This is a genomic window from Ornithinibacillus contaminans (assembly GCF_001038425.2).
Classification (GTDB): Bacteria; Bacillota; Bacilli; order Bacillales; family Amphibacillaceae; genus Ornithinibacillus; species Ornithinibacillus contaminans.
The window spans coordinates 173,014-230,684 of the sequence record NZ_LDPV02000053.1; the positions used below are offsets into that span (position 1 = coordinate 173,014).

Below are 57,671 nucleotides of genomic sequence, written 5' to 3' on the forward strand. Positions count from 1 at the left end.
TCCAGTCTGGTAGAGATACTATTGAGACGATAATCAAAAACATTTTGCCATTTATGGCGTTCGTAAGTGCCCTAATGGGAATCATTACCTTCACAGGCATTGGTAACTTTATAGCAAACTTAGTGGCTCCAATGACTACTAGTTTAATAGGGATGTTGATTTTATCACTTGTTGCGGCGATACCGATTATATCTCCGTTATTAGCACCTGGTGCTGTAATAGCACAAGTAGTAGGTGTGTTAATTGGAGTGGAGATCGCAAATGGTAATATTCCGCCACAAATGGCGCTGCCGGCTTTATTTGCAATAAACCCTCAGGTAGGGGCTGACTTTTTACCTGTTGGATTGACACTAGGTGAAGCTGAACCAGAAACAGTTGAAGTAGGTGTTCCAGCAGTACTGTTCTCCAGATTAATAACTGGACCTATTGCAGTTGTTATTGCTTACTTTGCTAGCTTTGGTCTATATAGCTAATTCAGATAATTTACAATTGACTAATCGAATTAACCACTTTATAATTACAAATGTAACCACTTGTTACATTTGTAATTTTTATTTTAGGGAGTGAGAATTGTGAGTGAGGAATACTTGAGACTAACTATTATTGAGGTTGGAGAAGAAGCGACTCTGATGTTTGAAGAGGATATCATGATTTTATTTAATGATACAGTTCCTCTTGATTTGAAAGGAATTTCAGTAATTCACGATGCTAAGACTATCAAGAACGAAATAAAATCTGGAGATACAATGGTGATTAACAATGAGGGTTTTCATATTCTTTTTGTCGGAGACAAGGCTAATGAGACGCTCAACGAGCTAGGTCATGCGACATTTAATTTCAATGGAGAATCACATTCAGAGTTGCCGGGTACAATTTGCCTAGAAAAGAAAGCGATACCCAAAATAAAAAAGGGTTCAATAATTACATTCCATAGATAAGATCCTAATACAAACAAGGAGTGGAGAGAATGTTAAACATAAATAGAAAACTAGCAGAACTTGAAAGCAAAGGTTCGTATATAAAGGTAGGACTTGTAGGTGCTGGACAAATGGGAAGAGGGATGATTTCTCAAATTGAAAGTATGAAGGGAATGCGCGTTGTTATTACAGCAGACTTGATAGTAGACAATATTACACATGCTTATGAGCATGCAGGGTTGTCACGTTCTGAAATTGTAACTGCAGACACATTAGAAGAAGCATCAAATGCTGTACAAAATAATAAGGTAGTTGCAACTTCTAATATGAAGCTAGTTACAACTTTGCCAGAGGTAGATGTAGTTGTAGATGCTACTGGAGTACCAAATATAGGAGCAGAAATAGCTTGGGATTCGATTTTAAATAAAAAGCATATTGTCATGTTGAATGTGGAAGCTGATGTGACGGTGGGTCCATTACTTAAGAAAATGGCAGATGCAAGTGGAGTGGTATATACAGGATCTGCGGGTGATGAGCCAGGCGCAATTATGGAATTATATGATTTTGCTGATGCGATAGGGTTTGAAGTGGTTGCTCTTGGAAAAGGAAAAAATAATCCGTTGAATCTAGAGGCAAATCCAGCCACTGCAGAAGAAGAAGCTAAATCTAAGGGGGCATCACCTAAAATGCTTGCCTCATTCCAGGATGGAACAAAAACGATGGTTGAAATGAATGCGGTAGCAAATGCTACTGGATTTTTGCCAGATAAACCAGGAATGCACGGCTTTGAAGGTTCCGTAAATGAATTATCAGGTATTTTTATTGAAAAGGAAAAAGGCGGTAAATTAAATAGAAGAAAAATTGTTGATTATGTAAATGGAATTGCACCTGGGGTTTTTGCCATTATTGCATCAAATAAGGAAGAAGTTAATGCTGAAATGAAATACTTGAAAATGGGTGATGGTCCGAATTATGTTTTATATCGCCCATATCATTTAACTAGTTTAGAAACCCCATTATCTATTGCGAAAGCTTATCTCGATCATGAAGCAACTATTGCACCTTATTTTGGATTACAGGGTGAAACAGTTACAGTTGCTAAGAAGGATTTAGAAGCTGGTGAATTTCTGGATAATATTGGCGGCTTCACTGTATATGGGAAACTATTAATTGCAAAAGAAGCAAAAGAAATGAATGCTTTACCGTTAGGATTAGTAGATCAAAATATTATGTTGAAAAGACCTGTTAAAAAAGGTGAAATTATCACGTATGATATGGTCGATCAAACTAAGGAATCTACTATCTGGAAGCTACGTTCAATTCAGGATAGAGAATTTTAATAACAAAATAGATACTTAGTTGAAAGTTGAAAAAAGTTAATGTTTTGAACTGTATTCACCTAGTTTAACTAGTTTATAAAAACAAATTGTAAAGGAGCGTATGTAGCATGGTAAATGGAGTTAATTTAAACGTCCCGAAAAAAGTAACAGACGAAAAACTACTAAACTTATACAAACAAATGTGGTTAATCCGTTATTTTGATGAAAAAGTAGATGAATTTTTTGCAAAAGGGATGATTCATGGTACGACTCACTTAGCAGTTGGGCAAGAGGCAAGTGCTGCAGGTGTCTGCGCATTGCTAGAATTGAAGGATAAAATTACAAGTACCCATCGTGGACACGGACACTGTATTGCAAAAGGTGCTACGCCGGATAAAATGATGGCAGAGCTATTTGGGCGTACAACCGGATATTGTAAAGGAAAAGGTGGGTCCATGCATATTGCTGATGTTGAAATGGGGAATCTTGGCGCAAACGGAATTGTTGCAGGAGGAATTCCTCTGGCGGTGGGATCAGCCTTAACGGCAAAAATGAAGAATGAAGATTATGTAACCGTTTGCTTCTTTGGGGATGGAGCAACCAACGAGGGGAGCTTCCATGAAGCAGTTAACCTAGCTGCTATATGGGACTTACCGGTAATTTTTGTTTGTGAGAATAACCAATATGGTATGTCTGGATCGGTTAAGGAAATGACGAAAATAGAGAATCTTGCTATTCGTGCGCAGGCATATGGGATTCCTGGGGTTGTCGCAGATGGAAATGATATTGTGGAAATGATGAATGTGACGGATGAGGCTATTAAACGTGCGCGTAACGGTGAGGGACCAACACTAATCGAAGCGAAAACATACCGTTGGAAGGGTCATTCCAAAAGTGATGCGAAGAAATATCGAACTCGAGAAGAGGAACAAGAATGGCGTAAGAAGGACCCTATTAAACGATTTAAGGAAGTATTGCTTGAAGCAGGGATTCTTTCTGAAGATAAGGCTGAGGAAATCCGTTTAGTTAGTAAGAAAGAAATTGAAGATGCAGTTAAATTTGCAGAGGAAAGCCCAATGCCAACAATCGATGACTTATTAACGGATGTTTATGCGTAGGAGGGGACGGCAATGAGAGAGATAACCTATTTAGAAGCAGTACGTGAGGCAATGAGTCAAGAAATGCGAAAAAATGATGATGTATTTATTTTAGGTGAAGATATTGGTGTATATGGTGGAGCATTTGGGGTCACGCGCGGAATGATAGAAGAATTTGGACCAGATCGGGTACGGAACACTCCAATCAGTGAGGCGGGAATCGCTGGAGCAGCAGTTGGTTCTGCCTTAACTGGTATGCGACCTATTTTAGAATTGCAGTTTTCCGATTTTATTACAATTGCGCTTGATCAACTAGTAAATCAAGCAGCAAAAATTCGCTATATGTACGGCGGAAAAGGGAAAGTTCCAATAGTAGTTCGTACACCAAGCGGATCAGGAACAGGGGCGGCTGCTCAGCATTCCCAAAGCTTAGAGGCTTGGGTAGCGCACATCCCAGGGCTTAAGGTTGTCCAACCATCAACAGCTTATGATGCAAAGGGCCTTTTGAAGGCAGCGATGGATGATGATAACCCGGTTATTTTCTATGAGCATAAATTACTTTATAAAACATCTGATGAGGTGCCAGAAGAAGCGTATTCAATTCCATTGGGGAAAGCGGATATTAAGCGTGAAGGGAAAGATGTTACCATCGTTGCCACAGCTATTATGGTACATCGCGCACTAGAGGCAGCAAAGGAGCTTGAGAAAGATGGGATTAGTGTAGAAGTAGTTGATCCACGGACATTAGTACCACTTGATGAAGAAACGATTATCAAATCGGTTTCAAAAACAGGTCGTGTGGTTGTTGTACATGAGGCAGTAAAACGTGGTGGCTATGGCGGAGAAATTGTCAGTATGATTGCTGAAAGCGAGGCATTTGATTATTTGGATGCACCTATTAAACGTCTGGGTGGAGCCCCTTCTCCTGTACCGTATAATCCAGAGTTGGAAAAATCACATGCCCCACAAGTAGCGGATATTATCAGAGCGGTGAAAGAAACACTTAATCACTTGTAAGGGGGGGATTCTTCATGGCAAAAGAGGTTTTTATGCCAAAGCTAAGCAGTACGATGGCAGTAGGAACATTGCTTCAATGGTTTAAAGAGGAAGGTGATACCGTTGAAGTAGGTGAACCGTTATTTGAAATCATGACAGATAAAATTAATATCGAAGTTGAGTCTTATGAAGAAGGTATCTTACTGAAGAAGTATTACCAAGAGGATGATGAAATACCCGTTAATACGGTTATTGGGTATATTGGTGGACTAGAGGAAGTCGTTCCTGAAAGCCCACCACTGGGAAATGAAACGGATCAAGAAATTGCGGACAATCAAGAAGTCAAAACAATTGATGAGAAGCTTCAGTTAAGTGAAGGGGATAGTATAGAGCTGGATAAAATTCGAGCAACACCCTCGGCGAGAAGGATCGCTCGTGAGCATGAAGTAGCACTAAATACCATCCAGGGCACAGGTCCAAAAGGTCGCATTCAAGAACGAGATGTTTTACAAGCGGTAAGTAATAATAAAACATTGGTTACGCCTCTAGCTAATAAAATAGCACAGGAGCATCATCTTGATTTGAACCTGGTAACTGGAACTGGCGCCCAAGGTAAAATTGAAAAACAAGACGTAATTAGTTTTATAGAAGGAAAAGATCAACAGCATACAAATCAAACAAACACTGGAGAACGGGTCAAACTCAAAGGGTTGCGTAAAGCGATTGCTGATAAAATGCTAGCTAGTGTTCGTTCAATTCCACATGTCACGTTAACAAGTGATGTGGATATGAGTAAAGCAATGAATCTGAGAAAATCTTTGCTTCCGGTTGTGGAAAGGCAGACAGGTTATCGACTATCGTATACTGAAATTATCATGAAAACAGTTGCGCAAGTTCTGGAAAACCATCCGAAAATAAATGCCTCCTTAGTAGATAACGAAATCGTAACAAATCACGATGTCAATATTGGATTGGCTGTTGCGCTAGAGAATGGCCTAATAGTACCTTCAATTAAACAGGTAAATAAAAAAGGATTGGCAGAACTAACGAAGGTAAGCAAAGAATTAGGGGAAAAAGCAAGAGCGAACAAGCTAACACCTGATGAAATGAGTGGAAGTACTTTTACGATTAGTAATCTAGGAATGTATGCGATTGATGGGTTTACACCGATTATTAATCCACCAGAAACCGCCATCCTTGGTGTCGGGAGAATAGTAGAAAAGCCAGTCGTAATTGCTGGCTCTGTCGAAGTTCGACCGATGATGGTTCTTAGTCTTTCATTTGATCATCGCGTAATTGATGGTGCTCCAGCTGCAGCGTTTTTAACAGAATTGAAGAATAGCCTAGAAGAACCTTATAGTCTGTTGGTTTAGGGGGAACTACAATATGAAAACAGTGGATTTAGTGATTATAGGTGGTGGCCCTGGTGGTTATGTCGCTGCAATACGAGCCGCTAAACTTGGCTTAACTGTTGCACTAGTTGAAGGGCTGGAACTTGGAGGAACTTGCTTAAATCGAGGGTGTATTCCATCGAAAACATGGTTAAAGCATGCAGAAGTTTTAAACCAAATTAATGAAGCGGAGAACTTTGGAATTAGCGTAGGAGATGTCTCTTTCTCAATCCAGTCAATGGTTAATCGCAAGAATCAAGTGATTAACCAGCTTCAAAATGGAATTAAAGGATTACTTAAACAGAATAAAATCACTGTCTATCAAGGATATGGAACAGTTCATTCTGATAAACGAGTTACTGTTGAATTGAAGGATGGTACAGAAGAAATCCAAGCACAAAAAGTTATCCTAGCAAATGGATCGAAACCGTTCATACCACCCATCAATGGACTTGAGGAAATTACCTATTATACTAGTGATACCATATTTGATATTGAAAATGTGCCTTCTCATCTAGTAATAGTTGGTGGCGGTGTTATTGGATTAGAAATAGCATGTGTATTTAATAGTCTAGGTACCGATGTTGAAATCGTAGAAATGGCAGATCGCCTATTGCCTACGGAAGATATTGATGTATCAAAATTTTTAACTAAGCAGTTCGTGAAGGAAGGAATAACTATTCATACAGGTTCAGCAATAACAGGTGTCAAGCAAGCCCGTAAGACCATTGTTGAAATGGAGAAAAACGGTGAAAAGGTTTCGCTGGAAACGGATAGTGTATTCATTTCTGTTGGACGTATTCCTAATCTAATGGGCATAAAGGATTTACCATTACAATTTAACGGCAAATATGTAAAAGTAGATAAATACATGCAGACATCACTTGAGGGTATTTATGCTATAGGAGATTTAATTGGTGGGTACCAGTTAGCTCATGCTGCAAGTGAAGAAGGAATTCAGGCAGTAAATCATATCCTAGGAAATCCTACGACGAAGAATCTTGCTATGCCACGTTGTATTTATACATTTCCTGAGGTTGCTAGTGTAGGAATGACTGAAGCAGACGCTATAAAAGCAGGATACACCGTACGAACACAAACGGTAGACTTAGCTGGCAACGGAAAAGCAATTGCGGCTCAAGAAAATAACGGATTTGTTAAAGTGATAGCTGATGATAAATATGGCGAAGTACTTGGCGTTGTTATGGTTGGTGCTCATGTAACTGAAATGATAAGTCAAGCAACGTCCTTTATGCACCTTGAGGGCACTGTGGAGGAATTAGAATCCATGATTTTCCCACATCCTACTGTATCAGAAGCGTTGTTTGAAAATGCAGCCGCATGGTTAGGAAAAGGTATTCACTATAGTTAAAAGCAAAATCCGAATGGAAGAAAATCTTCTGTTCGGATTTTTTATGAAGAAAAATATCGCAAAATTATTAATAAACTGTGTGTTTAACTGGTATGATAGTTATGTATTCACTTCAATCACCAATGTAAATCACAGTATTGTACATTAAATGTTCAACTATTTGCGATGAAAACGGATACAAATGGTGTATAATGGGTGTTACAATGAAGATGTCAAGGAGAGATGCAAGTGGTACTAAGTGATCGAAGCAAGAAAATCCTAGATGAATTGACAAGCAATCCTAGTATTACAAGTGTTGCACTTGAGAAGAAATTTGATTTAACTCGTAGGCAGCTAGGTTATACAATGGACAAAATAAATGATTGGCTGATCCGTAATGATCTTCCAATCATTGAACGAACAAGGCAAGGACATTTTGTCATTGATCAAGCTGTTTTTACGAAGCTAAGTGGTAGTCATGAGAATGTCACCACGGATTTAGACAATACAATCCTGAAGGAAGAACAGAGAGCTCAGTTAATTATGATGATGATTCTTAGTTCAGAGGAGGAGTTGTCGCTTAATCATTTTACTTACGAGTTAAATGTAAGTAAAAACACCGTTCTAAATGATTTAAAGCAAGTTCAAGCATATGTAGAAAAATTTGATTTAAGCCTTCGTTATTCTAGAAAGCTAGGTTATCTGATTGAGGGGAAAGAATTTCAAATACGTAATTTGCTCATGAATGTTACGTATCACATGCTACAAATGAATAATGGAGAAAAGAGATTACGGGATATCACTGGCATTCACCAGGAGAAGTTAACAGCGTTCAAACAGCGTGTTGAAGGTGTAGAGAATCAATTGAGTCTGAAGTTCACCGATGAGAAGCTACAAACAATGCCCTATATTTTAATTCTAATTTTAAGAAGGATCCAAAAGGGTTTTATAATAGATAACTTTGCCATTGGTTATGAAGAGCTAGCCAACACGAAGGAATATAAAGCTACTGAGGATCTTTTGCATAACTTAGAAGATATTCCGGTGTCAGAGCGCTTATTTATTACGCTACATTTGCTTACGACAAATGTCTTTTCCTCCGAAATCTCAGCAGAAGAAGTGATACCAGATTTACTACCAGCAATTGATAATGTGTTAAGACATTTTGAAAAAAGTGCTTGTATTTATCTTCAGGACCGGGAGCAGCTCCTGGATAAGCTAATGCAGCATATTAAACCAGCTTATTACCGAATCAAGTATCAGCTTACGGATACCATCCTTTTCCAAGGGTCATTGAGTAAAGAGTTTAAAGAAATACATCATTTAGTTAAACGATCGATTGGCCCATTACGAGAGCTAGTTGGAAAGGATATTCCTGATAATGAAATCGCCTACATTACGATGTTGATTGGGGGATGGATGAATAAACACGGTGAAAGTATTGAGAAGAAGGTAAAAGCCATTGTTGTTTGTCCGCAAGGTGTATCTGTATCTCGGCTGATGTTTAATGAGCTACAAGAGCTTTTTCCAGAGTTTGTGTTTTTAGACTACTTATCAGTAAGGGAGTTTCTGAAGTATCCATTGGATTTCGATGTGATCTTTTCGCCGATTAATCTGGAAACAGATAAGAAACTTTTTGTAACAAAAGTATTTCTCGGGCGGGAAGAAAAATACCGCTTACGGAAGCAAGTGATGCTTGGACTCCACGGCTATGTTCCGGAGGAGATTAATATAAACAAGCTGCTCGAAATCATTAGTAATCATACAACGATTCATGATAAAAAGGCACTCGCTGAAGCGTTAGTGAACTACTTAAATCCGGTGGAGGATAGTCAGTATGTGAAACAAAATTTAGGCGAGTATATTAACCTTAATGAATTGATTAATTTATCGAGCATTACGACAACGGCTTCAGTAGCTTCGTGGGATGATGCGATACGCTTAAGTGCTAAGTCGCTTTTGGATCAGGAGAAAATTGAAGCACGCTATGTGGATGCGATGATTCAGTATTGCGAGAAGGATTCTTATATCGTAATTGCTCCTGGTATTGCCATACCACATGCTGCTCCAGAGGACGGGGCGCTTGAAGTGGGAATGAGTCTTTTGCAAATTAAGGATGGCGTTACGTATTTAAATGATTATCGTATTCATGTCATCATTGCAATTTCTGCAGTCGATAAGCAACAACATATTCACGCTCTGATGCAGTTGATGAACCTAGTTGGTTCAGAGCGCGAGCGAAATAAGTTGATACAGGCCAACTCGCCTGAAGAAATTTATGACATTATTGAACATTATTCTAAGGATCTGAGCTAGTAACTATTGAAAAAAGAAGTGGAGTGACAACAATGAGTAACTTAGTTTTTGATGAGTCTGTCATATTACTAGATGTAGAGGCAACAACAAAGGAAGACGTGCTAGAGACAGTGGCACAGAATCTAGTCGATAAAGGATTAGTGAAGGAAAGTTTTATTCCGGCTATTTTAAAACGAGAGTCTGAGTTTGCGACTGGTTTACCAACAGCAGGTGTGTCTGTAGCGATTCCACATACAGATGTTGAGCATGTCCTACAAAAAACGATAAGTGTTGCAGTCCTGAAAAACCCAGTGGACTTTGTCATTATGGGGGATGATAGTGAAACTACCCCAGTACAGTTAGTGTTTATGCTAGCGATGGATGAAGCACACTCACAGCTAACACTTTTGCAAAAGTTAATGCAAGTTTTTCGTGAGGAAGAGACATTAGCGTATATCGTGAAGCAAACAGACGCTACTCAAATTAAAGAGTTACTGGAGAAAAAACTAGATTTAGTAGCACTTAAAGGAGGTGAAAACTAATGGCGAAAAAGACCGTATTAGTAGCATGTGGAGCTGGTATTGCCACTTCAACTGTTGTAAATAGCGCAATTGAAGAAATGGCGAAGGAGCACAACTTAGATATCAATCTAGTTCAAATCAAAATTGCAGAGGTTAATAGTTATGTAGATACTGCTGACCTTCTTGTGACAACAGCGATGACAAAAACAGAATATCCATTCCCAGTAATTAATGCTAGAACTTTCTTAACTGGAATTGGTGTTGAAGATACAAAGCAACAAATCTTAGAAGAATTGAAAAAATAAGGCGATATCTCGGTTCCGAAAAAGAGCCGAGTTACCATACTAAAGGGGGCAAAACAGAATGCAATCTTTCGTAGATTTTATTCAAGGTTTTTTAGGATTAGGTGCAACCGTAATCCTTCCTGTAGCAATCTTTTTATTAGGTTTATTCTTTGGCCAAAAGCCTGGTAAAGCATTCCGATCTGGTTTAACTATCGGGGTAGCATTTGTTGGTATTTTCTTAGTTATCGATTTGCTAACACTTAACTTAGGACCAGCAGCACAGGGCATGGTTGATCGATTAGGGGTAGAGTTGAATGTTATAGATGTCGGTTGGCCAGCAACGTCTTCCATTGCTTGGGCATCCGTAGTAGCAGCATTTATCATTCCACTAGGGCTAGTAGTGAATGTTGTGATGCTTGTTACGAAAACAACGAAAGTAATGAATGTTGATATTTGGAATTATTGGCACTACACATTTATGGCGGCAGTTATCTACGCTATTTCTGGTAGTATCATTCAAGGTTTAATTGCAGCGGTATTGTTCCAAATCGTTTGTTTGAAAATTGCAGACTGGACAACGCCAATGGTTAGAGATTTCTATGAAATGCCAGGTGTTTCTGTAGCAACTGGTAGTACTGTATCCTACGCACCATTTATTTTCTTAGTAAAAGGGCTACAAAAGGTTCCTGGTTTAAATAAGCTAAATGCTGATCCGGATTCCATCCAAAAGCGTTTTGGTGTATTTGGAGATTCAATGGTAATTGGTTTAATTTTAGGGGCAGCAATTGGAGCACTTGCAGGATATGGTGTTGGTGAAATCATCAATATCGGTATGTCAATGGCTGCGGTAATGATCTTAATGCCACGTATGGTTAAGATTCTAATGGAAGGTTTAATGCCTGTATCAGAATCTGCACGTAATTGGTTGAATAAGAAGTTTGGTGATAGTGATATCACGATTGGTTTGGATGCAGCGGTACTTTTAGGACATCCATCGGTTATTGCTACGGCACTAATTTTAACACCGATTACTGTATTAATCGCAGTAATTTTACCAGGTAATAATGTCTTACCGTTTGGTGACTTAGCAACGATTCCATTCGTAATCGCGTTTATTGTCGGTGCTGCTAAAGGTAACATTGTTCACTCAGTTCTTGTAGGGGCAATTATGATAGCGTTGTCACTGTACATGGCTACTGATATTGCACCAGTATTCACGGAAATGGCAACAACTGCGAAAATTAACCTTCCAGAGGGTTCTGCAATGGTATCAAGTATTGACCAAGGTGGTAACTTAATCAACTGGGTAATCTGGAGAATCTTTGATTTGTTTAACTAAGTAGTATTTCTTAGGGGAATTGAAGTTGGGACGGAATTAAACTATCAAATTCAAGTTTGAATTTACTAGTATTAACACGCTTTTGTCTCAACTTCAATCTTGACCTGATGACCATGAGGAGGATACAGCGATGAAATCATTAGTTAAGACGGAATTAGGATTTGGTAATCTTTTTGTTCAAGATAAACCTGAGCCATCAGTGGGTAAGGGTCAGGTGAAGATTGAAGTTAAATATGCCGGTATTTGTGGTTCGGATATTCATACGTATGAAGGCCACTATAAAGTTGCGGCGCCAGTAACATTAGGACATGAATTCGCGGGAGAAGTAGTAGAGGTTGGTGAGGATGTAACCGAGTTTACAATTGGGGATCGTGTTACATCAGAGACAACGTTCTATATTTGCGGCGAATGTGAATATTGTAAGACACAGGATTACAACCTTTGTAACCATCGAAAAGGATTAGGTACCCAGCAGGATGGTGGTTTTGCCAAGTACTTAATCGCTAGAAAAGAGAGTGTCCATCATCTTCCAGAGCATGTGGACTATCAATCAGCAGCGATGACAGAACCGCTAGCATGTACCCATCATGCGGTAGCTAAAACGGATATTTATGAAGGGGATATCGTGGTAGTCATTGGACCCGGCCCGATTGGATTACTTGCGGCACAGGTTGCGAAAAGCCGCGGAGCAACTGTTATTATCACAGGTTTAACGAATGATAAAGTACGATTAGACAAAGCAAAAGAGGTTGGGATTGACTATACCGTCAATACACAGGAAGCGGATTTGAAGGAATTCGTGAATGAATTAACGAATGGGTATGGTGCAGATGTCGTATTTGAATGCTCAGGTGCGGTGCCAGCTGCAAAGCAGGGATTAGATGTGCTACGTAAAAAAGGACAATACGCACAGGTGGGTCTATTTGCACAGCCAGAGGTTTCCTTTGATCTTGAAAAAATCATTCAAAAGGAAATCCGTGTGGTTGGTAGTAGAAGTCAAAAGCCTGCAGACTGGGAACCATCACTTGCATTGATGAATACAGGTAAGGTTAATGCCAAGGCACTTGTAACGCATATTTTTGATATTACCCAATGGGATGAAGCCTACCAAGTAATTAAGAGCGGTGAGGCAATTAAGGTCTTATTAACACCAATTGATTAATAGTCTTCTAGTCTTATAGGAGGGATAAAGGTGGATAAACAACAATTGATTTCGATGATTGATTATACCTTATTAAGTCCGACGGCAACGAAAACGGATATTAAGGAATTTTGCGAAGAGACGATTGCAAATGGGTTTCAGACGGTTTTTGTGAACCCGTACTATGTTTCCTATGCACATAGTTTACTAGCAGAGCATCAAATAAAGGTTGGTGTCCCAATAGGTTTCTCGCTTGGTGGTGCAACAACCTTTGTGAAGGTAGAAGAGACGAAAGAAGCGATTCGAAATGGCGCAACTGAAATTGATATGCTCATTAATCTAGGGGCTCTGAAGTCTGGTGAGTATGCTGTTGTTAAAGAAGACATTGCGGAAGTCGTAAAGGCGGCTAATGGCTTAACAACTAAGGTCATCATCGAAACTGCCTTGTTAACAGACGAAGAAAAAATAGCCGCAACGGAGTTAATTATCGAAGCTGGTGCAGATTTTGTGAAAACAGCGACTGGTTTTAATGGCGGTGGTGCAACGATTGCTGATGTTAAGCTACTTCGTTCGGTTGCTGGTGCTGAAATTGGTGTTAAAGCAGCTGGCGGCATAAAGACCTATCAGGATGCTGTTAACATTGTGGCAGCTGGTGCAAACCGTATCGGAGCAAGTGGCGCGGTTGCAATTATCAATGGTGATGTATCCACTTCTTCTTATTAAGTGTTACTAGAGTAGAAGAATATTGCAGCTTAAGCGTTACTAGAGTAGAAGAATATTGCAGCATCGAATTTATCCTATGAGGGATTGAGGGTGACAGGAATGATGGATTCATTTTTAGATTTTATGCTTGGGCCATTTCGAGTAATTAGTGCATTTTACTTTGACCATCAATTGATCTTTAACACGATTATTATTGGTCTGGCAGTCTATAAGCTTTATACAAGCACTAAAAATCGGGAAAATAAATCAGCTAGTTAATAGACATAGATGGAAGGGTGATCGTTTTGCAAGCACTTAATTTATACGGAATTCAGGATCTACGTTATGAAGAGACGACCCCAAAGCCTGCGGTTGAGAACGAATTTGATGTCCTTATCAAGGTGAAATCGGTTGGTATCTGTGGTTCTGACACATCTCGGTATAAAAAGCTTGGACCATATGTTGAAGGGATGACATTTGGGCATGAATTTTCTGGTGAGGTAGTTGAAGTTGGCACAAACGTAACCAAGGTAAAAGTAGGAGATCGTGTGGCTGGATGTCCTGCTTTTGTTTGTGGAGAATGTGAGAGCTGCCAAAAGGGTGAGCCTGCTCGATGTGAAAAGCTGTCTGTTATAGGCGCTTATCGTCCTGGAGCATATGCCGAATATACCGTTCTTCCGGAAACCCATGTGATTCCATTACCGGATAATGTAGATTATGATACGGCAGCATTGGTTGAGCCTTCAGCTGTGGTGGCGCATGGTTTTTACCGTACAAGTATACAGCCCGGAGCTGAGGTTGCGATTATGGGGGTAGGTAGCATTGGCTTACTTGCCGTTCAATGGGCGAAAATTTTCGGGGCGAAACGAGTGTATGCAATTGATATTGATGATAAAAAGCTGGCGATTGCCAAAGAGCTTGGTGCAGATGTCGTTATTAATTCCTTAAAGCGACCAGCACATGAGCAATTATTAGACTATACCAATGGTAAGGGTGTAGATCTTGCGGTGGAGTCAGCTGGATCGCCAATCACATCGGCACAAGTATTTGCCTTGCCGCGTAAAGGTGGCGAAATTGTATTTATGGGTATCCCGTATGCGGATATTACGATTGAACGCTTTTATTTTGAAAAGATTGTTCGAAATGAACTAAAAGTTTATGGTTCATGGAATGCCATTTCTTCTCCATTTCCGGGGAAAGAGTGGAGTTCGACAGTTCATTATATGAGCACAGGGCAAATTAAGTCAGAACCAATGATTTCGCACCGACTTTCCTTAAGTGAGGGTCCGGATGTGTTTCAAAAAATAACGAATCGTGAAATGGATTCGGTGAAAGTTGTCTTTCATCCTGGGGAGTAAATGATGGTGAGTCACTACATTTCATTGCTGTTTTTGTATGAATCATAGCCTACTTGGGAATATAAGAAATATGTATAATTTTTTATATGGATTCGTACAATAAACTAGTTAACGAAGAGAGGTAGTGTCTCATGAAACCAATTGAAGTTGGAGAAGTTTTTACTATTAGTGATGAAAATGATGATGAACAAGATGTTGAGGTGTTAGCTTCCATTACCTTGGAGGGCGCAGAGTACATTGCCGTTGCTTTCGCAGAGGATGTGCAGGAGGATACAGAAGAAGATATTGATATTTTCTTTTTAAAAGTCGATTCAGATGGAGATTTAGCTTTCATCGAGAGCGATGATGAATTTGATAAAGTATCCGCTGCGTTTGATGAGATTTTGGACGGGGAATAATGAATGGATTAGGAACACCGCGAGGACTGTAAATATCCTCGGGTGTTTTCTATATGCCAAATTCACTTTTTAAATAAGCATCTAATATTTCCAATGTTCTTTTAGAAAGGAAAAGTACCAACGAATAGTGTAAATTTCCCTGGAAATACTAATTAAATAGTTCTACCTTTACTAAAGACATGGATAATCAAAACCATGTCTTTTTACTTGATTATGCATCGGGTAATCCTATTCCTAATCCAATTTTCCTACTACTATAACCTACCTGATGACAACAACTAATTTAATTTTGTCAAGGAGTGCTTTGACAAATACGTATTTAGATTAGATTGCTCATAAACATGAAAGCGCTGTATTATTTAATTGTAGAACTAATAGATTATAATCATGATAGGAGAGTGAAGATGATGGCAGAAAGCAAAGGAATCCGAGCGAAAGTTCAACGTTTCGGAAGTTACTTAAGTGGTATGATCATGCCAAACATCGGTGCGTTTATAGCGTGGGGTATTATTACAGCATTGTTTATTCCAGATGGATGGTGGCCAAATGAAGATTTAGCAGCATTGGTAGATCCGATGATAAAATACTTACTACCATTACTAATTGGATTTAGTGGTGGACGTATGGTCTATGACATTCGTGGTGGGGTAGTTGGTGCTATTGCCACAATGGGTGTTATTGTTGGGTCAGATATCCCAATGTTCTTGGGGGCAATGTTAATAGGACCATTAGCTGGGTATTGCATTAAGCAAATCGATAGACTGTTCCTAGATAAAATTGGATCTGGTTTTGAAATGCTTTATAATAACTTCTCATCTGGTATCTTAGGTGCGATTTTAGCAGGTATTGCTGTTAAAATTATTGGACCAGTTGTGGAAGGGCTTAACAATGTATTAGCTTCAGGTGTTGACTTTATTATTAATGCAGGACTATTACCACTTGCCAATATTATTATTGAGCCAGCAAAGGTATTATTCTTGAACAACGCGATTAACCATGGTATTTTAAGCCCAATAGGGGTTGAACAGGCTTCAGAAAGTGGAAAATCTGTTCTATTCTTACTAGAAGCAAACCCTGGGGTTGGTCTTGGTATTCTACTTGCGTTTATTGTATTCGGAAAAGGCGCTGCGAAAAGCTCTGCTTCTGGTGCGGCGGTTATCCAATTCTTAGGTGGTATACATGAGATTTACTTCCCGTATATTCTAATGAAGCCTATGCTTATACTAGCAGCAATTGCTGGTGGCGTAAGTGGTGTGTTTACCTTAACATTATTCGATGCAGGGCTACGTGCTCCAGCATCACCAGGTAGTATCTTCGCTGTATTGGCGATGACTGCACAAGATAGTTATATCGGTGTTATCTTAGCTGTTATCGTATCAGCAGCCGTAACATTTGCGATTGCTTCAGTTATTTTAAAAACAGATAAGTCAAAAGCAGATGATTTAAGTGACGCAACTGCGAAAATGGAAGAATTAAAAGGTAAGAAGAGCTCAATAGCGGGTTCTCTAAACAAATCTGATGCAGAATCAGAAACAGCAACAACGGTTAAAACGGATGTTCATAAAGTTATCTTTGCATGTGATGCTGGTATGGGATCAAGTGCAATGGGTGCTTCCATCCTTAAGAATAAATTCAAACAAGCGAATATCGATGTCTTTGTTAAAAATAGTGCAATTAACGAATTGCCAAGTGATGCCGATATCGTTATTACTCAAAAAGAATTAACGGAGCGTGCGAAGGCGAAGCTTCCGGGTGCAGAACATATTTCTGTTGAGAACTTCTTGAATAGCCCGAAATACGAAGAACTTGTTGAACGACTAAAGAAATAAGGGTTTAAAACACAATTGGAAGGAGGTGAACAGCTTGTATATTTCTAGTCGAGAGCGGAAGATAATTGAATTGCTAGTGCAGGTTGACGGTGACATACCAGTAAGGGATATAGCCAAAACACTTGATGTAAGTGAACGGACGATTCATCGGGATATGAAAAATGTAGCCGAAATCGTTTCGAATTTCGATCTTAGCTTAAGCAAGCAATCGGGAGTTGGCCATCGTCTTATCGGTACGAACCAAGCGAAGCATGATTTGAAAACAGCAATTTCAACGCTATCCTCTTCTGAATTTACATCAGAAGAGCGTCAAGCCATTATTTTATCAACACTACTCGAGGCGAAAGAACCAACTAAGCTGTTCACCTTAGCCAATGAATTAGACGTGAGCTTAGCAACTATTAGTAACGATTTAGATCAATTAGAGACCGATATGGAAGCATTTAATCTGCAACTAATTCGTAAGCGTGGCTATGGCGTAGAGATTAACGGCGAAGAGATAAAAAAACGTGCGGCGCTAAGTCAGCTTATTACGAAATATGTTGAACCGTTTAAATTTGTTGCCTTACGCAATAAAGAAAATCGTTCCACTTTGGATTCTCCATCTGAAATGATTTCACGACGGTTATTGGAATCAGTTGATATGAAAAAGCTTTTTGTCATTCAAAATGTAGTGGAAAAAGCACGTAGAGAGTTGCCACATGAGCTCGCTGATAATTCCTATATAGGACTGGTTGTTCATCTTGCACTTGCGATGGAGCGACTTCAAAAGGGAGAGACCATTTCCTTTGACCCAGATTATTTGAATCAACTAAGTGGGACGAAAGAATATGAAATCGCTAGTCGCATTATTCACGATTTACACCTAGCATTGATGCTGGATATTCCAGAGGATGAGATTGGGTATATTACCATGCATTTAATGGGTGCAAAATTACAGCTCAGTGAGCATTTTTTTATTGAAGATTCCAGTATGGATATGGCTGTCAAAGCAACAGAATTGATTCAATTTGTCAGTAGCCATTTAGAGGTTGATTTAACCCATCAAGGTTCCTTGTTGAATGATTTAGTTGCTCATTTAAGACCGACTGTCTACCGTTTAAAACAAGGAATGCCTATAAAAAATCCAATGCTTGATGTAATTAAGGATGACTACCAAGAACTATTTGATTTAATTGGACAAGGTGTCCATACTATATTTACAGATTTAAAATTCCCAGATGCTGAAATCGGCTATCTGGTTTTGCACTTTGCGGCGGCTTTATTAAACAAAAAGGATATTTGGATCAATGCACTTGTCATCTGTTCAAGTGGGATTGGGACTGCCAAAATGTTAGCATCAAAGCTATTACAAAAGTTTCCGGAAATTAAACAAGTGGAAAATAAGTCTATGTTCGATGTACCAGAGCTTGATTTGAATAATTATGACATGATAGTTTCAACAATCCCGTTATCTGGTATGGATGGGGAATACATATTGACCTCCCCGATGTTGAGTGATGCCGACATTCATCGGATTAAAAAGATGATTCGGAAGAGAAAGCTCCAGACTCGAGCCAAAGCATTACAGACACAATCAGCTGGAAATGTGGCATTAGAACAGAATGATTTTATTCATAATCTGAAAGCAACACAAGCCTATGCTAAAATTATCTTAGAGCTGCTAGAGCTTTTCGCTGTGTATGAATTGCCTGAAAAGAAATCGATGGAAGTTCTATTGCATGAAACATGTGAAAAGTTAGAGAAGACTCATGTCATCCAAGATAAGGAACAAGTAATAGAGAAATTAGTGAAGCGAGAGCAGCAGAGTGGTCTTGGCATTCCGTCCACCTCGATTGTGTTCTATCACACACGGTCAGCAGCAGTTCTGAAGCCGGTAATTCAGGTTTATACATTAAAAACCCCTCTGGTGATAACGGGAATGGATCAAAAGGATATGGTCGCAAGTACTATATTACTGATGTTAGCACCAGATAATACAAGTAATGAGGTACTCGAAATTCTTAGCTTTATTAGCAACTTGTTTATTCAACGGGAAGAAAGTGCAAGAGTTTTTGAAACAGGGAATGAGGGAAGAATACGAGAATTCCTTACCGAGCAATTTCAGCAGTTCATGAAGGGAAAAAATCTATTTTAAGGAGTGCATCTAGAATGACTAAAGAAGTATTGACAAAAGAAAATATCCATTTAAATGTAGCAGTAAACTCAAAAGAGGAAGCTATTCGTTATACCGGTGAGATTCTAGTGAAAAATGGTTATGTCCAAGCAGATTATGTAGAAAAAATGCTAGAAAGAGAAGCGTTATCCACGACATATATGGGTAATTTCGTTTCCATTCCACATGGTACAGAAGATGCGAAGAAAGAAATTATTGAAACAGGTATTTCTGTCGTAACAGTACCTGGCGGTGTTGATTTTGGTTCTGGGAATGTGACAAAAGTACTAATCGGTATTGCTGGTAAGGGGGATGAGCATCTAGAAGTATTATCTAAGATAGCCATTGTTCTTTCTGACGAAGCGAATATTGACAAGATACTAGCAGCACAATCCGAGGAAGAAATCATTTCTATTTTCAGTGAGGTGAACTAAATGTTAGCCGTACACTTTGGAGCTGGGAATATTGGTCGTGGATTCATTGGTGCGCTTTTGTATCAATCAAATTTCCATACAACATTTGTTGATGTGAATGAACGTGTAATTGATGAAATTAATGAGAAGCAGCAATACAAAGTAGTGCTAGCAGATGAAACAAAGGAAACACTTACTGTAAGCAATATTTCAGGTATTAATAGTGTGAAAAACCCAGAAAACGTTATCGATGCAATTGCCAAGGCAGATCTTGTAACGACAGCAGTAGGACCAACTATTTTACCACTAATTTCAGAGCTTATTGCTAAAGGCTTACAAAAAAGGTTGGCAGTAAATCCTACGCCACTTAATCTGATTGCTTGTGAAAACATGGTTGGTGGTAGTGACCTGTTAAAAGAGAAGGTATATGCCCATTTAACTGAGGCTGAAATCGCTAATGTGGAGAAGCTATTTGGCTTTCCAAATGCAGCAGTAGATCGTATTGTACCAAACCAAGTTAACACGGATCTTTTAGAAGTAACGGTGGAGCCGTATTATGAATGGGTTGTGGACGAGTCCAGCATGAAGGGGGATATTCCGCAAATTACCGGAATAACCTATGTGCAAGATCTGAAGCCATATATTGAGCGGAAGCTATTTACGGTTAATACTGGTCATGCTGTCCCGGCATATCTTGGTCATTTAATGGGATATCGTACAATTTATGATGCGATGAAGGATGAAACCATACAGCAAGTGTTAGCGGATGCTTTAATGGAATCTGGGGAAGCAATTATCCAGACATATCATTTTGATAGACAAGAGCATATTGCCTATATTCATAAAATCATTTCTCGTTTCCAAAATCCTCATATTTCGGATGAGGTTACACGTGTTGGAAGAGGGCCGATTCGAAAGCTTGGTCCAAATGATCGTTTGATTCGACCTGCGACAATGTATATGGATATCTCTGGTAACCGTCCGACAAATCTTGCGAAGGTAATTGCAGCTGCTTTAGTCTATACTAACGCAGAGGACCAAGAGGCGGTTCAGCTACAAAGCATGATTACCGAACAAGGTGTTGAGAAAACCTTGCAGGAAGTATCGGGCCTCAGCGCAGACCATCCATTAATTCCGATCATTTTGACGGAGTTGGATAAACTAGATGCACAGAAATAGTTAACCGAACAACGAAATATAGTTGTGAAGGAGACGTTTCCCTGCGAGTTAAATTTTTTAGTATGTAACATTTCAGATGACTAGAATATAAGTGGAATAACAAGGTAAAAAACAGAGTAGTGTACTAACTCAGTGTGAAGTATATTCACAGAGTGAATTTTGTCCATGAACTATTGTATTTTATCGTGTTTATTCCTCCTTATGTCCTAGTCTTTTTTCTATACGAATACTATAAAATGTGATTAGCTGTAAGAGTTAATATACTACAATTTCATAAGAAAAATATTTTTTAAAAAACTATCCTCTTTTTCTTGAAAATGTTGTATGATAAATCTTAGATTTTAACGAATTTATGGGGACATCGGGTGAATGTAAGAATGAACAGTGCTGAATTCGATTCAAATGGTATTGATCCAGAAATGATCGAGGTTATACATCAACTAGGGGAGTTGCGGGACCTAGCATTAGAAAACTATATTAGTGAGCTAATCAAGCGTTCTGATTCGGTTAAATTTGCCACCAGGATACTGCATTATCTGGACATGATTAATGAGCAAAGTACGCGTTTATCAGACAAGAGCAAGAAAGCGAATGCTGAAATGATTGCGGAACTACTAGAAAACTTGCAGAAAAAGTATCTTTCTCCAATGGAAAGACGATTTATCTATGCTGAAATCTCAGATATAACGAGAAGTATGGATTCATTAAGGCAACTTTGGCTGCAAAAGTCTTTAAAAGGATTAAAGTATGTCGGTGCTGCTGGCGCTGTTGTAGCTGCGGCATTGTTTTTTCAAAAAAGAAAATAACGATATCAAACCACTTTGCTGTTGGGAAGTGGTTTTTCTTATGTCTTTTTTTGTACCAATTACGTACTTCGTACAGACTCTACTAAATGGTGAGAATCTACCTAAATGGTGGTGGAGTACTAGATAGGTACTAATTCCCATGCAATTTTTTCAAGATATTGTCGCTCATTGTATCATTTGCTAGAAAGTGTAGTTCATTAGAAGTATATTTGTCAGAATAGATTGACAATTAGACATGCTGTCACTATACTTGGAAATACATTAGTGATTGTAGTTATTTTGTTTTGCATAATATGTCCTATTGCATAATTCTCTCCACTTCGAAATTCCAACCAGCTTTCGTTATTTTTTCCGATAAATGACCTTTCATCATATGACATTACTATAGGGGTACCTGTATGGATTTAAGCAATCATGTTTACATACAGGATTTTCGCGAGGTTAGATTCCTTATTCATGCCTATTATAGTTCGGTTGAACTATGGATAGAGGACAACGGGGATGTTTTGACATAAATCAGAAATTCCTGTAGGGAGGTGCAATTTTTAGTAACCGAGGTTTAACAGATTTATAGATAATACTTTGAGGAGGAAGCAAATGAGAGGCAGGAAACGGAAACAGGTGAAATTGTTTAGTTATGTAGCAACTTTACTAATGATTTTCTCACTATTAACGCCAGGTTTTGCGGGGGCAGCACCTAACCAAGATCTATTCACATCAGCGAAGGAACCGAATAGTGCCATGGAAAAGGGTGCGAGTGCGGCTTCTAAAATAAGTGCGAGCCTAGCGAAGCAATTCGATACAAGTAAGAATGCTACCTTTATCGTCAAATTTAAGGAGCAAGCTGATACGTCAGCAGCGGCTAATAAGGCAGTAGAAAGTGCAAGGAAAGCAAATCTATCAGCCTATAAAACAGAGTTTACCAAGCGTTCTGCTGTTATTTCCGAGTTGAAAACGACAGCACAGAAATCGCAAGCAAATGTGTTGGATTTTCTTGAGCAAGAAGTTCAAAAAGGTAATGCAAAAGATGTTGAACCGTTTTATATTGTTAACGGTATAGCGGTTACGACAACAAAAGAAGTTGCTGAGAAGCTTGCGGCGTTTGATGAGGTTGAAAAAATATTACCGAATGAGCAACGCCGATTAATGACGGAGTCTGAGCAATCGTTAGCTATTAAGAACAATGTAGTTTCACAAAAGAAACAAACGGGATTTTTACGGGATGTTCCGTTCAACAAACCTGGTAAAGTGACTGCTGAGGAAAAGAAAAAGCAGCAGGCTGCCATCGATAACACGACACAAAGTGTCGAGTGGAATGTTGACCGAGTCAATGCACCTGACGTTTGGTCACTGGGATATGATGGTACTGGAGTTGTGGTTGCTGTTATTGACACAGGGGTTGATTGGACACATCCAGCCCTACAGGAAAAATACCGTGGCTATGATTCGGCAACTGGTGAAGCAGACCATACGTATAGCTTCTATGATCCTGTTCAAGGTCAAACAGAGCCGTATGATCAAGATGGGCATGGTACCCATGTTACAGGTACGATTGTTGGTAGTGAGCCAGATGGTTCTAATCAGGTTGGTGTTGCGCCTGGTGCAGAATGGATTGCGGTCCAGGCCTTTACTGGACAAAATGCGTATGATACGGATTTAATTGCAGCTGGAGAATGGATTATGGAGCCGGGTGGCGATTTATCTAAAGCACCAGATGTCGTGAATAACTCTTGGGGTGGTGGCCCTGGGATAGACGAATGGTATCAGGATATCGTTATTGCATGGAGAAATGCAGACATTTTCCCTGTGTTTGCTGCAGGAAATACGAATGATTCTAATCCAGGTGGTCCAGGATCTGTGGCATCACCAGCAAATTATCCAGAGTCATTTGCTGTAGGAGCTACCGATAGTAATGACAATCGGGCAAGCTTTTCATTAGAAGGACCATCTCCATATGGGGAGATTAAACCTGATATTGCTGCTCCTGGAGCTGGAATACGTTCTGCAGCAGTAGGTGGTGGCTATGTTGGAAATAGTGGAACATCGATGGCAGCACCTGCTGTTGCTGGTGTTGTTGCTCTCCTTAAGCAAGTGAATAGTAGTTTGACTGTCGATGAAATGGAGCAAATTTTAATGGATACTGCTGATTCAGAGGCGGGTACGGATAGCCAGTATCGTGAGTCACCAAATAATGGTTATGGTCATGGTATTATCGATGCCTTTGCTGCAGTAACTTCTATTGCGGAGGGAATTGGTACAGTTGAAGGGGTCGTTGTGATGGATGGCGAAGACACTGAGGAACCACAGCTTGTTCATAATCCTCCAAATGGCATGCTGGGAGGAAGGGATTTACCGTTAACGGTTTCTGTCAGTGACAATGTTAGCATTACATCTGTAGAAATCGCTTATGACGGAAAGACGGTTGCTGCTGAACAGGTAGCGGGTAATTACCGTGCAGGAGACTATTCCGTTACAATCCCAAGCTCGGAAATAACGAGTGATAGCTTTACTTATCAGTGGATTGTTAATGACTTTGGTGGTAATGAAGTGACAAGTGAATCCTATACGCTGGAAATTACCGAGCCATTATATTTCCACGACTTTGAAACAGAACCAACTGATTGGGAATTTATTCAAGCGGGTTCTGGTGCAAATAGTTGGGAATGGGGAGTGCCGACTTCAGGTCCAGGTAGTGCAGTATCTGGTGAAAAGGTCGTTGGTACGAATTTAGATGGAGGATACAACAATGACGAGGAATCCTATTTCGATTCACCTGCCATATCAGTACCAGCGGGAGAAGCATACCTGGAATTTGATCAATGGTACAGTATTGAAAGTGGATGGGATTATGGCTATCTACTAATTTCCCCTGATTATGTGAATTGGTATATCCTTGATGAACTTACTGGTTCTTCAGGTAGTTGGGAAAAAGCCACCTATGATATCTCTGAATTTAGTGGCGGCGATGTTTATCTTTCCTATACGTTGCTAAGTGATTTTACGATTACCTATCCAGGCTGGTTTATCGATAACGTTACGATAGCAGATGTTCCTTTAGGAGAGGTCTCTGCAAGTAGTGTAAGTAAGGCTGCAGAGGCAATACAACCATCTAATATACCGCTTGATGCAACGGTTAGTATATTAGAAACAGGCGTTAACGCCAATACGAATCCAGCTGATGGTAGCTATTCACTCGTCCATCAGGCAGGAACGTACACAGCCGTAGCAGAATCTTATGGTTTTGCGTCAGAGGAACAAACAGTTGAAGTAGAAGCGGATGGGACAACGGTATCCAATTTTGTCCTAGAAGAGCTAGAACAGGCAACACTCACCGGAGCGATAACGAATAGTTATTCTGGTGAACCGATAGCCGATGCAACGGTTTTATTGGTGGAGGATGCGAATGTTGCACCAGTTAAAACAGATGCCAATGGAAACTTTGCGTTAACTGCTTATGAGGGTACTTATACTGTGAGGGTGTTTGCTAGGGATTATGAAGGTACTGAAGTAGAAGTTACATTAGATGGTGATTCGGAACTTAACCTTGCGCTTGAACCGGCATTTACAATTCCTGCGGGACAAATTGGTTATGATGACGGTACAGCAGAAAATGCACTGGCACTAAATGCTGCTGGAGATGGTATGGCAGTAAGAATGTCTCTTCCAGAAGGGATGGAAAGTGCCATCGTTACAGAGGGAGTTCTACAATTCTGGGGTACAGACTTCCCGTCACCTGGTGGAACTGCCTTTACAGTTGAAGTGTGGTCTGCTGGAGAGGACGGATTACCAGATGAGCGAATCGCAGGTCCAGTAGAAGGTACTGCTGTTCGTAATGTAAACCAACAGACGGTAGTTGATTTACGTGACCATAACATCGAAGTAACAGGTGACTTTTTTATGGTGTATGCCCAAACGGAAGCAGGTGCTAATGCGCCAGGAATTGCGATGGATGAAAACAGTCCGAATGCGGAAAGAACATACATCTATTCAGCAAGAGAATTTGAATTCTTCCCAGACTATGGAAATGCCATGATCCGGGCTAATATTGCAACACCAGTAGATGGTGCTGTTCTCGATCCTGCTCTAGATGGGTCATTTACAAATGAATCTTCTCTAACGGTAGAAGGAACAGCAACAGAAGGTACAACAGTTGAATTGCTTCAAAATGGAGAGGCGGCTGGCTCCCAGGAGGTTGGAGGAGACGGTATATTTGCAGTTGATATTGACCTTTCAGAAGGTGCAAATGAGTTGATTGCTAGAACCTTGATTAATGGTGACCTAGCAAAAATATCTGATCCAGTTACCGTTACGCTTGATACAGTTTCACCTGATTTAACGATAACAAATCCTAAAGATGGTGATAAGACAGATCGAGAAACAGTTACAGTAGAAGGTACTGTTTTGGATGAAAATCTGGCATTTGTTAACGTAAATGGTCAAACAGCAGCAGTTGACGAGGATGGTAACTTTTCTAAACGTATTTTACTTGATGAAGGGGAAAATATCATTGAAGTAGCTGCGCAAGATTTAGCGGGGAATGTAACGACTGAACAGGTGACATTAAGAGCTGATTTTACAGCGCCGGAGATTTCGAACTTAACACCTGATGAGGACCAGTATTTACAAGCTGGTGATCGTGTGAAAATTGAGTTTGATAGTGATGCGAGTTTACGTGCAATGTTCTCAGTTCGTGCTCCTTTAACTAATTCTGGAGCGAGTGTTGCGGACTTCAATCCAGTTGAATTACCAATGATGGAAACAACACCAGGACACTATGTGGCATACTGGACAGTACCGAGTAACCTAGCTGCACAGGGTGCTGTGGTTGAAGTAAAGGTACGAGATTCATTTGGAAACGAGACCCGTAAATTAGCGGATGGCAGATTGTATATTTCAGGACCGGATGCCGGTGAAACTGCCGGAAAGTCTAAAGGAGACCCAAGCGCTAAATCAAGTGTACAGGGGAAGACAGTAAGCGGTAAAAACAATTAAGTAATAACGTATGAAAAAGGTGCTGCTATTTATGCAGCGCCTTTTTAGTATGATAAAATGACGTAATTTTAGAGTTCAAATCTAAAGAGGTATAATGGGCGATTCCTAGAGTGGGGATATCTACCATTGACCTGTTCATGTTAGGTGGTGAGGATATACCGACTATTATATAGTTAATCATTCCAATATTTGAAAATGTGTAGACAATATCGATAAAATATTGTATCCTATGTATGTAAACGTTTACATACGTAGGAGGTTTTTATGTTGTTTAATGGATTGGGAATGGGATTAGGGAATTTATCATTGCTATCAAAGGCTAAAACACGTTCCATTAGTCCCGAAAATTTTAAAGGTGAAAAAGGGAAGGGAGCAATGGCAACTGAAGGGACTGGTTCAGTACCTTCGAGAGAACTAGGGGTTGGATGGAAGGTTTCTCCTTCAGTTGAAATTAAGGGAGAGACAACCTTTACTGTTGCTGAAATTGAGGGGCAGGGTGCCATTCAACATATTTGGCTGACCTGTCATCCAAATCATTGGCGAACTTCTGTTATCCGTATGTATTGGGATCATGAGGAGGAGCCATCAGTGGAAGTTCCGCTTGGCGACTTTTTTTGCAATGGTTGGGGAGAAAGAACCGATGTCAATTCAATTCCAGTAGCGGTAAATCCTGCCGGAGGTTTTAATTGTTATTGGGAAATGCCGTTTCGCAAGCATGCGAAAATCACCGTTGAAAATTTAGATGATGAAAATATGATTTTGTATTACCAGGTAGATTATACGTTGACAGATGTACCTGATGATGCTGCGTATTTCCACGCAAAATGGAATCGTAGCAACCCGCTTCCATATAAGGAAGTTCATACGATTGTTGATGGCATTAAAGGCCATGGACATTATGTCGGTACCTATATTGCATGGCAAGTAAACAGTAATGATTGGTGGGGAGAAGGAGAAGTTAAATTTTACATGGATGGGGATAAGGAATACCCGACCATTTGTGGAACCGGAACAGAGGACTATTTTGGTGGTGCGTGGAATTGGGAGCAACCGAAAGGGGAATATAGAACCTACGCTACCCCGTACTTAGGGATGCACCAGGTCATTAAACCGGATGGACTGTACCGGGCACAGCAACGATTTGGGATGTATCGCTGGCATGTGATGGATCCAATTCGCTTTGAAGAGGACCTAAAGGTGACAATTCAAGCACTTGGATGGCGTTCGAAGCATCGCTACTTGCCACTCAAGGATGATATTGCTTCGGTGGCATTTTGGTATCAGGCAGAACCACATCAACCATTTAAGGCGTTACCTGGTAAGGATGATTTAGAAGTTAACTAAATGTAAATGCGGTTTTTAAAGTAACTACTAAGAAAAGAAGCAGAACCCTCTATTTGTTAAAGAGAAGTTCTGCTTCTTTTTATATGGTGTCAAATGTGAAAATCGTTTGTTTCGTATAGGGCTGATGCTTTTCCAATAAAATCGAAGGAAACCCATCATGCTCTAATGATGCTGGCGATGCTTGTGTTTCAAAACAAACGCCTAAATAGCGCTTTGAAGATCCCTCGTTAAGTGGAAGACCCTCGTCGAGCATGTTCGAAGTATACATGACCATACCAGGTTGATTTGTATTGATTGTTAGCCTTCTCCCGCTTGCTTCTTCCTGAACGATTACTTCTGCCTTCTTGGTTTGATCAAAGATAAAGTAATGATCATACCCATTACGTGCAACTTTGTTTTGTGGATGGTTGGACTTAAATCCTTCCATTAAATAACGACCAGTTCGAAAATCAAATGGTGTATTCAACACATTCATTTTTTTACCAGTAGGAATTAATTGTTCATTCAGTTCAACAACGTGATTAGAAGGGATCGTTACATGATGTTGGTGTACCATGCTTTTTAGATTCCCGCTTAGATTGAAGTAGGAATGATTTGTCATGGTGAACACCGTATTTTCAGTAGCGATAGCCTGATAATCGACTGTTAACTGGTTATTATTATTCAGTGTATACGTTACAGTCATGTCTAGTTTGCCCGGGTAGCCATCTTCTTTGTCTTGGCTAGTGTGGGTAAGCGTAAGGCCGACAGTGTCATCTGTTTCGAATGGTTCTGCCTTCCAAACGACCTGATGGAAGCCGTTTTTCCCACCGTGCAGGTGATGAGCACCTTCATTTGCTGCTAACGTATAGGTTGCATCGTTAAGGTTAAAGGTGGAATTGGCAATTCTGCCAGCTACTCTACCAATTAATGCACCGAAATAGTTGGAGTTAGATTGATAGTCTTTTATGTCCCGATAACCAATAACAACATTCTCCAGCTTGCCATGTTTATCTGGAACAATAATTCGCGTAATAATACCGCCGAAATTTAAAATGCTTACTTCCATGTTTTGGTTATTGATTAACGTAAACAGCTTCCAGTCCCCTAATTCCTTGCTTGTTTTAATATTCATGGTTAGCTCCTTTTCGTATTTAACGTATCGAGGAATCGTTTACATGCATTCATTCCTTCATCATTTCGTTTAAATACACCAGCATCTTCTAATACTTTGACGAATTTTTTTCCTAGTTCCTTTTGTACAATGGTGGTTGCTGCTTCGAGATTGGTTTGGTATCCATAGGTTAATTTAAGCTCAGTTGCCCAATCAAGATGATATTCGGCGATAGACACATCTTCGCCTATTAAGTAATGCTTGATAGCATCTAGTTCTTCTTTTAATCTAGCGGGTAGAACTGCTAACCCCATTACTTCGATTAATCCGATATTTTCTTTCTTAATATGATGAACATCTTCATGCGGGTGAAAGATGCCGTATGGATACTGCTTTGTTGTTCGATTATTACGAAGGACTAGATCCAGTTCATAGTTGCCATCTCGCATGCGTGCAATTGGTGTAATGGTATTATGGGCGGTTTCGTTTGTCCGTGCACGTATTTGTACTTGTTCATCATTATACGCTTGCCAGGTTTTTAAAATATGATCAGCAGCAAGTAGTAGGTTTTGTTTATTGCTTGCATGGAGACGAATGACGGATAATGGCCAGTTTAAAATGGCTGCGTCGACATCTTCATAATCCTGCAACATAAAGGTAAATGCTTTCTCTGCCCGTGTCATGGCAAATTCATACCGCCCTGCCTGGTAATGATCATGGCTAAGAATGGAACCACCGACAATTGGTAAATCAGCATTGGACCCGATAAAATAATGTGGGAATTTTTCTGTGAATGTTAGTAATCGTTCAAATGCATGTTTATCAATTTTCATATTGCGATGTTCTTCTGATAGTAAAATACTATGCTCGTTATAATAGAGATAGGGTGAATATTGGAAATACCAATTTTCCTCCTGTAATGGGATCTTGATAATTCGATGGTTTGCTCGTGCAGGATAGCCTGTTCTACCCACATAGCCTTCGTTTTCTACGCATAGTAAACAACTTGGATAAGTGACGGTATGATTTATTTCTCGTTCCCGTTTGATTTGCTCCGGATCTTTTTCTGGCTTTGACAAATTGATAGTTATATCTAATTCTCCATAAGCTGTAGCGGCTTTAAAGTGAACGTTCTTATTAATTCGGTTTGTTTGAATATAATTGCTGTTTTGGCTTAATTGGTAAAAATAATCGGTTGCTGCTTTTGGTGATTGTTGATATTCCGCATAGAATTGTTTGGTAACTACAGAAGGATGTGCGACGAAACAATTCATGATGTTAGCGGAAAGAATCTCTTTATCATCAAATATATCCTCGATTACACCAGTTTGAATCGCATGTGCAATTAACTTCTCCAGGAGGTTTGGAATAGTATCCTCAGAAACGTTTTCGAGTGTTTCTGGAAAAGATTCAAGTTTTAATTGGGATAGGACTTGGTTGCGTACATAATTGACATCAACTAGCTCGATTAGATTAGTTTTTAAAGCTTGTTGAATTAATCCTTCCACATCTTGAAAAACAGTCATCTGATTTCACTCCTCGTATCCGTTTGGACGTGTTGAATGCCAATTCCAGGCATCTTTTATGATTTGTTGAATGGAGGTTCTTGTTGGATTCCACCCAAGGATTCCTTTTGCTTTTTCAGAGCTAGCGATTAATGTACTAGGGTCTCCTGCGCGACGCGCACCAATTTCTATCGGTATTTCTTTTCCGGTTACTTGTCGTGCGGTATCAATGATTTCTTTTACAGAAAATCCTTGATTACTACCTAGATTAAAGATGTTACTGTGCCCGCCGAGGGTTAGATAATCAAGTGCTAACAGATGCGCCTGAATTAAGTCTTCTACATGGACATAATCTCTGATGCATGTACCGTCTGGTGTTGCATAATCATCTCCAAATATTGTGATAGTAGAGCGCTGTCCAAGTGCCGTTTGCAAGACAAGCGGGATGAGATGGGTTTCAGGGCGATGATCCTCACCGATTTCGCCTGATTCTCTTGCGCCAGCAACATTAAAATAGCGCAAGGAAACAAATCGAATGTCATGGGCTATTTCTGTCCACTTCATCATGTTTTCCATGGATAGCTTTGTTTCTCCGTAAGTACTTGTTGGATTGGTAGGCATTGCTTCTGTAATGGGGATTGCAGTGGGTTCCCCATATGTAGCTGCCGTTGATGAAAAGATAATTTTATTAACGTGATATTTCGTCATTGCTTGTAGTAATACCTGGGTGCCGTATACGTTGTTATCGAAATACTTTAATGGGTCTAGCATCGATTCTCCAACAAGGGAATTGGCAGCGAAGTGTATGACTGCCTCAATTGACTCTTGCTCGAATACTGAACATAGAAAATTAAAATTACGTATATCGCCTTGATAAAAGGTTGCTTTTGGATGAAGCGCTTGTCGGTGTCCTGTTTCTAAGTTATCAACTACAACTACATCTTTTCCTTGGTCAATAAGCTGATGAACCGCGTGTGAGCCAATATAACCAGCTCCTCCTAGCACCAATATACTCATCTATAACACTTCCTCTGCTATGATTTCTCTTGCACCGTTACCAATAGTAGCTGTATAAAAGGTTGCACTATACCCGACTTTTTGTGAATATAGATCGTTTACATTACGTTTGAAATCTTCTATTCTATCCTTTTCAACAATAGCGATGGCGCAACCGCCAAAGCCTGCGCCGGTCATCCGTGCACCGAGAACTCCTTGCTGTTGATTTGCTGCCTCAACTAGTGTATCTAATTCTATTCCAGTTACTTCATAATCCTGTCTCAGTGATTCGTGCGATTCATTCATTAATTTTCCAAACGAGATGATGTCACCTTCATTTAATCGCTCAAGTGCTTCTAGGGTTCTAGCATTTTCATAAACGGCATGCTTTGCCCGTTTCCGGTTTAGTTCATTTGTAATTAACTGTTGGTGATTGTCAAAGCTACTCTTTGTTAACTGTCCAAGACTAGTTATTGGTAATGCACTTTGTAATTCCTTTAACGCACTCTCGCATTGAGCACGGCGTTCGTTATATTTTGATCCTGCTAAGGTTCGTTGTTTATTTGAATTCATAATAATAATTCGATGATCGTTTAATTGGAGTGGAGCATAGTGAAAATCAAGTGTTTCACAGTTTAGCAATATCGCATGATCTTGCTTGCCTAGTCCAATGGCAAACTGGTCCATAATCCCACTGTTTACACCCATATATTCATTCTCTACTTGTTGCCCAATTTTCGCCATGGTAATCCGATCAATTTGTAATTGGTAAATTTGTTCTAACAATACACCAGTTACGAGCTCGATGGAAGCAGATGACGATAGTCCAGCACCGTTTGGGATATTTCCGTAGTAAAGGATATCTGCGCCATGGGTAATTTCATAGCCTGCTTTTTGAAAATGGTGGATCATTCCCTTTGGATAATTTGCCCAACCATCATCCGTGTTAAAAGCTAGATTGGATAACTCGCATTCTATTATTCCATCATCTTGAAAATTAAGGGAACAGAAACGAAATATTCTATCTTCTCGCTTTCTTACGACGGCATAGGTTCCAAACGAGATGGATGCTGGGAAAACGTGCCCGCCATTATAATCTGTATGTTCACCGATTAAGTTGATTCTTCCAGGAGCGAAGAAAGTACGTGTTTCCGTTGATATGGTAAATGTTTTTTGGAATTCGTGATTTAAGTTAAGCGCATTCATTTTTGTCCTCCTATCATGTCCTTGTTATCGATACGTCATAAATCGATAGGTTGAGTTTAGTCTACTATACATTTAATGTATAGACAATAGTTTTTAGTAAAACTTTACTGGTGATTTTATTTATTGAAACCGCTAACATTTTGTGCCGATTTCAGGTCGAATGTATAATGGGATAAACGGCAATAACATTTTCAGATGATTGATATATAAGCTTTTGTTGAGGATTATTAGGACGGGTGTATGTGTAAAAATTTTCATAGCGAAAAAGCATTGACATAAGTTTAATATGAGATTATACTTGTCAGTATAGTAAAGTTTTTTCTGAAATTTTACTATATTTTTTCTAAGAAAATGAAAACGGATTCAAAAACGGAAATGTGCACATTCTAAATTAGAAAAGGGGGGATCCACGTTTCGAATATGAAAGATACAGAAGCTAAAAAGAAGAATAAGCGAGGGCTTATTATAGGTGGCCTTGCATTTGTTGCTGTTGTAATCATCGGAATAGGAGTGATGTTGTATATGGATAAACAAAATCATATCACATATACAAATCCTGTTGGTGGGATGACTAATATTGGGGATCCATTTGTATTAAAAGATGGAGATAACTACTATATGTATGCCACTTCAGAAGCATCCTATGGATTTAAAGTATGGAAGTCTGATAATCTCGTAGATTGGCAAGAGGTGGGTATTGCCTATAATCACTACGACCAGTCGGAACGCTGGGCTTTCGGTGATTTCTGGGCTCCAGAAGTAATTAAGTACCAGGATCGCTATTATATGACCTATAGTGGTCGTAATGAGGGAGATTCTTTGCGAATCGCAATCGCTACCAGTGATAATCCCCTCGGCCCGTTTGAAGATTATAACACCGATATAATCGAACAATCTGGTTCCTATATTGATGGGCATATTTTCATGGATGATGATGGAACGCCTTATCTATACTATGTAAAGGATAACTATGAAAATATCATTGATGGAAAGCATGTTAGTCAGATTTATGTTCAAGAAATGAGTAATACGCTTGATAAAGTGATTGGTGAACCACAGCTACTCCTACAGCCTGACCAGGAATGGGAAGGGTTAGATGGTGATTACCAATGGAATGAAGGACCATATGTTTTAAAACATGATGATAAATACTATCTTATGTATTCTGCGAATCTTTATGCGAGTGCAGAATATGGGGTTGGTTATGCAGTGGCAGATGCTCCTTTAGGACCATTTAAAAAAGCGGATGAAAATCCTATTCTATCCAAGGATTTAGAAAATGGGATTTCAGGTCCTGGTCATAACAGTGTAACGGTTGGTCCAGATGGTGAGAGTCTTTATACAGTTTATCACACGCACACATATCCGGAAGCCCCAAGTGGAGATCGGCAAATGAATATTGACTTGCTTTATTTTGAGGATGGAAAGTTACTAATTGATGGTCCAACCCATGACGAGCAAAAAATTAGAATCAATTAATAAGTTTTTTAAAAATACTAGATTGTAGTTTTAAAAGGGAGGATAATGATGAAAAGCTTAAAATCTGTATTACTTTTAGTTGCATTTGCTATTCTAACACTTGCTTTAGTAGCTTGTGGTGATAAAGCAAGTGGTGGATCAGGTGACAAGGAAATTTTAATGTGGAGTGGTGTTGTTGGTCCAGATGGTGATCTTATTCAAAAGAACATTGATCAATACAACGAAACAGATCCAGAATATCCAGTAAAGCTAGTAAAGATGGAAGGGCAAGTTTTAAACAATAAATTGGCAACGGTTACACGATCTGGTGAAGGTGTTCCGGATATTGCGATGATTGCCTCTGAAACTGTTGCGCAATATACGAGCCAAGGCATGTTAGAGTCTTGGGATGAGTATATAGAAGATACTGAAGTGAAAGCTGAGAACTACATTGAAGAAGCGTGGAATGTTGGGACTGTTGATGGTAAGCAATATGGATTACCAGTGGCGATGGGTACATGGGTAATGTACTACAACAAAGATTTAGTTGATAAATATGCTCCTGGTGCAGCAGATGACAATGTTATTACGTATGAAGAGATTGAACAAGCAGGAGAAGCAGCAAAAGCTGATGGAATTTATGCTTATGGATTTAGCTGGGCAATGCAGAATTTTAACAACCTGTATTTACAAATGGGTGGTAAATTCGCAGATGCAGAAGGTAATTTAACGATTAACAATGACACAGCAGTTGCTGCAATGGAACAATTCAAGGAATTATATGATAAAGGCTATATGAACAAAAATGGTGAAGATACAACGATGCTTTTCAAAAATGGGCAAATCATTTTTATGCCTGAAGGTACTTGGATGGTAAGTGAGATGAGTACGATTGAAGGTTTTGAATGGGCTGAAACATTCACACCACAATACGATGCAGCCAATATTCTTCAAGGTAGTGGAGCAGACCAATTTGCAATGTTTAAGGATGAGAATCGTTCAGAAGAAAAAATTAAAGGTACGGTAGCGTTTATAGAATGGCTACAAGCTAATCAGCTCGAGTGGGTAAAATCTGGTGCGAACCCTGCCTCCCTAGCGATGCTAGACAATGAAGAATATGTGGAAATGCCACAATCATTCTTGCTTAAATCACCAGAAGCACGTGAGGCAATCACGATTGTTGTCGATGAAGGTTCATCTCATATTTTCAGTGAAATTGATGGTGCTGCGTGGGATATGATTGAAGGTAAGGTTGATATTAAAGATAAACTAGCTGAAATTCAGCAAACAGTAGACGATAAAATGGCACAATAGAAGATTGAAAGGAGGAATAAAGTTTCCTCCTTTTCTCTCATTTTTTGAATCGAGGTGGCTAAGATGGCGACAGTGGTGGATAGCCAAACGAAATTAAAGAAGAATAAACGTAAGTCTCTTAATCTATGGCCGGCTTTATTTGTCGGACCACATCTATTACTTTTTGTTCTATTCTTTCTCATCCCATCTGTATATGGCTTCTATATAGCCTTTACTAAATGGGATATCTTTACTTCCCCCGAATTTGTCGGTTTTGAAAACTTTAAAACGATTCTTTTTGATCAGGATTCTAGTTTCTATTCGCAGTTTTGGAACGGATTGAAGAACACATTTATATTTGTGGTTATTACGGTTCCATTTTGTATTATAGTGCCACTCGTTCTTGCGACAGCACTAATGACAAAGCCAAAACTATATGGTCTCTTTCAATCTATTTTTTATTTGCCGACTTTATTTGCGATTTCAGCGGTGATGATTATTTGGCAGTTTTTAATGAGTTTATCCTATGGACCGTTTAGTAATGTGTTTGGATTTGATGTTAATATGCTATCAACACAGCCGTATGCTTGGATTGTGTTAGTGGTGGTAACGGTTTGGTGGTCGATTGGTGGTAATATGGTCATTTATCTAGCGGCATTAAACGGTGTTCCGAAAGATTTGCTAGAAGCAGCGGAAATGGACGGTGCCGGGGTCTTTCGAAAGTTCTTTAAGATTACGTTGCCAAGCATCAAATTTCAAATTTTGTTTACAACGGTTATGACGACCATTGCACAATTTAATGTCTATGGACAACCACTCATGTTAACTGGTGGTGGTCCGACTGATTCTACTAGAGTGTTATTAATGGACATTCAACAGAATGCATTTGGAAAAGGGATCTCGATTGCTGGGATATCCTCCGCAATGGCGGTAATGCTTGGGCTCTGTATTATGGTTGTTTCCGTATTTCAATTTCTTTTATTACGAGATAAGGATTAGAGGTGGAGTAGATGAAACAGAAAAAAACAACGAAAATAATCGCCTTTGTCTTTTTACTGATCACTGCGCTTTTCTGGATTATTCCTCTAATATGGGCGTTTTTCACATCATTTAAATCGAGTGCGGAAATACAATCACTTGGATTCAGTTTACTACCAGTCAATTGGACATTAAGTAATTACTCGGAACTATTAATGGAAAATGCCTCCAGTCCAATTCTGAAATGGTTCACTAACTCCATGATTATTTCGGTTAGTCATGTTGTCTTAGTATTGATTGTTTCTTCACTAGCGGCCTATGGTTATACTCGACTTAAGTTTAAGGGGCGTGACTTAATCTTCACGTTTTTATTAGGGTCTATGATGTTCCCAGCCGTTGTGAACTTAATTCCATTATATGGCGTGATGGATTCATTGGGGTGGGTAAATAACTTCTTGGCAATTATCGTGCCTGGGGCAGCGAGTGTCTTTAATGTCTTTTTGGTACGACAATTTGCGATGAATATACCAAGAGCTTTGGATGAATCGGCTAAAATCGATGGCGCGAATGATTTTCAAATATTTTTCCGGATATTCTTGCCTAATATTCGTCCTGTATTAACAGTTGTTGCCCTGTTCAGCTTTACTGGCTCCTGGAATGACTTCTTATGGCCATCCGTTATTATGAGTGATGTAGATAGCTTGCCAATTACACCGGGGTTGCAGCTCCTTCAAGGGCAGTACATTAGCTATCCTGGTCTTGGAACAGCAGGGGCATTAATTGCATTAGTTCCAGCGTTTCTGCTGTATCTATTTGCACAAAAATATTTCATGCAGTCGATGGCGTTAACGGCCGGTGTTAAAGAATAAAAAAGGAAAGAGGCTATCATCATGAGTCGATCATTTGAACGAAAAATCATTTATGCAGCATGTGTTTGGCAATTGATAACAGGAATTATCACGACCTTCTTTTATTCGTTTTATATGAAGGGTCAGGGTAAAGAAACGGAAGGGTTAACATATGTGCAGGCACGAGGAATTCAAACGATATTTGATAGCATCTATTCCTTTGTTATTACGTACGGGATGTTTTTTATCGTAGTGGCTATTTTGAATTTCCTGTTTACGAAATTGTTCATGAAGGATAATACCGTTCAGTATAAGCTACCAATCGCATGGATCGTGTTTGCGGTTATTTGTTATTTTCTAACGGACTATATCAGCTTGTTGCTATGTCTCGTCGCAGCTATCGTAGCACTAAGTAAAAATAAAGCAATAAAGCGACTAGTGATATAGTTCAACAACTGAAGCAGAAGGAGCGAGTGTAATGACATTAAGACAAGAATATCCGAGACCACAATTTGTAAGAGAGAAATGGCTTAATTTAAATGGAGAATGGAATTTTGCATTTGATGATGCCAATGTGGGAGTAAAGGAAGGTTGGTACAAAACGGATGTTGCGTTTGATCAAACAATCGAGGTACCATTTGCCTATCAATCGAGATTAAGTGGTATTCATGATACATCCTTTCATGATCATGTCTGGTATCAACGTGAGTTTAAGGTGCCGAATGAGTGGAAGAGTCAAGAAGTAATCCTTCATTTTGGTGCGGTTGATTATCGCGCTTGGGTGTATGTGAATGAGCAGCTTGTTGGTTATCATGAAGGAGGACATGTAGCATTTTCATTTGACATTACCAATCAATTAAATTGGAATGGTGCGGAGAATCTAGTCGTGCGGGTGGAGGACCCATCAACAGATGAAACAATCCCAAGAGGAAAGCAGTTTTGGGAAGAGGAATCTGCAGGTATTTGGTATACACGTACGACAGGAATCTGGCAGACGGTTTGGTTAGAGCCTGTGTCTCCTACTAGAATTTCGAAACTAAGATTCACTCCGAATGTTGATGAAGGCACTGTAGAGGTCTCGTTTGAAGTTTTCGGAGATCGGCAGGATAAATTGGTTTCAATCGATATATTTTATAAGAATGAACTAGTCATTCGTGATACAATAGAAGTATTGGAAAACTACACGAGGCGGTCGTTTGACTTATATAATCAGCATATTTTTCGGACGGGTTTCCATCACCACGGTTGGAACTGGACGCCTGAAAATCCTAATCTGCTTGATGTGAAGCTGACTGTAACGGATAAACTCGGCGAAAAGTTTGATGAAGTGGATTCTTACTTTGGTATGCGTAAAGTGCATATAGAGGATGGGAAGGTTTATTTAAATAATAAACCGTATTACCAACGACTTGTTCTTGACCAAGGCTACTGGCCGGAGGGATTATTAACCGCCCCAACGGATGAAGACTTGAAAAAAGACATTGAATTGGCGTTAGAGATGGGCTTTAATGGCTGTAGGAAGCATCAAAAGGTTGAGGATCCAAGATTTTTATACTGGGCAGACAGGCTAGGATTCATCGTTTGGGGTGAATGTCCTGCAAGTCCGTTTTATAGTGAGGATGCCGTTTCGCGATTAACGAAGGAATGGATTGAAATTATTGAACGTGATTATAATCATCCTAGTGTGGTAGCATGGGTACCGCTAAATGAAAGCTGGGGTGTTCCGAATATTCGAGCGAACAAACAACAGCAAAATCATTCCTTAGCCATGTATCATTTGATTCATTCCCTAGATACAACACGTCTGGTAATTTCGAATGATGGATGGGAATTAACGAAAACAGATATTTGTGCCGTTCATAATTATAACCATGGTACAAAGCAAGAAGTGACGAAATATGAAATATTTAAGCAATCATTAAACAAGAAAGAAGCTATTCTTGCGTCAAAACCTGCTGGTAGAAAAATTTATGCAACTGGATTTGAGCACCAGGGCGAACCAATACTCTTAACGGAATTTGGCGGTATTGGCTACAAGGTAGGCGATGAAGAAGGTTGGGGTTACACCTCTGTTAAGAATGAGGAAGAATTTATAGAAGACTACAAACGGGTGATGGATGCGGTCCATCAATCAGAGGATTTACATGGTTATTGTTACACACAATTGACCGATGTAGAACAAGAGATTAACGGTTTATTAACCTACGATCGAAAGCCTAAATGTGATTTAGCTAACATTAAAAAACTAAATCATCCAAAAGGATAATAGTTCGCATACGTAGCTGATTTGAAGGAAATGAGGGTAAAGGATGGCAACAATAAAAGATATCGCAGACAAAGCTGGCGTTTCAATTTCAACTGTATCCAGAGTGCTAAACTATGATGCTTCCTTGTCCGTATCAGATGATACACGGAAGAAGATTTTTGAGGTAGCGGAAGAACTTGCTTACAAGAAGAAAGTAGCAAATAAAGCCCAAACCTCTAAAATTGCAATCATACACTGGTATACAGAGAAAGAAGAGCTAGATGACCTCTACTATATGTCTATCCGCTATGGAATTGAACAACGTTGCCAAAACCTTAATATACAAGTGGTACGGTATTCATACAAGGATTTAGATGTTGTTAGACAAGAAAATGTTCAAGGTATTATAGCGATTGGGAAATTTAATCAAGTACAGGTTCAGTGGTTTGTTGATATATCGGACAATATTGTGTTTGTTGATTATAGCCCAAATGATGATCTGTATGATTCGGTCGTTATTGATTTTGAAAAAGCCACCAAAAAAATAATTGACTACCTTATCGCAAAAGGTCATGAACAAATTGGGTATATAGGTGGCCGAGAAACATTTAAAGATGAGAAGACAGTAATTGAAGATGTACGAGAAAAAACATTCCACAAATATATGAAGGAAAAAAATCTATACCACAAGGAAAATGTTTTCATGGGTCGTTTTACTGTTGATGACGGTTATCAGTTGATGAAGCAAGCTGTCGCTAAATTAGGGGATACACTTCCGACGGCATTTTTTGCTGGGAATGATCTGATTGCAATGGGTTGCTTGCGTGCATTACACGAACTGAAAATACCGGTCCCAGAGCGTGTCAATATTATTGGGATTAATGACATCAGTGTTTCTGAGTACATTTTCCCACCATTAACAACCTTAAAGGTTCATACCGAATTAATGGGTGAAACAGCCGCAGACATGCTAAAGGAAAGAATCGAAGGAAGAAAGGTAGCAAAGAAAACCTATATAATAACAGAATTAATTGTTCGAAAGAGTAGTTTTTAATCTGCTATAGCAATAAAGTTAAAATGAGGTTGGGACATCAGTAAAATGAGTAAGATAAAAGACGAACAGTGCACTATTTAGCGTAGGGAATATACGTAGACTCCTGCGGGAGGAAGGGCAACGGTGAGACCCCGGAAGAGCGATAGCTCTGAGGAGGCTCACCAGCCCCCTGCGGAAAGCGAAGTATATTCCCGAAGCGGGTATCGTGCACCAACGTTCGGAATTTATCTAACCATTAACACTTATGTCCCAGCTTCTTTTTTTGTATCAAATATTGTGGGTAGAGTAAACATCATGTATTCCCTGCGTTAAATTATTGTTTAAATCGCTATTTACGTTTGTTCCGAAATCATAGAAAATACCCTGAAATTATTCATTTTTTCAAATTAAGGTCGATATAATAATTAACTACATTTTGCGTATTGTCAAAAAAACAGGTGGATGCGGCTCTTGTGCTTGTTTGTGTGTTGATTTTCACAAGTCGCTATACTATGATGGAAATAGTAAAAATATCCTATACATAAGCATATATTACTATTGTTAAAAGGCAAACTATTTGAAAAAATAGGACGCAAAGCTAAGGATCTAAGGTTCTTTTTGAGCTATGATAGCCTGGTTACCAAGTAGAAACAGTTTGTTACCTTGGCGATTCAACTGGAATGGCCATTTTTATTTTTAGTGCCGATAGGAAAGGATAACTACCTTTCTCTTTGGCAAAAGAGAAACTAAAATCAATTATAAAGGGGAAAAGAATTTGGAGTCAGTATTACAAGAAAAAAGTAAGGCTATCACGGTCTTATTAAATGGGACGATATCGTCTATTCAACATGTCATACCGATTAAACATGAAATACGTAAGCCGGAGCTTTCTAATGAGTCATTGAAGCTTCAATTCGGCGTATTAATTGGTATTACTGGAGATGTGAAAGGGAAGTTAGTGTTATCTGCCGATCAATCTGTGTTCGGTGCTATTGGACAAGCTATGTTCGGTATGCCACTAGAAGGGGAAATGCTAACATCGTTTAGTGGTGAGTTAGGGAATATGATTGCTGGTGGTCTTTCCACAAATATTGTTCAAAGTGGACTGAAGACTGATATTACAGCCCCAACCATTATCGAGGGGAACACGAACTTATCTGGCTATGAAAAGGCGATAAAATTACCAGTGGTTTTTGAATCTGTAGGAGAGCTTATCCTATATTTGTTAGTAGATTAATAGACTGGAAGGAAGTGCAGCACCATGAATACAGACCAATACATAGAAGTATTCCTTGATGAGAGTCGAGAACATCTGCAAGCGATTAATGATAATTTATTAAAGCTTGAGAAACAGCCAACTGAAATCGACATTGTCCAAGAAATTTTCCGTTCCGCACATACTTTAAAAGGGATGTCTGCCACGATGGGCTTTGAAGATATTGCTTCCTTAACCCATCAAATGGAAAACGTCTTGGATAAAATTCGTCACCTGGAATTAACTGTTTCCACCGAAGTCATTGACATTACCTTTGCTGCTGTTGGAGCGTTAGAGGAAATGGTAGGAGAAATCGGTGCAGGAAATGATGGGAAAAAGGATGTAACAGAGCTTGTTTCTAGCTTAAAACAACTAGAAACTGGTAATTACACTCCTGAAAAAGCTGCTCAACCAAGTGAAGCTGTAGCAACTAATTCAACAACACTTGCACTTGATCAGTATCAATCAACTGTTATCGCCCAGGCGATGGAAAATGGTTACCATGCCTATCAAGTGACGGTTCAGTTGAATGACGATTGTATTTTGAAAGGGCCAAGAGCTTATATGGTCTTTGATAAGCTGGATGGTCTTGGTGATGTTATTAAAACTGACCCAGAGGTTGAGGATATTGAGGAAGGTAATTTTGAGCAATCATTCTCCTTACTCTTTTTAACCGAGGAAACTGCGGACGCAGTTAAGCAAGCAATCGAGTCCGTGTCAGAGATCAATCAAGTCACCGTTACAGATTTTTCTTTTGAGAAAAAAGAGGAATCCAAAGCGGATACCGTATCAAAAACTGATCAAGCTGAAAAAGAAGCAAAGGCAACGACTTCTGATAAGCCTAAGCAATCGAAAACGATTCGTGTCAATATTGAACGTATTGATAGTTTAATGAATCTATTCGAAGAGGTTATTATTGATCGAAGTCGTTTAGAAGATTTATCACAGAAATATAAGGATCAAGAATTTACCGAGACAGTGGAGAACCTAGCTCGTGTTACCGAGGATATGCAGGGGCTCATGTTGGCGATGCGTATGGTACCTGTTGAGCAGGTCTTCAATCGTTTTCCGCGAATGGTTCGAGACCTTTCGAAGGATTTACAAAAGAAAATTTCACTTGAAATTATCGGTAGTGAAACCGAGCTAGATCGTACCGTTATTGATGAAATTGGTGATCCGCTTGTACACTTAATTCGTAATTCACTCGATCACGGTATTGAGTCTCCGGAGAAACGTAGACAGGCTGGAAAACCAGAAGAAGGAAGAATTGTTCTTCAGGCTTATCATAGTGGAAATCATGTGTTTATTGATATTGAGGATGATGGTGCTGGGATTAATCGTGAAAAGGTGGAAGCCAAAGCGATTGAAAATGGCTTAATTAGTGTCGAGAATTCGAAGCAATTAACCGATGAGGAAGTATATCATTTAATCTTTGCTTCTGGATTTAGTACAGCTGACCAAATATCCGATATTTCCGGCCGTGGTGTTGGGCTGGATGTCGTGAAAAACAAGATTGAGTCCCTTGGTGGTTCGATTATTGTGACGTCTTATCCTGGTAAGGGAAGTAAGTTTTCGATTCAATTACCGTTAACACTTTCGATTTTATCGACGTTATTAGTGAAAGTGCAACAGGAAACTTTTGCAGTTCCGTTATCTTCTATTATCGAGACGGTTGCCTTGAATGATCAAGATATTAAATATGTCCATGGACAAAAAGTGATGGACTTTAGAGGTCATATTGTTCCACTTGTTTCCTTAAACACCGTATATGGTGTTACAGATGAAGACGTGTCTAGTAATTCGGCTGTTATTATTCAAAAAGGTGATAAGCGAACAGGGTTACTAGTGGATTCCTTTATTGGCCAACGTGAAGTGGTCTTGAAATCACTAGGTAATTATTTGAAAAATGTCTTTGCGATAAGTGGAGCAACCATTTTGGGTAATGGTGAGGTTTGCTTAATTGTTGATCCAAATGCATTAGTAAAATAAATAGGAGGCACCAAGATGGAAGAATCAATTAAAGTTATCGTATTTACGTTGAATGGGCAGCGCTATGGTACAGATGTGCAACAAGTGATGTCAATCGAAAAAATGAAAGATATTACAGCAGTACCTGGAACCTCCGAATTTATTAAAGGGATTATGAATTTGCATGGGGAGACAGTACCTGTAGTAGACTTAAAGGAACGCCTTGAGATGAGCAAGAATGAGGCATCAGATTTGAACCGAATTATTGTCATTCGTGTCGATGATATTCAAGTTGGATTAATTGTAGATGCCGCAACAGATGTCATGGATATTGATTCAAGTGTAATCGAAGCTGCTCATGAAATGGGTGGTATGGTTCAAAAGGAATATATCCGTGGTGTGGCAAAATTAGAAAACGAATTACTAATTTTACTGGAATTAAAGAAAGTATTAGCAATGGAAGAAACGGAAGAATTAAAAGAAGTAGTTCAGTAATGGAGGGCACCCGAGAATGGCTAGAGTATTAATTACAGATGATGCAGCTTTTATGCGCATGCAGTTGAAGGATATTGTATCTAAGCTAGGGCATGAGGTTGTAGGAGAAGCAGAAAACGGATTAGTAGCGATTGAAAAAGCTAAAGAGCTAGGACCAGACTTAATTACGATGGATATTACCATGCCTGAGATGAATGGTGTCGATGCAACAGCTGAAATAAAAAAGGTATTACCAGATGTCAAAATTATCATGTGTTCAGCAATGGGGCAGCAAGGTATGGTAGTTGATGCGATTAAAGCAGGTGCGAGTGATTTTGTTGTAAAACCATTTAATGCCGATAGAATTTCAGAATCAATTGCAAAGGTGCTATAAACCTATCTATCTATTTTTTAAAGAAGCAATGTATCTTTCATAGGATATATTGCTTTTTTAGTTGTAACATCTACTGGACAACCAACTAATTGTCGAATGGGGTGGTCTGTGGTACATTTAAAAATGGAAGGGGTTTCAATTGTTGGGTTGATTCTAGTTTTCTTGTATTTTACGGTACTGTTTTAGGAGAACTAGAAATCAGGCAGAAACTCATCGTGTTTCTACAACAGCAGAAGGGGAGTTATCATAAATGAACAAGCAATGGTGGAAAGAAAGCGTTGTCTATCAGGTTTACCCGCGTAGTTTTAATGATAGTAATGGAGATGGTATTGGGGATATTAAAGGGATCACCCAAAAGTTAGATTACTTGAGAGACCTAGGTATTGATGTGATTTGGCTTTCTCCTGTCTATAAGTCTCCGAATGACGATAATGGCTATGATATTAGCGATTACCAGAATATAATGGATGAATTTGGTACGATGGCAGATTGGGAGGAGCTATTGGCGGAAGTTCATCAACGTGATATGAAGCTAATCATGGATTTAGTGGTGAACCATTCCTCTGATGAGCATGCATGGTTTGCTGAATCCAGAAAGTCTAAGGATAATCCGTATCGCGATTATTACATTTGGCGTCCGGGAAAAGATGGTCGCGAGCCAAACAACTGGGAGTCCACCTTCAGTGGGTCCGCGTGGCAATATGATGAGGCAACAGAGGAGTACTTTTTACATTTATTTAGTAAAAAGCAACCAGACTTGAACTGGGAAAACGAAACATTAAGAGAAGAAATATATAGCATGATGAAATGGTGGTTGGATAAAGGAATTGATGGCTTCCGAATGGACGTTATTAATTTTATTTCCAAAGCACCGGGTCTTCCAGATGGTGATAATCCAGAGGGGAGAAAGTACGTAAGTGGTGGCCAACATTTTGTAAATGGACCAAGAATTCATGACTATTTACAAGAGATGAATCAAAAGGTATTAGCAAATTATGATATATTAACCGTTGGTGAAATGCCAGGTGCTAGTGTGGAGGATGCGAGGCTCTACACAGATCCTCATCGGGCGGAGTTAAATATGGTATTTACATTTGAGCATATGGATCTTGATTCCGGGCCACATGGAAAGTGGGATTTAAAGCCGTTAAAATTAACGGATTTAAAAGCGAACATAACAAAATGGCAAACCGGCTTACATGGTGTTGGTTGGAATAGTTTGTACATGAATAATCATGACCAGCCACGGATGGTGTCGCGCTTTGGTGATGATAAAAACTATCGAGTAGAATCGGCTAAAATGCTCGCAACCTTCCTACATATGCTGCAAGGGACACCTTATGTGTACCAAGGGGAAGAAATTGGGATGACCAATGTTCGTTTTGAATCAATTGATGCCTATAAAGATATTGAAATTCATAATATGTACCGTGAGAAAGTGATAGATGGTAATGAATCACATGATAAGGTGATGGAATCGATATATGTCAAGGGGCGTGATAATGCACGTACACCAATGCAGTGGGATTCTAGTGAGAATGCTGGTTTTACAACTGGAGAACCTTGGATTGCAGTAAACCCTAACTATACGGATATCAATGCCGAACAAGCGGTAAATGATCCGGATTCTATTTACCATTATTACCGTAAACTAATCCAGCTACGAAAAACCCATCCAATCATTGTGTATGGAGCGTATCAACTGCTAGATGAAGAAAATGAACACATTTATTCCTATTTACGAGCCTATGAGAATCAAAGACTACTTGTCGTGACAAACTTTAGTGGTAAAGAAGTTAATTATAAAATACCTAACGAGTTAACAACTGGAGAGATACTGGTAGGAAATTATGCTGACATACCAGCAGAAGATGAAGGTAGAATGGTATTACGACCTTATGAAGCACGGGTTTATTGGCTAATTTCATAATCGTGTTTAATTGAAAAGACTGGGGTAAGAGTAAAGACACTTTTATCCTAGTCTTTTTTTGTTCTAAATGAACAATTTTATGCTAAAATAGCACAGATAAACGTAAACTATACGGAAATAACAACGCAAAATAACAATTCAAAGGGTATCTGTATTAAAAATTGTTATTATCTAACAAATGCAATTGTGCGAGATGAGTATTTCGGCATAAATCGATAAAATTCGATAATTTTTAAAACTTTTTATAAAAATATATTGACAATTTCGAACACCTAAAACATAATATAACAGAAGTGGTTGTTTGAAATTAACAAATTTTTTGGTAAGTGAGTTGAAGTTGAGTGTTTCCAATAGAGAGAAGAAAATGGTTAGAACAACAAATTTTAATCAACAAAAAGATTGACATCGAAGAAGTTTCTCAACAGTTGGATGTATCATCAATGACAATTCGAAGAGATTTAAAGGAATTAGAAGCTAAAGGCAAGGTAATCCGAACCTATGGTGGAGCAGTTTCGCTTGAGATGGTTGCAGAGGAAGTTCCTTATTCTTCTAAGGCAACTAAAAACAGCAACCAAAAGAAAGCGGTTGCACGAAAAGCCTTATCGCTGATTGAAGAAAACTTTACAATTATTTTGGATTCAGGCACAACCACTTTGGAACTGGCGAAGCTCCTGAAGCATCGCAATGACTTAACAATCGTTACAAACGATGTGAACATTGCAAGTGAGCTATTGGACAGTTCCAACAAAGTAATTGTAACAGGTGGCGAATTGCAGCAAGGAATTGGCGCGTTATATGGAACTGCTACACAACAAATGCTCGAGATTATTCATGCAGATATCTTCTTCTTAGGTGCGCATGCAATCGATGTAGAAAGTGGCGTAACAGCACCAACCTTTGAAAAGTCATTGATTAAACAGCTGATGGTTAATGCAGCGGCAAGAACATGGTTGTTAGCGGATAGCAGTAAATTTAACAAAAAAGCTTTTTCTAAAGTATGTAGTCTTAATGAAATTGAAGGAATCATAACGGATCAAAACACAGATTCTCAGATTGTGGAAGTTTATCAGGAGAAGACACAGCTTTTATTGACGGATTCTTAATGTCATAAATTGTAAACGCATACGTAACAGAATATTTTAGGAAATGTTAATTTGCTAACATCCAAGGTATAGCCGCTTTATTAAATTTTAGTACCAACTTTAAAAAACAACGATTGTGGGGGAAGCTATCATGAAAAAGGAAGACCTAACTATTGCTGTCACTTTAGGTGATGCGACAGGTATTGGACCTGAATTGATTGTAAAATCTTTTCAAGACAGTTCCATTCGGGATTTAGCAACATGGGTAATCATTGGGGACAAGCGAGTACTAAAGCAAGGGGAAGAAATTGCTGGTGCAACGCTTGATGTCATTGAAATCGACCATGTTGAGCAGGCAACAACGAATAAAGGAAGTATGTACTTTATTAATCTAGCAAACTTAGATCCTAGTGAATACACACTTGGAACCTTATCACCGAACTCCGGGAAGGTTACAGGAGAAACATTAAAATATGTATTAGATTTAGCGAAATCTAAGAAAATCGATGGTGTTGTTTATGCACCACTAAATAAAGAAGCATTACATCGTGGAGGGCATCACTTCCAAGATGAACTTCATTTCTTTGCAGATTTACTAGATTGTAAAGAAGGATTCAGTGAAATCAATGTGATGAATAAGCTTTGGGTAACACGTGCTACTTCACATATCGCTTTGAAAAATGTAAGCGAAAACATCACGAAGGAGAGAATCGTTCAGCGCATTCGCTTTGCAGACGCAACGTTGAAATCAGCAGGCTATGAAAATCCAAAAATCGTTGTATCAGCTTTAAACCCACATGCTGGTGAAGGTGGAATGCTAGGCAATGAGGAGATTGACCATATCATCCCTGCCATTACAGAAATGCAAGCAGAAGGGATAAATGTTCATGGTCCTTATCCCGCGGATACATTATTCTTACGCTTAGAAAAAGACCCGTTTGATTGCTTACTAGCAATGTATCATGATCAAGCACAAACAGGGATGAAATTACTAGGATTCAACCGAGGCGTTACGATGAGTGGTGGCTTACCAATCACACTTACAACGCCAGCACACGGAACTGCTTTTGATATTGCTGGAAAAGGAACTGCAGATCCAGGTGCTACAAAAGAAGCGATTAAAATGGCTGTTCGTATGAATAGCTAATAACAACCTATTACGAAATGTGAAAAATAAGGAGGAAACAAAATGTTTAAAAAGAAATCATTCGTTGCTGGATTATTTGTTTTATTACTTTTAGTAATGACAGCGTGTTCAAATGCTGGTGGTGGAGAGGCTTCTGTAGAAGATTATCCAGAACGTGATGTGGAAGTTTATGTTGGACATGGTCCTGGTGGTGGTACGGACACCTTCGTACGAACTCTTACGAATTTAATCAGTGAAGATATTGGTGGAAACTTTAACGTTATCAACCAAGAAGGTGGATCTGGTGTTATTGCGATGCAAAATGCAATGAAGGAAAAAGCAGATGGCTACACATTAGTTGGGGATTCTGCTTATGCGGTAACGACTGCAGCTGGAACAAACAAATTTGGTCTTGATAAAGTAAAACCAATTGCACGTATTCAAAGTGATATTTATGCATTACAAGTGAAAAAAGGTTCGTTTGAAAGTATTGATGAGTTAGTGGAATATGCAAAACAAAACCCTGGTAAAGTAAATATCGGTGCTGTGGGGACAATGGGAATTGATGAAATTACTGCGCGTAGATTCATTAAAGAGTCTGGAAGTGAAATGAATTATATCCCATTAGAAGGTGCAGGTAATATGCATTCTGACTTACTAGGTGGACATATTGACGTCATCCTTGAAGAAGTTGGACCGACTGTTTCGTATATTGAAGAGGGAGAATTCGTTCCATTATTATTCTTTGCAGAAGAGCGCTTAGAAGCTTTCCCAGATGTACCGACTTCAGTTGAAAAAGGTTGGGATATCACAGATGGTGTTGAGCGTTATCTAATGATTCATGCAGATGCACCACAGGAAATTGTAGATTTACTTGAAGAATCTGCTAAGAAAGCAATGGAAACAGAAGAGTACAAAGAATATGCGAAGAATTCTTATCTAGACCTTCGTGATGGTTGGATGGGTTCTGAAGACTTCACGAAAAAGCTAGAACAAGATATCGAGAAATATAAAGAAATCATTGCTGAAATTGAATAATAACTGAAAGTGATTTGATGAGGGGGGATTTCCCCCTTCGTTATTTAGGGAGGAAATACAGAATGAAATCAAATTTGGTATTAGGAAGTATAACAATTCTGTTTTCTGTGTTTTTCTTAATAATGACGTTTCAAATTCCAGATTCTAGAACAACAACTATAATTGGATCGTCGGAATGGCCAATGCTTATCTTGATTTTTATGTTAATCATGGGTGTTCTTCAGATTATTAAAACCGTTCTAGAAAGTAAACGAAGTGTTGCTAATTTAGATGAAGGAACAGAGGAAGAAGAGGTATTACAAGAATCACAAGGAAGAGTAAATGAAAGCTTAAAAGGGAGCCATTGGTATATTTTAATAGCGATGGCAGTTTATGTAGCGTTGTTACAATTCATCGGCTTCTTATTTGCTACACCACTTTTATTCTTGTTTACGGCTTGGCTACTTGGAATGAGAAAGAAAAGCCATCTAGTTCTAACCACTGTTATTAGTACGGTAATCTTCGTTGTTATCTTTATCTATGTGCTAGGAATTCCATTCCCACGAGGAACTGGCATTTTCCAGACATTTAGTTACTGGATTTATTAAGAAAAGAGTGGAGAAAGGAGTGTAACGAATGCTTGAAGGATTGTTATTAGGAATTGAAAATATGTTTCAACCGATTCCTTTATTAATATTAATTGCTGCAACATTAATCGGATTCCTAGGTGGAGCATTGCCAGGAATCAGCGGAACAATGCTAGTTATTATCTTGTTGCCAATTTCATATGGATTAGACGCTATACCTGCCTTTATCTTACTGACAACTATTTATGCATCGTCTGTATTCTCTGGATTAATCAGTGCGGTTCTTTTCCGGACACCAGGAACGCCTGAAGCCGTTGCAACTGTATTAGATGGTTACCCAATGGCACAAAAAGGAAAAGCGGGACAAGCATTGGGAATCGGAATCTTTAGTTCAGTTACAGGGGGAACCCTCGGGGTGTTATGTTTAATGTTCCTAACGCCATTACTAGCGTCCTTTGCGCTTAGCTTCTCTTCCCCTGAATATTTTGCGTTAGCGGTATTAGGGTTAACAGTAGTAGTATCCTTGAGTGGTGGCGATTTAATTAAAGGATTTATCGGGGTTGCTTTAGGATTGTTCATTGCAACCATCGGAATGGACCCAATGACTGGGGCAGAGCGTTTTACATTTGGCTCCCTTGAGTTATTAAGCGGTATCGATCTTATTCCTGTATTGATTGGTTTGTTTGCTGTATCCGAGGTACTCCGAAAGAGTAAAGAGGACCATACGATCAAGCAACAAATGCAAAAGTTTAAAACAAAAATATTTGATAGTGCTATTTTCAAACGAATTAAAGGGACAATTCTTCGTTCTTCCATACTAGGAATTGTTATTGGGATTTTACCTGGTGTTGGTGCGACTACTGCTGCAATGGTTAGTTATAGTGAAGCAACACGTTGGTCTAAAAATCCAAAAGAATTTGGTACAGGAGTTCCAGAGGGAATCGCTGCGCCAGAATCTGCTAATAATGCTGCGGCAATGGGTGCTATGGTACCACTATTATCACTAGGTATTCCAGGTAGTGCAACAACTGCTATAATCCTAGGTGCATTTATTATGCACGGAATGCAGCCTGGTCCAATGTTAATCAAAGATTCACCTGATTTAGTGTATACAATCTTCATTTCGCTATTATTAGTAAATGTTCTAATATTAGTATTATCGAAGCCGTTTATCCGGATTTTCTCAAAAATCATGAAAGTGCCTTATAATATCCTAGGGCCATTCATCGTTATCTTCTGTATGATCGGGACATACGCGGTTCGTAACTCGATATTTGATATTTGGATGATGCTATTATTTGGACTTGTTGGCTATTATTTAGATAAAATGAAGTTCCCACTAGCAGCGGTTATCCTTGGAGTTGTCCTTGGTCCTATTGCTGAGGTGGAGTTTAGAAGAGGTCTGCAAATGTCAAATGGTGACTTCAGTATCTTCTTCACACGTCCAATTAGTGCTGTGTTAATCGGTTTAGCAATTATTGCGCTTGTGCTACCATTATGGAGCAAGTTTAGAAAAAATAGAAAAGCTGCGGCTTAATATTGTTTAACAGATTATAAACCTACCGACTGTAGAAACGTCTTCTATAGTTGGTAGGTTTTTTTAGGTTTCACGATATAATTTTTTCTTGTGCGCATGGATTTATTAATTTCAGAATTATATAATAAAAAACAAGGGGTAAATAACTGATGAAGGGTGATTCTTATAATCTCGGATACTATTATTCAATCATTTATTGAAATTTGTGGCGTGGAAAATGTACAGAATTCAACTGCAGCGAGATTAGCTTATTCGTATGATGCAACGGCTAATTTTCAAGCGTTACCAGATGTAATTATATCACCAAGAAATTCGGAAGAAGTAGTTGCAGTCGTAACAATTTGCTCCGAATACCGTATTCCCATTGTCCCGAGAGGATCTGGTACGAACTTATCGGCTGGGACGACGCCAACGAGTGGTGGAGTTGTATTGTTATTTAAACATATGAATCAAATTCTAGATTTGGATGAGGAGAATTTGACGATTACGGTGCAGCCTGGGCTCATTACGAAATCATTAATTGATTATGTAGAAGCACGCAATTTATTTTATCCTCCTGATCCTAGTTCATTGAAAATATCCACGATAGGTGGGAATTTGAGTGAGAATTCAGGTGGGCTACGTGGTCTGAAATATGGTGTCACAAAGGATTATGTTATGGGTCTTGAAGCGGTATTGCCGACTGGTGAGGTGATTAGAACTGGTGGAAAGCTTGCAAAGGATGTTGCTGGGTATGATTTAACTAGTTTATTAGTTGGATCTGAAGGAACACTCGCGATTATTACCGAGGCTACATTGCGGTTAATTCCTAAACCGAGTTATAAGGAGACCATTTTAGCTATGTTCGCTTCTATTGAGGATGCAGCTGAAACCGTCTCCGCAATACTAGCGGCTCGAATCATTCCAGCGACATTAGAGTTTATGGACCAAGGAACCGTTCAAGTAATAGAGGATTATAAACAAATTGGTTTACCTATTCATTGTGAGGCGGTGTTGCTGATTGAACAAGATGGTGCAGTTGAGGGCGTTCGGCAGGATATGGAACAGATTTATGAAATTTGCTCCCAACATGGTGCTATTGAGATTCGAAATGCTGAAACAGAACAAGAGGCGGAAGCATTACGGTCAGCAAGACGGGATGCCTTATCCGCATTAGCGAAATTACGACCGACTACAATTTTGGAGGATGCAACTGTTCCAAGATCAATGATAGCTCCAATGGTTCGCGAGATTAAACGAATTGCTATGAAATACGATGTGACCATTCAAACGTTTGGACATGCGGGTGATGGGAATTTACATCCGACCTGTTTAACCGATTTGCGTGACAAGGAGGAAATGGAACGGGTTGAGAAGGCATTTGAGGAAATTTTTCATAAGTCGATCGAATTAGGCGGTACCATTACTGGTGAGCATGGTGTTGGCGAAATGAAATCGCCTTACCTCGAATGGAAAGTTGGCGAAGCTGGAATGCTTGTAATGAAGGCTATTAAAACAGCAATTGATCCACAAAATATTATGAACCCAGGGAAGGTATTTGCGAAATCTACAAAAGAACGTTTGGTGATGCACCATGTCTAGTACACTGTTTCAGGAAAGAATTCAAAAGGGTTTTCAAGAAAATTTAGCAGAAGAAAAGCTGCTAGACTGTATGCGCTGCGGCTTCTGTCTACCGGCATGTCCGACCTATATTCATTCTAATTATGACGAAGTACAATCACCAAGAGGAAGAATTGCCTTGATGAAAGCGGTAAGGGACGGGGATATCCCGTTTGATGACTCGGTTCAAGAGTCACTAGATTTATGCTTAGGATGCAGAGCGTGTGAACCGGCATGTCCAGCTGGGGTAGAGTATGGCCATCTATTAGAACATGCACGAGACGTTATTCAACGAGAGAAGAAGGCAAGTATTAAGGAAAAAGCAATTCGAAAGGTTGCATTTGATAATTTATTCCAAGATCCTTCTAAAATGAGCAAGGCAGTTGGATTGGTACGATTTTATCAAAACTCCGGATTGCAATCGCTTACAAGAAAAATGAATATTCTTTCATTCTTTCCTGAAATTCTTAAGGAGATGGAAAAGGTATTACCACCGATTGAAAAGAAATCAACTGTAAGAGGGAAGACGTATGAACCAGAGAATGACTCAATAAAGGTAGCGTTTTTTACAGGTTGTTTAATGGAGACGATTTTTTCCAAAACAAATGATGCGACCATCAAGCTCTTACAAAAGCTGGGTTGTCAAGTGTGGGTTCCAGAGGGGCAGGTCTGCTGTGGGGCATTACATGGGCATAGTGGTGAGTTAGAAAAGGCAAGAGAAAATGCTAAAAAGAACCTGGATAGTTTTCTGGAAAAAGATGTTGATTACATTGTAAACAATGCTGGCGGCTGTGGAGCGTTCTTATCGGAATATGACAGTCTATTGAAGGATGACCCAGAGTACTTGGAGAAGGCGAAACGTTTTGCTGAAAAGACGATTGATATTACATCATTGTTGTTTAAATTAGGAATTACGAATCGTTCCTTAACAGTGAATAAGGAAGAGAGTCTTATTGTGACATACCAGGATTCCTGCCATTTACGAAATGTGAATCATGTTATCGATGAGCCAAGAGAAATCTTAAAGTCTATTAAGCATGTAGATTATATCGAGCTAAAAGGGGCGGAGCATTGTTGTGGATCAGCTGGAATTTACAATTTGATTCATAGTGAAATGTCGATGCGGATACTCGATAATCGAATGGAAAATGTAACGAAAACAGGTGCGAAAATTATTATTACCACCAATCCAGGCTGTTTGTTACAGATGAAACTAGGGATAGAGCGAGCAGGACTTACAGGGGAAATGGAAGCTATACATTTGGTGGATTTTCTTTACGAAAAAGTGTTTGACTCTATAGGATAAGGTCCTAACAGTAGCTAGCAATTAATTACTATCAAAATTGCTAGCTATTTGTTAAGATAGGAAAAGTGAAGTAATGGAGAGTCGTTACGTAGTCTTAGCTACTAATACATATTTGAAAAATATAACGAATAAACTATAGTGTCATTCTATTACAAAGGAGCTAATTTTATATGATAGGTTCGATTACTAATTTCTTTGATCGGATGGTTCGCAGGTATTTACCAGATGCATTTCTATTTGCTATTATACTAACATTTGTTGTGTTTCTTCTTGGCATCGTTTTCACGGATAATTCACCAATTCAAATGGTAGAATATTGGGGCGGTGGCTTTTGGGACCTGTTAGCCTTTGCGATGCAAATGGCGTTGATTGTTGTAACGGGGCATATTCTAGCCAATAGTCCAGTTGTAAAACGGTTTTTGACGAGGCTTAGTAAGCTAGCAAATTCACCTGGACAAGCTGTTTTATTGGTATCCTTCGTGGCAGCAGTTGCTTGTTTGATTAACTATGGGTTTGGTCTTGTTGTAGGGGCATTACTTGCGATTCATGTTGCCAAAAGAGTTCCTTCGGTTAACTACCGATTATTGATGGCCAGTGCTTATAGTGGTTTTTTAGTTTGGCATGGGGGATTATCGGGTTCCGTGCCATTAACCATTGCGACAGAAGGACATTTTTTACAGGATACAATGGGGACGATTCCAATTACCGATACATTATTTAGTGCGTATAATGTATTTATTGTCCTGTCTCTTTTAATTACTTTGCCGTTATTAAACTGGTTACTTCAAAGATCATCCAAAGATGCCGGACAAATTGATCCGGAGCTTTTAAATCTTCAGACTGCAGTCGAAGCAAAAACAGATGAGAAGCAGGAGGAAGTAACGCCAGCAGACAGGATGGAAAATAGTAGAATTATTTCGCTACTAGTTGGGATATTAGGTCTTATCTTCATCGTCTATCATTTTATCCAAAACGGATTAGATTTGAATATAAATATTGTCAACTTTATCTTCTTATTTTTAGGCATTTTGTTCCATGGTACTCCTCGTCGTTTCTTAAATAGTGTGTCAGAGGCTGTTAAGAACGCAGGAGGAATTATCATTCAATTTCCGTTTTATGCTGGTATCATGGGCATGATGGTAAGCTCTGGCTTATCGGAACAGCTTTCGTTGTGGTTTGTTGACGTATCCAATGAATTTACCTTACCATGGTTAACCTTTATTAGCGCAGGGGTTCTGAACTTCTTCATTCCATCTGGTGGTGGACAATGGGCTATCCAAGGGCCAATCATGATTCCTGCTGCAATGGGATTAGATGTTGATGTTGCAAAAACAGCGATGGCAGTTGCTTGGGGAGATGCGTGGACCAATATGATTCAGCCATTCTGGGCATTGCCTTTACTTGCGATTGCTGGACTAAAAGTAAGAGATATTATGGGATTTTGTGTCATGATCCTCTTCTGGAGCTTTATCCCGATTTCGATAGGATTTTTATTCTTCTAGGAGTAATAACATGTCCATATCACTGCAACACTTTCAAAGGAGCAATGCCACTGGCACTGCTTCTTTTTATTGTTGTAAATTGTTAACAGGGAAAATATCCCTAATCAGAAAATTATGTAATATTACCATCCAACTATGCTATAATAAGGGAAATAAGGGATTGATTTATGGTTGAAAGATAGAATTGCACCATCGTATATATCTAAAAATTACATTTTGATGATTGAATTATCGCAAAATTAATGTAAAATAGGTATTAAGCATCGTAACTATTTTCCTATATTGAATTGAAAAGGCAAACTATTCGAAAGCATAGGACGCAAAGCAAAGGGTCTACCGGCGTATAGCCCATGATAGCCTAGCTGCCAATTGGTATGGTTTTATATGTCTTGACCTTTTGGCTATTCATTCCGAAATAGCTTTTTTTCATGCCTAAATACTAGTAAGGATTTATCCGGAAAAGGCAACTAATTATTCTAAACGCCAAGAGGTGAAAACCGTGGAAATTATCAATAATCGATATCGAGTTATGGAAAATGTAGAGCAGAATAGATTAGTTTCAACTTTTTTGGCTACCGATATGCTGCGTGATCAGCTTGTACAATTAAATCTATTAAATATTGAATATGTACCGAAATCGCTAGTAGATTTTTATACCGAACGGTTTATTTCGATTAAGAATTTAGCGAGTGATCGAATTATAAGAAACTTTCACTTCGATACAATTAGTTACATCGATAACAAACTACATATGGAAGAAAACTATTATTATACATCAGAATATATCGCAGATGGGGAATCTTTTTTAGAGCAGCTTCAACAAATGTCTCCTCAGCAGATACTGGATATTTTTATAGAGTTGTGTCATGCTATTCACTATTTGCATTTAAAAGGTTTTGTATACGGGGCATTGAATTTCAATGCGATTTATTTAAGGCAGTCCTCTGAAGGATTTCAGCTAAAGCTAAAAGATTTAGCTACGGTTGAGTTGGAAAAATATAACCATTCGAGTGATAACATGGAGGATACTTATTTCAAATCGCCTACGGTTATTGCTGGGAATGAGCCAGATAGTCAATCAGACATGTATTCTTTAGGTGTAATGCTTTTGGCGATGCTTCGTAAAAAATCCTATATTATGAATCCACTTACTGAATTAAGCGAGCTAAAAAAGGAAATGAATGATGATTCGAACGGTGCTCAGGTGGTTAGAAAGCTTATTCCAGTGCTTGAAAAAGTACTTACGACAGGTGAACCGAATCCTTATGGGACGGTAGTGGATTTGGTTACGGCGTTAAGTGACCAATTGGAGCGAGAAATATCAATTGTGGAAGAGAAGGAAATAGACAAGCTGTATTTTCATACTAAGTTAATTGGGCGGGAACTAGAGACTAGTTATATACTAAAAAATG

The 57,671-nt window shown here is 39.1% G+C and carries 48 protein-coding genes and 2 riboswitches (2 of these 50 only partly in view); of the genes, 44 read left to right on the plus strand and 4 right to left on the minus strand.

Going from position 1 to position 57,671, the window contains the following annotated elements; translation table 11 throughout:
* The 23 genes from srlE to JF53_RS16735 form a co-directional block, all read left to right on the plus strand.
* Positions 1-473, plus strand: the end of a protein-coding gene (gene srlE / locus JF53_RS16630) for a PTS glucitol/sorbitol transporter subunit IIB (protein ID WP_047982678.1). It extends 583 nt beyond the left edge of the window; only the last 473 of its 1,056 coding nucleotides appear in the window; the start codon falls outside the window, past its left edge; the stop codon is at positions 471-473.
* Between the two features lie 99 nt (positions 474-572).
* Positions 573-938 carry a PTS glucitol/sorbitol transporter subunit IIA gene (locus tag JF53_RS16635; protein ID WP_236686969.1) on the plus strand — a complete coding sequence of 122 codons (366 nt, stop codon included), beginning with the start codon at positions 573-575 and terminating at the stop codon, positions 936-938.
* A gap of 29 nt (positions 939-967) precedes the next feature.
* Positions 968-2,257 carry an NAD(P)H-dependent oxidoreductase gene (locus tag JF53_RS16640; protein ID WP_047982679.1) on the plus strand — a complete coding sequence of 430 codons (1,290 nt, stop codon included), beginning with the start codon at positions 968-970 and terminating at the stop codon, positions 2,255-2,257.
* A 107-nt stretch (positions 2,258-2,364) separates the two neighbouring features.
* Positions 2,365-3,354, plus strand: coding sequence for a thiamine pyrophosphate-dependent dehydrogenase E1 component subunit alpha (locus JF53_RS16645; protein ID WP_047982680.1), 990 nt, complete (start codon positions 2,365-2,367; stop codon positions 3,352-3,354).
* 12 nt (positions 3,355-3,366) lie between these two features.
* Positions 3,367-4,350 carry an alpha-ketoacid dehydrogenase subunit beta gene (locus JF53_RS16650; protein ID WP_047982681.1) on the plus strand — a complete coding sequence of 328 codons (984 nt, stop codon included), beginning with the start codon at positions 3,367-3,369 and terminating at the stop codon, positions 4,348-4,350.
* Positions 4,351-4,364: 14 nt separating this feature from the next.
* Positions 4,365-5,702, plus strand: a complete 1,338-nt coding sequence (locus JF53_RS16655) for a dihydrolipoamide acetyltransferase family protein (RefSeq protein WP_047982682.1) — start codon at positions 4,365-4,367, stop codon at positions 5,700-5,702.
* A 13-nt stretch (positions 5,703-5,715) separates the two neighbouring features.
* Complete coding sequence (gene lpdA / locus JF53_RS16660; RefSeq protein WP_047982683.1) at positions 5,716-7,092, plus strand: dihydrolipoyl dehydrogenase; 1,377 nt, start codon at positions 5,716-5,718, stop codon at positions 7,090-7,092.
* 228 nt (positions 7,093-7,320) lie between these two features.
* On the plus strand, positions 7,321-9,387 hold the full coding sequence (locus JF53_RS16665) for a BglG family transcription antiterminator (RefSeq protein WP_047982684.1): 2,067 nt from the start codon (positions 7,321-7,323) through the stop codon (positions 9,385-9,387).
* 32 nt (positions 9,388-9,419) lie between these two features.
* Positions 9,420-9,908, plus strand: coding sequence for a PTS sugar transporter subunit IIA (locus tag JF53_RS16670; RefSeq protein ID WP_047982685.1), 489 nt, complete (start codon positions 9,420-9,422; stop codon positions 9,906-9,908).
* Complete coding sequence (locus JF53_RS16675) at positions 9,908-10,192, plus strand: PTS sugar transporter subunit IIB (protein ID WP_047982686.1); 285 nt, start codon at positions 9,908-9,910, stop codon at positions 10,190-10,192. Before JF53_RS16670 ends, JF53_RS16675 begins: the two co-directional genes overlap by 1 nt.
* 58 nt (positions 10,193-10,250) lie before the next feature.
* Positions 10,251-11,510 (plus strand): galactitol-specific PTS transporter subunit IIC, encoded by a 1,260-nt coding sequence (locus JF53_RS16680; protein WP_047982687.1) that lies wholly within the window; start codon positions 10,251-10,253, stop codon positions 11,508-11,510.
* Positions 11,511-11,640: 130 nt separating this feature from the next.
* Positions 11,641-12,672 (plus strand): zinc-binding dehydrogenase, encoded by a 1,032-nt coding sequence (locus tag JF53_RS16685; protein WP_047982688.1) that lies wholly within the window; start codon positions 11,641-11,643, stop codon positions 12,670-12,672.
* A 30-nt stretch (positions 12,673-12,702) separates the two neighbouring features.
* Positions 12,703-13,374, plus strand: coding sequence for a deoxyribose-phosphate aldolase (gene deoC / locus JF53_RS16690; protein ID WP_047982689.1), 672 nt, complete (start codon positions 12,703-12,705; stop codon positions 13,372-13,374).
* A 99-nt stretch (positions 13,375-13,473) separates the two neighbouring features.
* Positions 13,474-13,632: a hypothetical protein gene (locus JF53_RS17730; protein ID WP_169750796.1), complete on the plus strand. Its 159-nt coding sequence runs from the start codon at positions 13,474-13,476 to the stop codon at positions 13,630-13,632.
* A 26-nt stretch (positions 13,633-13,658) separates the two neighbouring features.
* On the plus strand, positions 13,659-14,711 hold the full coding sequence (locus tag JF53_RS16695) for a galactitol-1-phosphate 5-dehydrogenase (protein ID WP_047982690.1): 1,053 nt from the start codon (positions 13,659-13,661) through the stop codon (positions 14,709-14,711).
* 131 nt (positions 14,712-14,842) lie between these two features.
* Positions 14,843-15,109: a DUF1292 domain-containing protein gene (locus JF53_RS16700; RefSeq protein WP_047982691.1), complete on the plus strand. Its 267-nt coding sequence runs from the start codon at positions 14,843-14,845 to the stop codon at positions 15,107-15,109.
* A gap of 407 nt (positions 15,110-15,516) precedes the next feature.
* Complete coding sequence (locus tag JF53_RS16705) at positions 15,517-16,938, plus strand: PTS mannitol transporter subunit IICB (protein WP_047982769.1); 1,422 nt, start codon at positions 15,517-15,519, stop codon at positions 16,936-16,938.
* Positions 16,939-16,972: 34 nt separating this feature from the next.
* Positions 16,973-19,075 (plus strand): BglG family transcription antiterminator, encoded by a 2,103-nt coding sequence (locus tag JF53_RS16710; protein WP_047982692.1) that lies wholly within the window; start codon positions 16,973-16,975, stop codon positions 19,073-19,075.
* A gap of 14 nt (positions 19,076-19,089) precedes the next feature.
* Entirely contained in the window at positions 19,090-19,527 is a 438-nt protein-coding gene (locus JF53_RS16715; RefSeq protein WP_047982693.1) for a PTS sugar transporter subunit IIA, read from the plus strand.
* The gene (locus JF53_RS16720; RefSeq protein ID WP_047982694.1) at positions 19,528-20,685 is read left to right on the plus strand and encodes a mannitol-1-phosphate 5-dehydrogenase; all 1,158 of its coding nucleotides are present in this window, start codon (positions 19,528-19,530) and stop codon (positions 20,683-20,685) included.
* 365 nt (positions 20,686-21,050) lie between these two features.
* Positions 21,051-21,491: a hypothetical protein gene (locus JF53_RS16725; protein WP_157052558.1), complete on the plus strand. Its 441-nt coding sequence runs from the start codon at positions 21,051-21,053 to the stop codon at positions 21,489-21,491.
* A 597-nt stretch (positions 21,492-22,088) separates the two neighbouring features.
* Positions 22,089-26,483, plus strand: a complete 4,395-nt coding sequence (locus JF53_RS16730) for a S8 family serine peptidase (RefSeq protein ID WP_047982696.1) — start codon at positions 22,089-22,091, stop codon at positions 26,481-26,483.
* Between the two features lie 264 nt (positions 26,484-26,747).
* Positions 26,748-27,827, plus strand: coding sequence for a glycoside hydrolase family 172 protein (locus tag JF53_RS16735; protein ID WP_047982697.1), 1,080 nt, complete (start codon positions 26,748-26,750; stop codon positions 27,825-27,827).
* Between the two features lie 79 nt (positions 27,828-27,906).
* Here the strand turns inward: JF53_RS16735 and JF53_RS16740 are convergent, their stop codons facing one another.
* From JF53_RS16740 to JF53_RS16755, 4 genes are read right to left on the minus strand one after another with little or no spacing between them, the layout of a single operon-like run.
* Positions 27,907-28,941 (minus strand): aldose epimerase family protein, encoded by a 1,035-nt coding sequence (locus JF53_RS16740; protein ID WP_047982698.1) that lies wholly within the window; start codon positions 28,939-28,941, stop codon positions 27,907-27,909.
* Positions 28,942-28,943: 2 nt separating this feature from the next.
* On the minus strand, positions 28,944-30,446 hold the full coding sequence (gene galT / locus JF53_RS16745) for a UDP-glucose--hexose-1-phosphate uridylyltransferase (protein WP_047982699.1): 1,503 nt from the start codon (positions 30,444-30,446) through the stop codon (positions 28,944-28,946).
* A 6-nt stretch (positions 30,447-30,452) separates the two neighbouring features.
* Positions 30,453-31,442, minus strand: coding sequence for a UDP-glucose 4-epimerase GalE (gene galE, locus JF53_RS16750; RefSeq protein WP_047982700.1), 990 nt, complete (start codon positions 31,440-31,442; stop codon positions 30,453-30,455).
* Entirely contained in the window at positions 31,443-32,627 is a 1,185-nt protein-coding gene (locus tag JF53_RS16755; protein ID WP_047982701.1) for a galactokinase, read from the minus strand.
* A 420-nt stretch (positions 32,628-33,047) separates the two neighbouring features.
* On the opposite strand from JF53_RS16755, the gene JF53_RS16760 reads away from it, so the two are divergent.
* From JF53_RS16760 to JF53_RS16860, 21 genes are all read left to right on the plus strand, one after another.
* Positions 33,048-34,106, plus strand: coding sequence for a glycoside hydrolase family 43 protein (locus tag JF53_RS16760; protein ID WP_157052559.1), 1,059 nt, complete (start codon positions 33,048-33,050; stop codon positions 34,104-34,106).
* A 48-nt stretch (positions 34,107-34,154) separates the two neighbouring features.
* A complete protein-coding gene (locus tag JF53_RS16765) occupies positions 34,155-35,399 on the plus strand; it encodes an ABC transporter substrate-binding protein (RefSeq protein WP_047982702.1) in 1,245 nt (414 codons plus the stop codon).
* 63 nt (positions 35,400-35,462) lie between these two features.
* On the plus strand, positions 35,463-36,377 hold the full coding sequence (locus tag JF53_RS16770; RefSeq protein ID WP_047982703.1) for a carbohydrate ABC transporter permease: 915 nt from the start codon (positions 35,463-35,465) through the stop codon (positions 36,375-36,377).
* A gap of 11 nt (positions 36,378-36,388) precedes the next feature.
* On the plus strand, positions 36,389-37,225 hold the full coding sequence (locus JF53_RS16775) for a carbohydrate ABC transporter permease (protein ID WP_047982704.1): 837 nt from the start codon (positions 36,389-36,391) through the stop codon (positions 37,223-37,225).
* Positions 37,226-37,246: 21 nt separating this feature from the next.
* Positions 37,247-37,651 (plus strand): hypothetical protein, encoded by a 405-nt coding sequence (locus tag JF53_RS16780; protein WP_047982705.1) that lies wholly within the window; start codon positions 37,247-37,249, stop codon positions 37,649-37,651.
* A gap of 31 nt (positions 37,652-37,682) precedes the next feature.
* The gene (locus JF53_RS16785) at positions 37,683-39,470 is read left to right on the plus strand and encodes a glycoside hydrolase family 2 protein (RefSeq protein WP_047982706.1); all 1,788 of its coding nucleotides are present in this window, start codon (positions 37,683-37,685) and stop codon (positions 39,468-39,470) included.
* A 43-nt stretch (positions 39,471-39,513) separates the two neighbouring features.
* Positions 39,514-40,503 (plus strand): LacI family DNA-binding transcriptional regulator, encoded by a 990-nt coding sequence (locus tag JF53_RS16790; protein WP_047982707.1) that lies wholly within the window; start codon positions 39,514-39,516, stop codon positions 40,501-40,503.
* Between the two features lie 536 nt (positions 40,504-41,039).
* Positions 41,040-41,127: riboswitch (cyclic di-GMP riboswitch) on the plus strand.
* 130 nt (positions 41,128-41,257) lie between these two features.
* Complete coding sequence (locus JF53_RS16795) at positions 41,258-41,719, plus strand: chemotaxis protein CheX (protein ID WP_047982708.1); 462 nt, start codon at positions 41,258-41,260, stop codon at positions 41,717-41,719.
* A 24-nt stretch (positions 41,720-41,743) separates the two neighbouring features.
* Positions 41,744-43,726 carry a chemotaxis protein CheA gene (locus tag JF53_RS16800; RefSeq protein ID WP_047982709.1) on the plus strand — a complete coding sequence of 661 codons (1,983 nt, stop codon included), beginning with the start codon at positions 41,744-41,746 and terminating at the stop codon, positions 43,724-43,726.
* A 15-nt stretch (positions 43,727-43,741) separates the two neighbouring features.
* A complete protein-coding gene (locus tag JF53_RS16805) occupies positions 43,742-44,200 on the plus strand; it encodes a chemotaxis protein CheW (RefSeq protein WP_047982710.1) in 459 nt (152 codons plus the stop codon).
* A gap of 16 nt (positions 44,201-44,216) precedes the next feature.
* Positions 44,217-44,573, plus strand: a complete 357-nt coding sequence (locus JF53_RS16810) for a response regulator (protein WP_047982711.1) — start codon at positions 44,217-44,219, stop codon at positions 44,571-44,573.
* A 250-nt stretch (positions 44,574-44,823) separates the two neighbouring features.
* A complete protein-coding gene (locus JF53_RS16815; RefSeq protein ID WP_047982712.1) occupies positions 44,824-46,503 on the plus strand; it encodes a glycoside hydrolase family 13 protein in 1,680 nt (559 codons plus the stop codon).
* 341 nt (positions 46,504-46,844) lie between these two features.
* Positions 46,845-47,606, plus strand: coding sequence for a DeoR/GlpR family DNA-binding transcription regulator (locus JF53_RS16820; protein WP_047982713.1), 762 nt, complete (start codon positions 46,845-46,847; stop codon positions 47,604-47,606).
* A 130-nt stretch (positions 47,607-47,736) separates the two neighbouring features.
* Positions 47,737-48,732: a 4-hydroxythreonine-4-phosphate dehydrogenase PdxA gene (gene pdxA, locus JF53_RS16825; protein ID WP_047982714.1), complete on the plus strand. Its 996-nt coding sequence runs from the start codon at positions 47,737-47,739 to the stop codon at positions 48,730-48,732.
* A 42-nt stretch (positions 48,733-48,774) separates the two neighbouring features.
* A complete protein-coding gene (locus tag JF53_RS16830; RefSeq protein ID WP_047982715.1) occupies positions 48,775-49,749 on the plus strand; it encodes a Bug family tripartite tricarboxylate transporter substrate binding protein in 975 nt (324 codons plus the stop codon).
* 62 nt (positions 49,750-49,811) lie between these two features.
* Entirely contained in the window at positions 49,812-50,336 is a 525-nt protein-coding gene (locus JF53_RS16835) for a tripartite tricarboxylate transporter TctB family protein (RefSeq protein WP_053072057.1), read from the plus strand.
* Positions 50,337-50,364: 28 nt separating this feature from the next.
* Positions 50,365-51,852: a tripartite tricarboxylate transporter permease gene (locus JF53_RS16840; RefSeq protein WP_047982716.1), complete on the plus strand. Its 1,488-nt coding sequence runs from the start codon at positions 50,365-50,367 to the stop codon at positions 51,850-51,852.
* 165 nt (positions 51,853-52,017) lie between these two features.
* Positions 52,018-53,433, plus strand: coding sequence for an FAD-linked oxidase C-terminal domain-containing protein (locus JF53_RS16845; RefSeq protein WP_047982772.1), 1,416 nt, complete (start codon positions 52,018-52,020; stop codon positions 53,431-53,433).
* Positions 53,426-54,757: a (Fe-S)-binding protein gene (locus tag JF53_RS16850; protein WP_047982717.1), complete on the plus strand. Its 1,332-nt coding sequence runs from the start codon at positions 53,426-53,428 to the stop codon at positions 54,755-54,757. Before JF53_RS16845 ends, JF53_RS16850 begins: the two co-directional genes overlap by 8 nt.
* A gap of 170 nt (positions 54,758-54,927) precedes the next feature.
* On the plus strand, positions 54,928-56,259 hold the full coding sequence (locus tag JF53_RS16855; RefSeq protein WP_201777921.1) for a short-chain fatty acid transporter: 1,332 nt from the start codon (positions 54,928-54,930) through the stop codon (positions 56,257-56,259).
* Between the two features lie 284 nt (positions 56,260-56,543).
* A riboswitch (cyclic di-GMP riboswitch) is annotated at positions 56,544-56,629 on the plus strand.
* Positions 56,630-56,758: 129 nt separating this feature from the next.
* Positions 56,759-57,671: the 5' portion of a diguanylate cyclase gene (locus JF53_RS16860; RefSeq protein ID WP_047982718.1), read on the plus strand. 4,475 nt of this gene lie beyond the right edge of the window; 913 of the gene's 5,388 nt are visible here — the first part of the coding sequence; it begins with the start codon at positions 56,759-56,761; the stop codon falls past the right edge of the window.

What these genes read in the sequence shown, in the direction of transcription:
- JF53_RS16640 (WP_047982679.1), top strand. Translation starts at nt 968, where the DNA reads ATGTTAAACATAAATAGAAAACTAGCAGAACTTGAAAGCAAAGGTTCG.
- JF53_RS16645 (WP_047982680.1), top strand. Translation starts at nt 2,365, where the DNA reads ATGGTAAATGGAGTTAATTTAAACGTCCCGAAAAAAGTAACAGACGAA.
- JF53_RS16650 (WP_047982681.1), top strand. Translation starts at nt 3,367, where the DNA reads ATGAGAGAGATAACCTATTTAGAAGCAGTACGTGAGGCAATGAGTCAA.
- JF53_RS16655 (WP_047982682.1), top strand. Translation starts at nt 4,365, where the DNA reads ATGGCAAAAGAGGTTTTTATGCCAAAGCTAAGCAGTACGATGGCAGTA.
- lpdA (WP_047982683.1), top strand. Translation starts at nt 5,716, where the DNA reads ATGAAAACAGTGGATTTAGTGATTATAGGTGGTGGCCCTGGTGGTTAT.
- JF53_RS16670 (WP_047982685.1), top strand. Translation starts at nt 9,420, where the DNA reads ATGAGTAACTTAGTTTTTGATGAGTCTGTCATATTACTAGATGTAGAG.
- JF53_RS16675 (WP_047982686.1), top strand. Translation starts at nt 9,908, where the DNA reads ATGGCGAAAAAGACCGTATTAGTAGCATGTGGAGCTGGTATTGCCACT.
- JF53_RS16680 (WP_047982687.1), top strand. Translation starts at nt 10,251, where the DNA reads ATGCAATCTTTCGTAGATTTTATTCAAGGTTTTTTAGGATTAGGTGCA.
- JF53_RS16685 (WP_047982688.1), top strand. Translation starts at nt 11,641, where the DNA reads ATGAAATCATTAGTTAAGACGGAATTAGGATTTGGTAATCTTTTTGTT.
- JF53_RS17730 (WP_169750796.1), top strand. Translation starts at nt 13,474, where the DNA reads ATGATGGATTCATTTTTAGATTTTATGCTTGGGCCATTTCGAGTAATT.
- JF53_RS16700 (WP_047982691.1), top strand. Translation starts at nt 14,843, where the DNA reads ATGAAACCAATTGAAGTTGGAGAAGTTTTTACTATTAGTGATGAAAAT.
- JF53_RS16705 (WP_047982769.1), top strand. Translation starts at nt 15,517, where the DNA reads ATGGCAGAAAGCAAAGGAATCCGAGCGAAAGTTCAACGTTTCGGAAGT.
- JF53_RS16715 (WP_047982693.1), top strand. Translation starts at nt 19,090, where the DNA reads ATGACTAAAGAAGTATTGACAAAAGAAAATATCCATTTAAATGTAGCA.
- JF53_RS16720 (WP_047982694.1), top strand. Translation starts at nt 19,528, where the DNA reads ATGTTAGCCGTACACTTTGGAGCTGGGAATATTGGTCGTGGATTCATT.
- JF53_RS16730 (WP_047982696.1), top strand. Translation starts at nt 22,089, where the DNA reads ATGAGAGGCAGGAAACGGAAACAGGTGAAATTGTTTAGTTATGTAGCA.
- JF53_RS16735 (WP_047982697.1), top strand. Translation starts at nt 26,748, where the DNA reads ATGTTGTTTAATGGATTGGGAATGGGATTAGGGAATTTATCATTGCTA.
- JF53_RS16740 (WP_047982698.1), bottom strand. Translation starts at nt 28,941, where the DNA reads ATGAATATTAAAACAAGCAAGGAATTAGGGGACTGGAAGCTGTTTACG.
- galT (WP_047982699.1), bottom strand. Translation starts at nt 30,446, where the DNA reads ATGACTGTTTTTCAAGATGTGGAAGGATTAATTCAACAAGCTTTAAAA.
- galE (WP_047982700.1), bottom strand. Translation starts at nt 31,442, where the DNA reads ATGAGTATATTGGTGCTAGGAGGAGCTGGTTATATTGGCTCACACGCG.
- JF53_RS16755 (WP_047982701.1), bottom strand. Translation starts at nt 32,627, where the DNA reads ATGAATGCGCTTAACTTAAATCACGAATTCCAAAAAACATTTACCATA.
- JF53_RS16760 (WP_157052559.1), top strand. Translation starts at nt 33,048, where the DNA reads ATGAAAGATACAGAAGCTAAAAAGAAGAATAAGCGAGGGCTTATTATA.
- JF53_RS16765 (WP_047982702.1), top strand. Translation starts at nt 34,155, where the DNA reads ATGAAAAGCTTAAAATCTGTATTACTTTTAGTTGCATTTGCTATTCTA.
- JF53_RS16770 (WP_047982703.1), top strand. Translation starts at nt 35,463, where the DNA reads ATGGCGACAGTGGTGGATAGCCAAACGAAATTAAAGAAGAATAAACGT.
- JF53_RS16775 (WP_047982704.1), top strand. Translation starts at nt 36,389, where the DNA reads ATGAAACAGAAAAAAACAACGAAAATAATCGCCTTTGTCTTTTTACTG.
- JF53_RS16780 (WP_047982705.1), top strand. Translation starts at nt 37,247, where the DNA reads ATGAGTCGATCATTTGAACGAAAAATCATTTATGCAGCATGTGTTTGG.
- JF53_RS16785 (WP_047982706.1), top strand. Translation starts at nt 37,683, where the DNA reads ATGACATTAAGACAAGAATATCCGAGACCACAATTTGTAAGAGAGAAA.
- JF53_RS16790 (WP_047982707.1), top strand. Translation starts at nt 39,514, where the DNA reads ATGGCAACAATAAAAGATATCGCAGACAAAGCTGGCGTTTCAATTTCA.
- JF53_RS16800 (WP_047982709.1), top strand. Translation starts at nt 41,744, where the DNA reads ATGAATACAGACCAATACATAGAAGTATTCCTTGATGAGAGTCGAGAA.
- JF53_RS16805 (WP_047982710.1), top strand. Translation starts at nt 43,742, where the DNA reads ATGGAAGAATCAATTAAAGTTATCGTATTTACGTTGAATGGGCAGCGC.
- JF53_RS16810 (WP_047982711.1), top strand. Translation starts at nt 44,217, where the DNA reads ATGGCTAGAGTATTAATTACAGATGATGCAGCTTTTATGCGCATGCAG.
- JF53_RS16815 (WP_047982712.1), top strand. Translation starts at nt 44,824, where the DNA reads ATGAACAAGCAATGGTGGAAAGAAAGCGTTGTCTATCAGGTTTACCCG.
- pdxA (WP_047982714.1), top strand. Translation starts at nt 47,737, where the DNA reads ATGAAAAAGGAAGACCTAACTATTGCTGTCACTTTAGGTGATGCGACA.
- JF53_RS16830 (WP_047982715.1), top strand. Translation starts at nt 48,775, where the DNA reads ATGTTTAAAAAGAAATCATTCGTTGCTGGATTATTTGTTTTATTACTT.
- JF53_RS16835 (WP_053072057.1), top strand. Translation starts at nt 49,812, where the DNA reads ATGAAATCAAATTTGGTATTAGGAAGTATAACAATTCTGTTTTCTGTG.
- JF53_RS16840 (WP_047982716.1), top strand. Translation starts at nt 50,365, where the DNA reads ATGCTTGAAGGATTGTTATTAGGAATTGAAAATATGTTTCAACCGATT.
- JF53_RS16850 (WP_047982717.1), top strand. Translation starts at nt 53,426, where the DNA reads ATGTCTAGTACACTGTTTCAGGAAAGAATTCAAAAGGGTTTTCAAGAA.
- JF53_RS16855 (WP_201777921.1), top strand. Translation starts at nt 54,928, where the DNA reads ATGATAGGTTCGATTACTAATTTCTTTGATCGGATGGTTCGCAGGTAT.